Genomic DNA, 57,671 nt, shown 5'->3' with positions numbered 1-57,671 from the left:
GTTAGGTTTACAGGCTTGCGTCAATATTGGCGTCAATATGGGAGCTTTACCGACAAAAGGACTAACACTGCCTTTGATGAGTTATGGCGGTAGTAGTTTAGTGATTGTCTGTGCAGCGATTGCATTGTTATTCCGTGTAGATATGGAAACACGAGTACCTGAAAAAGCCTCAGCGAGGATCAGACGATGAAAAGAGTCATGATCATGGCAGGCGGTACAGGTGGGCATGTTTTCCCGGCGCTCGCGGTGGCAGATGAATTGCGTCAAAGAGATGTTGAAGTGTCATGGATTGGCACTGCTCATGGTATTGAGGCGAAATTAGTGCCCGCTGCCGGTTATTTATTATCTGAAATTAAAGTCAAAGGCTTACGTGGAAACGGTGCGTTGGGTTGGTTGATGGCACCATTTAAAGTTGTCAAAGCTGTTCTGGAAGCCCGTTCGCTTATCCGTGAGTTAAAACCGGATGTGGTAATGGGCTTGGGTGGCTTTGCCTCTGGCCCAGGTGGTCTGGCTGCATGGCTGATGGGTAAACCGTTAATTATCCATGAACAAAATGCGATCCCGGGCCTGACTAATCGTTTATTAGCAAAACTGGCAGACAAAGTGCTGACGGGTTTCCCTGATAGTTTTGATAAAAAAATCGATGCTGAATGGGTGGGTAATCCGGTGAGAAAAATGATTGAAGATTTGCCAATGCCTCATCTTCGTCAGACAGAAAAAACAGGCCGCTTAAAACTCTTAGTATTAGGCGGAAGCCTGGGCGCACGCTCATTGAATACTTATGTACCGAAAGCCTTAGCCAAAATATCGGCTGAACATCGTCCAGAAGTGATTCATCAATGTGGTAGCAAACACAGCGATGATTGCCGTCAGTCATATAAAGACGCGGGTGTCGAGGCGGACGTTAAAGAATTTATTGAAGATATGGCCGAAGCCTATGCCTGGGCTGATTTAGTGATATGTCGTGCTGGCGCACTGACTGTTGCTGAAGTCGCTGCAGCAGGTATTGCATCAATTTTAGTGCCTTATCCGCACGCCGTAGATGATCACCAAACCCACAATGCCGCTGTTCTGGTTGATGCTAATGCGGCCATTTTAATGGCTGATCACAGCTTAGATGCTGATGTGATTGCCAACACCATCCGCCGACTGGATGGCGATAGAGAAGGATTGTTGAACATGGCAAACGCGGCAAGACAAGTCGCAAAAATGGGTACAGCGGCTTATATCGCAGATTTATGTATGGAGGCCGCAAATGGATAGACTGACCTCAGCTATGCAAAGTCGCGTGAAGCATATCCACTTCATCGGTATCGGTGGGGTAGGCATGGGTGGTATTGCCGAAGTCTTGTTAAACCTTGGCTATCAGGTGAGTGGTAGTGATTTAGCTGAAAACAGCCTGATCAAACACCTTCGTAGTCTGGGCGCGACCATTATGATTGGTCATGATGCATCCTATCTTGAAGGCGCTGATGTGGTGGTGGTGACTACCGCCGTCAATTCAGACAATGTTGAGCTGATTGCGGCGAGAGAGCAGTTAATTCCTGTCGTGCCAAGAGCTGAAATGCTGGCTGAGCTGATGCGGTTCAGTTATGGCATCGCGGTGGCCGGCACGCATGGTAAAACCACAACAACCAGTTTGATCGCTGCTTTGTTAAGTGAAGGCGAACTGGATCCCACATTTGTTATTGGCGGACGTTTAAACAGTGCAGGCAGTAATGCCCGATTAGGCACTGGGCGTTATCTGGTGGCTGAGGCAGATGAAAGTGATGCCTCATTCCTATATCTGCAACCGATGATTGCTGTTGTTACCAATATTGATGAAGATCATATGGCGACGTATGACGGCGACTTTGGCAAGTTAAAAGCCACCTTTATTGAATTTCTGCATCATTTGCCATTCTATGGTTTGGCTGTTTTGTGTCTGGACGATCCCGTCATTCAATCTTTATTAGCCGATGTTACCAGACCGTTCATTACCTACGGCCAGAATGAAGAGGCTGATTATCAGTTAGTTGAACTCACTCAGCATCAGGGCCAAAGCTTTTTCACCGTTGTTGAGAAACGCTCAGGGCAGAGCTTCCCTGTGACGCTGAATATGCCTGGTTTACATAATGCGCTAAACGCAACGGCAGCTATGGCTGTGGCGCGTAACCTTGATGTCAGCGTCAACGATTGCCAAAGAGCCTTATTGAAATTTGATGGTGTTGGCCGTCGCTTCAATTTATTAGGTCAGGTCAAAGCCGGACAAGGTCAGGCCATGCTTATTGATGATTATGGGCATCATCCAACGGAGATTGCCGCTACGTTGGCAGCTACCCGTGGTGGTTGGCCAAATAATCGTTTGGTGTTGGTATTCCAACCTCACCGTTACACACGTACACGCGATTTATTTGAAGATTTTGCCCACGTATTGTCCAGTGTGGATGTCCTGGTGGTATTAGAAGTGTATCCCGCTGGTGAAGCAAAAATTGCTGGTGCGGACTCTCGTAGTTTATGCCGTGCTATTCGTTTACGTGGTCAGGTTGAGCCGGTTTTTGCAGAAGATAAAGAGGCTTTATACAGCTTATTACCAGGCTTATTGGAAGACGGTGATGTGTTGTTGACCTTAGGTGCCGGTGATATTGGTCGTATGGCGCAGGCCTTGCCCGAGATATTAAATGATGGGGGTGCTGAATGATGGCGCTGCCACAAACGCTGAAAGGTGAATTGAAAATAAACGAACCCTTGTCTCGTTATAACTCATGGCGAGTAGGTGGTCCGGCAAAACAACTATATCGCCCTACAGATAGACATGATCTTGCCCTGTTTTTACAACAACTGCCGGAAAACGAGCCCGTTTTATGGGTGGGGCTAGGCAGTAACTTACTGATTCGTGACGGTGGTTTTGCCGGTACCGTTATTGTGACCGCAGGGACGTTACAAACAATTGATATCCGTGATAATGAAATTACGGCTGAAGTGGGACTCTATTGCAGCAAGCTGGCTAAACAAGCGGCTAAGGCGGGCTTGAAAGGCGCGGCTTTCTGGGCAGGCATTCCCGGTACGCTGGGTGGTGCTTTAGCAATGAATGCAGGTGCTCATGGTACGGAAACATGGGACTCGGTAGTCGAAGTGACCACAATAGATAAACAGGGTGAGCTGCATCACTACCCGGCTGAAGCGTTTGATGTGCATTATCGCCATGTCAGTTTGCCTGAGAACCAATGGTTTGTAGCGGCAAAAATGCAGTTTGAACGTGGTGACAGTGATGCTGAGCTTGAACTGATTCGTGAGTTATTGAAAAAACGAAATACCAGCCAACCAACAAATCAGCCTTGTGCCGGTTCGGTATTCCGTAACCCGCCAGGTGATTTTTCTGGACGTTTAATTGAAGTCAGCGGTCTAAAAGGGCTGACAGTCGGTGGCGCCAGTGTTTCAGATAAACATGCTAACTTTATCGTCAACAACGGTGAAGCGACTGCGGCAGACATCGAAACACTGATTGCTGATGTGCAACAACGAGTGGAACACGAGCACGGCGTCAAGTTAATTCCAGAAGTACATATTATTGGAGAGCAACTATGACAAAACGCATAAGTTCTGCTGCTGATTTTGGTCGAGTTGCTGTGCTGATGGGCGGACGTTCAGCTGAACGTGAGATTTCACTGATAAGCGGTAATGCCGTATTAGCCGGATTACAGCGTAAGGGTATTGATGCTTATGGCATTGATGTCAGTTTTGATATTTGTCAGAAGATAGCCAGCGGCGAGTTTGATCGTGCCTTTATCGTATTGCATGGAAGAGGCGGTGAAGATGGCGAGATTCAAGGCTTTTTGCAGGCGGTTAATTTGCCGTATACAGGCAGTGCAATTACTGCTTCCGTTTTATCGATGAATAAACGACTGAGCAAACTGGCGTGGATTCAGCAGGGCTTACCCACAGCGATTTTTATGCCTGTGACGGAGCAGACGGATACGCAACCATTGGTGGATGAATTAGGGCTGCCGCTTATTATCAAACCTGTGAATGAAGGCTCCAGTATTGGCATGTCAAAGGTCAATGATATTACTGAATTGCAACAGGCAATTGATTTGGCATTGAAGTATGACGCTGACGTTATTGCTGAGCAATGGATTCATGGTGAGGAATATACCGTGGCGATTTTAGATGGTGAAGCACTGCCAGCGATTCGCTTAAAAACGCCACATGAATTTTATGATTTTGATGCGAAATATCATGCTAACGATACCGAATATTTATGCCCATGTGGTCTGGATGCTGATGTTGAGCAAGGTATGCAGGATATTGCCGTAAAAGCATTTAATGCCTTAGGTATGAAAGGCTGGGGACGTATTGATTTTATGCGGGACAGCCAGGGTAATTTATTTCTGTTGGAAGCAAATAGTGTCCCTGGGATGACCGATCACAGTTTAGTCCCTATGGCAGCTAAGCAGGCAGGCCTGTCTTTTGAAGACCTTGTCTGGCGTATTTTAGAAACCAGTTTTAAGGATGAGAACTGATGGCTAAACCACGCAGAGGCGCTGTGATGCAACAAGCACCTAAGGTGAAACAGCCTAGACCGCCTGTGCCATGGAAAAGTGTGTTTAAACACTCTGCGGCTTTGTTGATAGTCGTTTTATTAGTGGCTGGTGGCGTATACCTGCGTGAAGCCGACACCTTGCCTGTAAAACATGTCACGGTGGATGGCAGCTTGCTTCATACCGACAGGAATGAATTGGTTAAAGCGGTTATGCCTTATGTCAGGGGCAGCTTTTTAAATGTGGACGTGGCCAGCATTCAAAAAGCCGGTGAAACCTTGCCTTGGGTAGAACAGATACAAGTAAGACGGGTTTGGCCAGATACGCTACACCTCATTGTGGCTGAGCATGAAGCGGTTGCCCGCTGGAATGATGATGGTCTGGTGAATCGCCACGGGAAGGTGTTTAAACCGAGTAAAGACACCATGCCTGATGGATTGATTCAGTTAAACGGGCCAGATGGTATGAGCGAGATGATGTCTCGTCGTCTGGTCGATGTTCAGCAAAAGGTCAATGTACTGGGCTTGCGAGTCATCAGTATGAGCATGGATAAACGTCGCGCCTGGCAAGTGGATTTTAAAGACGGCCTGCACCTGAAATTAGGCCGAACTGATGATGAACAGCGATTAGACCGATTTGTTACGGTGTACCTCGGTGGCTTAGGTACCTTTAAAGAACTGATTAAAGAAATTGATATGCGTTACACCAATGGGCTGGCAGTGGTATGGAAATCCGGCCAGCAACCTGATTTTAATGGAACAGTATGATGTCGAAACGAACTGAAAGAGAACTTATCGTTGGATTGGATATCGGAACATCAAAGGTAGTGGCTATCGTCGCTGCTCCCGTTCCTGATGCCGGTCCAAATGATAATGCGCTCGAAATTATTGGCATTGGCTCTCACCCAGCCAGAGGTATGAAAAAAGGGGTCGTCGTCAATATCGAATCGACCGTACAATCGATTCAGCGTGCCATCGAAGAAGCTGAACTGATGGCAGGTTGCCAGATTTATTCTGTTTATGCCGGGATTGCCGGTAGCCACATACGCAGTTTAAATTCACATGGCACCGTGGCGATTCGCGATAAAGAAGTGACACAAGGTGATCTCGACCGTGTCATGGATGCGGCACGTGCTGTTCATTTCCCCGGTGACCAGCAGTTACTGCATGTTTTGCCGCAGGAATACATTATTGATAATCAGGAAGGCATTCGCGAACCCATTGGTATGTCAGGCGTACGTCTGGAAGCCAAAGTCCATTTGATCACAGGTGCAGTGAGTGCGGCACAGAACATTACTAAATGTATTGAGCGTTGTGGCTTGACTGTCGATGGCATTGTGCTTGAGCAAATGGCATCCAGTTATTCCGTCTTAGACCAGGATGAAAAAGAATTAGGTGTTTGTTTGGTCGATATCGGTGGTGGCACAACGGATATTGCTGTGTTTGTTGATGGTGCTATTCGACACACTGCTGTGATTCCTATTGCAGGTGATCAGGTCACCAATGACATCGCTGTGGCATTACGTACACCAACGCAATATGCCGAAGAAATCAAGATTAAATATGCCTGCGCTTTGACTCAACTGGCTCGTGAAGACGAAACCATTGAAGTACCAAGTGTTGGTGACAGGCCTCCACGTCAGCTTGCCAGACAAACACTCGCTGAAGTGGTAGAGCCACGTTATGAAGAATTATTGATGTTAGTTCAGGCTGAACTACGTCGGAGTGGGTTTGAAGAATTATTGGCTGCCGGCATTGTGCTGACAGGCGGTAGTTCGAAAATGGAAGGCGCTATTGAGCTTGCTGAAGAGGTCTTCCACCTTCCTGTGCGTTTGGGAGTACCACAACATGTCGGGGGACTTGTGGATGTGGTGCGTAACCCAATTCATGCAACAGGTGTTGGGTTGCTGTTATTCGGCAATCAGGAGCATGCCCCAGGGCATGGTGAAATTAAAGTAAGTGACGGCTTAAAAGGCATGCTGGCAAGAATGAAAAGCTGGTTCCAGGGGAATTTTTAAGCTAAGTAATTAAGCATGTTTGTTTTACACATTTTTTTGGGGGAGAAGTTATGACTTTTGAATTAATTGATACATACAGTGAGAATGCCATCATTAAAGTGATTGGTGTTGGTGGTGGTGGCGGTAATGCGCTTGAGCATATGGTCATCAACCAAATTGAAGGGGTGGATTTCATCAGTGCTAATACGGATGCACAGGCATTACGTAAAAGTTCTGCCACTACCCAGTTACAACTTGGTGGTGATATCACCAAAGGCCTGGGGGCAGGTGCTAATCCTGATGTAGGCCGTCAGGCAGCATTGGAAGACAGAGAACGCATCATGGAAGTGATTGATGGTGCTGATATGGTGTTCATCACTGCAGGCATGGGTGGTGGTACAGGAACAGGTGCTGCACCAGTGGTGGCACAAGTAGCTAAAGAAATGGGGATTTTAACTGTGGCAGTTGTCACAAAACCTTTCCCATTTGAAGGTGCTAAGCGTATGAAAATTGCGCAGGCGGGTATTGAAGAGTTAGGGCAACATGTTGATTCACTTATCACTATTCCTAACGAAAAATTATTAAAAGTATTAGGGAAGGACATGACCTTGCTGAATGCGTTTAAATCAGCAAATGACGTCTTATTAGGTGCAGTACAAGGTATTGCAGAGTTAATTACTCGCGAAGGTATGATTAACGTCGACTTTGCTGACGTGAGAACTGTGATGTCAGAAATGGGTATGGCGATGATGGGAACAGGTCATGCTAAAGGTGAACATCGCGCGCGTGAAGCAGCGAAACTCGCAGTTTCAAGCCCATTATTGGAAGATGTGGATTTAGCGGGTGCTCGTGGTGTGTTAGTTAATATTACTGCTGGTCTGGATATGAGTATTGGTGAATTCGAAGAAGTGGGTAACACCATTAAAGAATTTGCTTCAGATGACGCCACAGTAGTAGTAGGAACGGTCATTGATCCGGATATGACGGATGAATTGAGAGTCACCGTTGTCGCGACTGGTTTAGGAGCTCCTAGAGCCGTCGTTGCAAAAGCGCCTGAAGAAGCTGCGCCACAAATTGAAATTGTGAAAAAGCCTGTTGAAATTGATTATGATGAACCAACAGTGATTCGCAATGGTAAAGATAGCCAGCAGAAACAAGTGGCCAATGGTGATGTCAATATGGATTATTTGGATATTCCGGCTTTCCTGCGTCGCCAGGCTGATTAATTTAGTGTAGCTGCTAATATTGTGCTTATGATATTATGCTTTGATCTGTAACTGTTTAAGGGGGTAATACACCGTGATAAAGCAACGAACATTGAAGAATGTGATTCGTGCGACCGGTGTCGGTTTGCATAGTGGTGAGATGGTTTATCTGACCCTGCGTCCTGCTGCCCCTAATACAGGCATCATTTTTCGTAGAGTTGATCTCGACCCTGTAGTTGAGATTCAGGCGAAAGTTGAGAATGTCGGTGAAACAGCCTTATCAACCACGCTGATTGAACATGGTCAGCGCGTTTCGACAGTAGAGCATTTATTATCTGCGTTTGCCGGATTAGGTATCGATAATGCTTATATTGATCTGAATGCGGCTGAAGTACCTATTATGGACGGCAGTGCTGGTCCATTTGTTTTCTTGGTACAGTCAGCAGGTATCGAAGAGCAGAATGTTGCTAAACAGTTTATTCGAATCAAAAAACCAGTGATGATGGAAGATGGTGATAAATGGGCGAAGTTTGAGCCATTTGATGGCTTCAAAGTGTCTTTCACTATTGATTTTGAGCATCCAGCTTTTACCGGACGTCCCCAACAAGTCGATGTTGATTTCTCCTCCACATCGTTTGTCCGTGAAGTAAGCCGTGCTCGTACCTTTGGTTTTATGAAAGATATCGAAAAGTTACGCGAAAATAATCTGGCGTTAGGTGGCAGTATGGACAATGCCATTGTGGTTGATGATTACCGTGTCTTAAATGAAGATGGTTTACGCTACGAAGACGAATTTGTTCGTCATAAAGTCTTGGATGCCATCGGTGATTTATATTTACTTGGACATAGTCTGATTGGTGCCTTTAAAGGTCATAAATCAGGCCATGAAGTGAATAATAAATTGTTACGGAAATTATTAGCTCAAGAAGATGCTTGGGAATTAGTAAGCTTTGAAGACGATAAAGATGCCCCCATTCTTTTCAGTCGACCTGCAGCTTCTATCTCAGGTTAATCCTTTTTCTGGGCTTGACGTTTAGCTAATTTATTCAAGGCGGCCTTTAACGGGCCGTCTTGCATTTCAGCGGCTGTACTTTCGAGAAGGTCTGCTGTTTTTGCAGAAACACGAAGTGTATTCGGAAGTGTTTTCTGTTTCAGTGGTTCAGACTGTGGTCGAACTTTTACTTCAAGTTTTTTGATTGGTTTAGGTAAATGCGCTGATAAAGTACTGCAAATAAAGGCAGCTTGAAAGCGCAATAGACTGGCATAATTGGCTTTGTCGGTGAGGATGACAATTTTGTCTTCCGTGATGTTTGCCAATGTGCAATGATTACTAAATTTTAAAGGCAGGCTTTTTTGCAAAATGGTGTTAAGCTTGTTCAGTTTTTGGGCGCGAATTGATAACCATTTCATCTGGTTATCGTTTTGATAGAGTTGGTTTATGCGCTCAGGTTTTTTTGACATATTTTAAGTGACTGAAAAAGGATAACAATGCAGGTTATCATTATATCCTCAAACAGCAAGACCCATAAGCATTGGCATTTGACGCGATCGACGTTGTTGATACTCATGCTGATGTTAACGTGTTTGATCAGTGTGAGCAGTTATAGCCTCGCTAAATGGCTTTATACCGATCGCGTTATTGAAAATCCTCTTCCTGTACCTCCTCTCACTTCAACTCCAAAGCCAACCGATACGAATCAGACTCTGGCTAGCAATAATCAAGAAGAAAATCTGCAAGAATTTTATGCAAAGCAATTAGGTGGCTTGCAGGCGGAAACGATTCGTTTGAAGATGTTCAGCGAACGCTTAGCGCAAATTGCCGGATTCGATACAGAAGACTTTTCGTTAGATGAACATCCGGGGCAGGGCGGCATTGAGCATGATGGTTCACCACTGGGTAGTGAAGCATTAGATCGTGGGATACAACAGCTTTCCAGTCAATTACGTGGTCAGAGCGACACACTAAACGCGCTTGAGGAATACCTGATAACAAAGGAAAACATTGCAGCGGGTATCCCTGAAGGTAAACCCGTCAAGAATGGCTGGGTATCATCATTCTATGGTAATCGTATTGATCCCTTTAATGGTAAAAAAACCTTTCATGAAGGAATTGATATCGCAGCAAAAGAAAATAGTCCGGTTATGGCTGTTGCTGATGGTATTGTGAGTTGGGTAGGTGATCGTGGAGGTTACGGCGGTTTAGTTGAAATCGATCATGGCAATGGTTATGTCACACGATACGCGCACAATAAAACGATCAAAGTAAGCAAGGGTGAGCGTGTAACCAAAGGTGAGATAGTAGCACTGATGGGCTCTACAGGCCGATCAACCGGGCCACATGTTCACTATGAAGTATTGCGAGACGGTCAACATATCAATCCTTATAGTTTTATCAAGTAAATTCTTTTTAGCTCTTGTTTTATCCGTGGGAAGTCTCCACATGAAACAGTGTGATCTACAAACGCTGACTTTGTCCGCGTTATAATCACAAATTTATTACTTTTTATCGGTGTTCGTTCACGCCGAAGTCAACACAGTGTAAGGCGAAAAAATGGTTAGCAAGTTTTTCAGTAAAATTTTTGGTAGTCGTAACGAGCGCGTATTAAAAAAAATGCGTAAGTACATAGATGAGATTGCCAAGTTTGAGACCGAAATAGAGCAACTTGATGACCCGGCATTACAGGCTAAAACGCAAGAATTCAAACAACGCCTTGCCGATGGACAGACTACGGATGATTTATTGACCGAAGCGTTTGCCGTGGTACGTGAAGCCAGTAAACGTGTGCTTGGCATGCGTCATTTCGATGTGCAGTTGATCGGCGGTATGGTGCTGAATGATGGCAAAGTCGCTGAGATGAAAACCGGTGAAGGTAAAACCCTGGTGGCGACACTCGCCGTCTATTTGAATGCACTTGAAGGTAAAGGTGTTCATGTCATCACAGTTAATGATTATCTGGCAAAACGTGATGCTACCCAAATGGGCAAACTGTATGGCTTTCTCGGACTGACAACTGGCGTAATTGTTGGCGGTCTGTCTAATGATGACCGACGCGAAGCCTATGCCTGTGATATTACATACGGCACCAATAATGAATTTGGCTTTGATTATCTTCGAGACAATATGGCGTTCCGTCTTGAAGAGAAGGTTCAACGAGAATTACATTTTGCTGTTATCGATGAAGTTGACTCGATCCTAATCGATGAAGCAAGAACACCGCTCATTATCTCTGGTCCCGCGGAAGACAGCTCTGAGTTATATCAGAAAATTAATACACTCATTCCAAGCCTGAGCAAACAAGAAGGTGAGGGTGATGATGTCACTGTGCCTGGTGATTTCACCCTGGATGAGAAAAATAAGCAGGTTCATTTTACTGAATCGGGTCATGAAAAAATTGAATCCATGCTGACCGATATCGGTTTGTTATCTGCTGATGCCAGTTTGTACGACGCGGCAAATATCGGCCTGATGCATCACGTAACAGCCGCACTGCGTGCACATGTGCTGTTCCAACGAGATGTCGATTATATTGTGCAAGATAATCAAATTGTGATTGTTGACGAGTTCACGGGTAGAAGTATGCCGGGCCGTCGGTGGTCTGAAGGTCTGCATCAAGCTGTTGAAGCTAAGGAAAATGTGAAGATTCAAAATGAGAATCAAACATTAGCGTCAATTACATTCCAGAACTACTTCCGTTTGTATAACAAATTGTCAGGTATGACCGGTACGGCTGATACCGAAGCTTATGAGCTTCAGTCTATTTATGGTTTGGAAGTGGTGGTTATTCCGACACATAAAGAAATGCTGCGTAAGGATGAAGCGGACCGTATTTACCTAACGGCGAAAGAAAAGTACGACGCTATTCTGGAAGATGTGAAAGATTGTGTGAAACGTGGCCAACCTGTGTTAGTGGGTACCGCATCGATTGAAAGTTCAGAATACCTTCATAGTTTGCTTAAAAAAGCCAAAATTCCGCATGAAGTGCTCAACGCGAAGTTTCACGAAAAAGAAGCGCATATTATTGCCAATGCGGGTATGCCTTCAGCGGTGACTATTGCAACAAATATGGCTGGTCGCGGTACTGATATCGTACTGGGTGGCAGCCTGGAAGCAGAATTAGAGGCGTTACCGGAAGACACCAGTGAAGAACAAAAACAAAAAATTCGTCAGGAGTGGATGAACCGTCATGAAGCTGTGTTAGCAGCAGGTGGCTTGCATATCATCGGTACAGAGCGTCATGAGTCTCGTCGTATTGATAATCAGTTGCGTGGTCGTTCTGGCCGTCAGGGTGATCCTGGTTCAACACGTTTTTACTTATCGCTTGAAGATAATTTAATGCGTATTTTTGCGTCAGAGCGTATGGCTGGTTTGATGCAGAAATTAGGTATGGAAGAGGGTGAAGCCATTGAGCATCCTTGGGTATCCCGTGCGATTGAAAATGCGCAGCGTAAAGTTGAAGGTCATAACTTTGATATTCGTAAACAGTTACTTGAGTTTGATGATGTCGCCAATGACCAGCGTAAAGTCGTTTATGAGCAACGTAATGAATTAATGGCGGCTGATGATGTGTCAGAAACCATCACATCAATGCGCAGTAGTGTAATTAATGATGTTATCAGTTTGTATATTCCGCCTAATAGCATTGATGAACAGTGGGATACTGCTGGTCTTGAAGAAGCGCTGCGTGAAGAGTTTGCTTTAGATGCGCCGGTTAGAACGTGGTTAGAACAAGATGATTCACTGCATGAAGAATCATTACGTGAACGTATCGTAGAAGAAGCTGAAAAAGCCTATAAACAGAAAGAACAGGCGGTTGGTGAAGAATTGATGCGTCATTTTGAAAAAGCCATCATGTTGCAGACGCTGGATTCGCAATGGAAAGATCATCTGGCGCAGATGGATTATTTACGTACCGGTATCAACTTACGTGGTTATGCGCAAAAAGATCCTAAGCAAGAATATAAACGTGAATCGTTCAGTCTGTTTAAAACCATGCTGGATAATATTAAACATGAAGTAATCAAGTTGATTTCACGTGTTCAGGTTCGTGCCGAAGAAGATGTGGAAGCTGTTGAAGAACAACGCCGACAAACGGCTGAAATGGAATATCAACATGAGCAGGCTCAGCAATTAGCCAGCAGTGAAGACAATCAACAAGAAGATTTAGCGGCACATCAGCCTTACACACGTGAAGGTAATAAAGTGGGACGTAATGATCCTTGCCCTTGTGGCAGTGGTAAGAAGTTTAAACAGTGTCACGGAGCGATTAGTTAATGGCAGTGAATTTGTCAGCACCTACTGCAGAAGCATTATTAGCTGTTAAAGGTATCCGGCTTGCCACAGCAAGTGCAGGAATAAAAAAGCCTGGTCGACAAGATGTTGTTTTGATTGAACTGGCCGAAGGTACACAAACAGCAGCTGTTTATACAAAAAATGCGTTTTGTGCCGCCCCTGTTATTGTGGCTAAACAACATCAAAGCAGTGAAGCGTCACGCTATTTACTGATCAATTCTGGCAATGCTAATGCCGGTACCGGGGATGTAGGCCTTTTAGCCGCAAAATCCTGTTGTCAGGCTGTCGCCGATGTAGCCAATGTCAATGAGGCCAGCGTTTTACCTTTCTCTACAGGCGTCATTGGTCAGCCGCTACCTGTTGATAAAATCAGTGCAGTATTGCCGGAAGCCTATAGTCGTTTATCTGAAGATAATTGGCTAGCTGCCGCCCAGGGCATAATGACCACTGATACCATTGCTAAAGCAAAATCTGTTCAGTTAAAGCTTGATGGCAAAACCATCACGATTACAGGCATATCAAAAGGATCCGGCATGATCCGGCCTGATATGGCCACCATGCTGGCGTATATTGCGACTGATGCCAATATTGAACCTGCAGTATTAAAGACAATGCTTAATAATGCCATGGGACAGTCATTCAATCGCATCACGGTAGATGGTGATACATCAACCAATGATGCTTGTGTATTAATGGCAACCTGCCAGGCTGGCAATGCAGAAATTAAACAAATCAGCACCGCTGAAGGTGAAACTTTGCAGGAAGCGATTACTGATGTGTGTCGTTATCTGGCTCAAGCGATTGTGCGTGACGGTGAAGGTGCCACCAAGTTTATTACCATCAATGTTGAACAAGGCCAAAGTCAGGAAGAGTGTCGTCAAGTGGCTTATACCATTGCCCATTCGCCATTAGTAAAAACCGCATCGTTTGCGTCTGATCCAAACTGGGGACGAATCCTGGCGGCCGTTGGCCGAAGTGGTCTAATAGATTTTGATTTATCAGGCGTGTCTATTTTTATTGGTGATGTCTGTATTGTTGAATCTGGTCAACCTGAGAATAGTTATACTGAAGAAAAAGGCCAGGCTGTGATGGCTGAGCCAGAAATTACTATCACGGTGAAATTGAACCGAGGTGATGCCTATGATCAAGTCTGGACCTGTGACTTTTCTTACGACTACGTAAAAATTAACGCTGAGTATCGCACCTGAATTAGAGCAAACAATGAGCGAAAATACTATTACCACCCTGAGTGAGTTTCTGGAGCAGAGTGGCGCCCATTATCGTGTCTTTGATATGGGGCGTAGAGTCACCAAACTGAGTGCTAAGAAATTTACTCGTTTTGAAGCGGCTGAAGTACCTTATCCGTATCCATTCCAACGTACCGCTCTATTTGGCATTATCTTTTGGCATCCACAATTCACAGACAGACACTATGTCTGGTTTCTCAAGTTTCCTCTCGATGAACAGGGCCTATTAATTCAGGCCGCTCGTGACGAGTTTCTGGTAATGGTGCTGGATAGGGTAGGTGAGTATTTACTCGCTGCTGCTGATGGCAAGTATATTGAAGGCGCATTAAAAGATAGTCCTTATAGCTTCAATCCACGCGAAGATCGGATGGCGGCTTTTAATGCACAGGCAACCAAAAGTCTTAGCTTAAGACCTTCGTCATTTTACGAGGCAGCATACGACTACTTTACTGGGCAGAAACCGTTTGATAGTTGGCAAGTTCTTGGCATGCAGGGCGTTGCCGATATTGCGGTGAGAACTGATGATAAAACGCTGACAAAAGCGTTAATTCAAACCTTACCCCAGCTTCCACCTCAACCCTTTCATATGCTGACTTCATTTATGGAAAATGCTGAACCAGCGAATAATATGGTTGAGGCTTTGCAGTGGCGGCTTAAAAATGAGTTAGAGCAAAATCAGCCTGATATAACTGAGGTTTGTGCTTGTCTGAGGGCTGTCTCTAATACCTCTGCTCAGGGCATGGTTGAGAGTATGGTCAAGCAGACGCTTGTGTCTGATATCAGTCGTCATATTGAAGTGTTAGCCGTGATTGCCGGTCGTTGCTGGAAAGTACTTGAGTCTTCAGAACTGTGTCAGCTATTTGTTGAAAAACTCGCTGTTAATGAAGCTGGTTATGAAGGCTTTAGCCATATACTGGCAGATTTAATGTTTATGCCTGGTATGCGTGAATTAGTGATGACAGCATTACGCAACCCAAACCGTTCAGCCGAGTTGACCCAGCAAGTGGGTACAATGTTTGGCTCTTGAGTTCTAGCATAAGATTTTTTCTGACTTACTGACGTTTCACTACTATGTACTATCAAGTACAACTTATTACACCCTATGCTCAAAGGATTGTTAGTATTAGGTTTCTTAAATGACAGAATACTAGTATGAAAATCTTATTATTAAGGATGATGGGCTTAGGTGATGTGGCTTCCATATTATTACCTGCAGCCAAGATAATGCGACAACTCTACCCTGATGCCGAGCTGGACGTGATGACATTTAATGTTGGCGCTGAACTGATGGGCTTGATGCCCGAAATTGATAAAGTGCATATGGTGACGTCAGAACAGTGGCCGTCTGAAATGCAGGAAGCCTTACCTCGCTTTATTGATTTGGCCGAATATCTTGCTTACGAAGAATACGATCAGATTATTAATCTTGATACTTGGTTTATGCCTTGTGTGCTGGCTAGATGTCTTAAAGATATGGGGCTGCCCATCGCGGGTAACTATCTGCAAATGTCGATGCAAGAGCTATTTTCATCATTGTTAACCTTTGAAATTCAACAATCATATGTTCAACAGCCATGGCAATACATAGAAAGTACCTTTCCTAATATGGCCCAGTGGTTTGAGCGTTGGTGGGATAAGCCTGAATATGCTGAAATGGCCTATCCACAGTTTTACTTAAATCAGTGTTGTCAGTTCCCTGAAACTATCGATATTTCTTTGGATAACTTTGATAAAACCGTGACTTTTCCATGCGGTGAGCGGCAAAGAGTTATTGCTTTATCGACTTCTGGACGTATTGCCAGTAAACAATATCCCTATAAGGACGAATTGAAGCGTTTACTGGAAGATGAAGGTTATTATGTGTGGAGCGAGTTTAATGGTGAAGTGAGCATGGATGTCACGCTCGGGCGTTTGGCGAAAACGGACTTATTAATTACCGTAGCAACAGCGACACAGTGGTTAGCCAGGCTGGTTGATTGTCCATCTTATATGATCACTGGCCCTTTGCCTCCATCCATTCTCGGAGCAGAAGTCTCAGCAGAGAAACATATTGATTGTCAGTATTGCGCACAAAGTAAGTGTCATTTGGATACGCCATTTGCCTGTATGGATATCAAACCAGATCTTATTGTGCAGCAGGTGAAAAACTTCTTTAATGACAAAGATAAAGTGCAATAAATTTTTTTACCCTGCCAAGGCAGGGAACAGGCCCTTTAAACCATTCGCAATAAACTCGACCGCAATAGCAGCCAGAATAAGCCCCATAATACGTGTAGCGATATTGATACCATTTGTAGACATACGGCGAGCTATCCATGGCACCAGCAATAATAAAATCCATAACAACAAACCCAGCAGGATGATATCCAGGGCGATAATACTGTAATGGGCAACGCCATGACCTTTATAAGCATTAATGATGACGGTACTGATTGCACCCGGGCCGGCAAGAAGAGGCATGGCAAGAGGAACAACAGCAATGGACTCACCTGACTGCTGGGCTAGTTCATGATTTTGTTTCAGGCCTTTACTGGTGTTATGAAGCATGCCAATACCCATCAGTAACAGCATGATGCCACCACCAACACGAAACGAGTTAATACTGATGCCAAAAAACTCTAAAATCCACTGCCCTAAAAAGGCTGTGACTAAAAGAATGGTTGTGGCAGCGATAATCACAGTCCGTGCTATTTTTGCACGCTCAGCACTGCTGTAATCTGCCGTCAGACTGATGTAAATGGGAATAATCCCTAGTGGATTAACAATGGCGATTAAGGACACCAGAAATTTTGTATATTCAGTATAGTCGAGCATGATTAGCTTAGATTCTTATCTTCAATATGTGTGGTAATACCATCAATTGTTTTGCTATTTTTTTCTCGCCAATAGTCTTCAATCCCTGTAGTCCCTTTTTTTTCAGCCCAATTATTGAGCTGCTCACGTTCACCGTTATAGTCGAAAAAAGGAACTGCCATGCCACAAGAGGTTTGGACTAAATCAATGTTCAGATCAAATATTTGTCGGGCACCTGGTAGTGGGTCAAACAAATGGAATAATTCATGCCATTCGGCATCATTTTGATGAATCACGCTGGCAGTACCATACAGACGCAAAATCATGGGCTTACCGCTAAAGGCACAGAACATAATGGTCATTCGGGGATGTTGCTGAATATGGCCTGCTGTTTCATTACCGCTGCCGGTTACATTGAGCCAAATGACTCTGTTCGGGGTCAGAACGCGAAGTGAGTCCATACCTTTTGGTGAAATATTCACACGACTATGTTCCGTCGCTGTGCCAACAAAAAAGAGATGTTGTTGCTGAATAAATTCGATTAAGCGATCAGATAACGCATCAAATTTCTGTCCCATATTCGTTTATAAGCCTTTTCTGTTTTCGACGATTTGTTTTTGCCATTCGTGTTCCATCATCACCTCATAAGTCGATTCCACCCGATCAAGAAAAACATGACCTTGCAGATGATCAAACTCATGCTGAAAAACACGGGCAAGGAAACCATCATAGCGAGTTTCAACCCATTCAGCCTGGCGGGTTTGATAACGAACGTGAATCTTAGTATGACGAGGCACTAATCCACGGATACCGGGTAGGCTAAGGCAACCTTCCCAGTCTTTTTCTTGTGTATTTGAGGTGGAAATGATTTCTGGGTTAATAACAAAAAAAGCAGGCACATCCGGCGCATGAGGATAACGGGCATTCGGATGGGATGACATGATAAAAAAACGCTGCGAAATCCCTACTTGTGGTGCGGCGATACCCATGCCGCCTTTTTCCATCACAAAATCCATCAGCTTATCCAGTTGTGACTGGAAGGCGGGATTCATAATGTCTTCAACTTTTTCAGTAGGTTGACGTAGTATCGGATGGCCTAACTGAAAAATGTCGAAAAGTTTTGTCATATTAAAGGTGCTTGCAACGGATCATGTAATCGGAACCAACCTGCAATACTGTAACGATCTCGGTAGCTTTTGACTACTTCATGTGGAAATTGCTCACTGAGAAAAATCACAAAACAGCCAAAGTTTGGGTTCACGCTTTCAATGACGGTATCTGAATCAGCTGCATAAATGAATAACTGACCACCATCAGCTTCTTGCCATTCAGGATTGAGATAGAGCACGGTGGTTAATACCCGGTTAGATTCACCTTTGAATGCATCGACATGTTTTTTATAAAAAGCCCCCGGTGCGTAATGCGCATAATGGGCTTCGTAATCAAACAAGCCCATAAACAAGCGACGGTTCATAGCCAGACGAAACTCAGCCATCTGATCGAGATAAGCTTTATCAATACTGTTGTCCAACGTTAGCCAGCGGGTTTCATCACGACGAACAGTGTTATTCAGTTGAAAGTCCTGTTCACGGCCAATACCTGCACGTTTGAAGTCATCTTCATCTAGGTTCATCACACGTTGTTGTAATGCATTATTCAAATTAGCATGGAGAAGCTGTGGCAGGACGCAATAGCCTTTATCAGCTATGGCATCAGCAATGTAATCATAGGTGGCTTCTGTGGGGTGAATTAACGGCTTCAAGCATGCAATCTCCAAACGGACAAATAAGACCAGACCGATTACTTTAGATGGAGAGCTTGGGAGTCTAATGACCGGCTGGTTCCATTGAGGTAAGGGGTTGAGCAGGCAGCAAAATTTAGCAAATTTTTGCTATTTAGGTATGATTTTTTTCTGCTTAGCCGAAAAACCAATAGGCCACAGTGATAGCCGCTAAAATGCCAGCAAAATCTGCGGCAAGTCCACAGCCAATTGCGTGGCGAATATGTTTGATACCGACCGAACCAAAATACACGGCTAATACGTAAAAAGTCGTTTCGGTGCTGCCTTGAACAATGGAAGACAGACGTCCAGCAAACGAGTCGGCACCATAGGTTTGCATGGTATCGACCATCATGGCTCTGGCACCACTGCCACTGAAGGGTTTCATTAATGCCGTGGGCAGTGCTTCTATAAAACGATCATCCAATCCCAGACTAAGCACTAGATGGCGTAATCCTTCTGCCAGCATATCCATTGCACCACTGGCCCGGAAAACACCAATGGCTACCAGCATAGCCACAAGATAGGGAATGATGGTAATGGCTGTTTCAAAACCTTCTCTCGCTCCGTCAATAAAGGCGTCATAAGCATTTACTTTTTTTATCCATGCTGCAGTAATAAAGACAATCACCAGAGAAAATAAAATTACATTACTGATTAACGATGATTGGTTCACCATGTCCTGTTGCGACAAGTTCGAAAAGTACAACAATAAAGCAAAAACGACGGCTGTGAACCCGCCAAGATAGGCCAGAACAACCCGATCCAACAGATTAATCTTCTGCACCCAGGCCACACTGAGTAATCCAACCAGGGTTGAAATATAGGTTGCGATCAGAATTGGAATAAACACATCGGTTGGGTTGGCGGCGCCCATTTGTGCCCGGTAGGTAAATATGGTGACTGGGAATAACGTCACCGCAGATGTGTTGATGACCAGAAAAAGTATTTGTGCATTACTGGCGGTATCCTTAAAAGGATTTAACGTCTGCAATTCTTTCATGGCTTTGATGCCAAGCGGGGTTGCTGCATTATCTAAGCCCAATGCATTAGCAGAAATATTCATTACCATCGCACCGATAGCGGGATGGTTTTTGGGAACATCCGGCATGAGGCGCTGGAATAATGGCGTTAGGGCATAGGTCAGTAATTGTATAAAGCCGCTGCGTTCGCCAATCTTCATAATGCCGAGCCACAAGGCAAGCACGCCGGTGAGTCCTAATGCTATTTCAAAGGCGGTTTTAGCCAGTTCAAACATGGCTTGCATCAGTTGAGTAAATATCAACTGGTCGCCCAGCACTAATAATTTAATCAGTGCGACAACAAAGGCGATAAGGAAAAAAGCCATCCAGATGATATTCAGCATAGCGCTATTGTGGCATGAGTGAATTGTTTGCGGAAGCGAGTGTGTTGAAGCAATAAAAAAAGCCCACGCATGTGTCACATACGCGGGCTCTTAATCGGTTTTTCTTAATTTAGTCGCGATTCGCTTTTCTTTGCTTTTTTGCGGCTATGGCTGGACGTTTTTTTGTTTTTGCTGGCGGTGGTCCGGCGCGGCGTGGTTTTCTTTCAGCTCTTGCTGAAGAAGTATCAGCATCTGAATCAGGCAGACTAATTTCAAGCTGTTTATTGTTGACCCAGACTTTTCTTAAATGCTGAAAAATATCTTTTGGCATACCATCTGGTAAATCAACAAGACTGTGATCCTGATTAATCGTAATACGACCAATCATGCGACTATCCATGCCAGCTTCATTGGCAATAGCGCCGACAATGTGTTTAGGCTCAACATTTTGTTCTGTACCGACTTCAATCCGGTACGTCTTCATGCCTTCTTCAGCTTGATGAGACGTTTGACGACGAGGACTACGTTCTGCTCTGGGTGGTCTTTCTGAACGCATACCACGTTCACCACGATTCGCTCTTTCAGGACGGTCACTACGCTCAGCACGCTCTCTGGGTTGCTTACGCTCTGAATGGACAACAGGAGGATTTAATGGACGCGCTTTTTGCACTTGAAAGGCTAATGCTGCAGCCATTTCAATCGGATCTGCATTATGTTCTTCCTGATACTGACGAATCAGGTTCTCAAAAAAGGCCAAATCTTGTGACTCGATAGTTTCCGTTAAGTCTTGTTTGAAAGCCATGACACGGCGATCAGCAATATCTTCGCTGCTTGGCAATTGCATGCGGGTGATGGTTTGTTTGGTCGCTTTTTCAATCGCGCCCAACATGCGTTTTTCACGTGGTGAGACAAATAAAATGGCTTCACCTTTACGACCAGCACGACCTGTTCTGCCGATACGGTGTACGTAAGATTCAGTGTCGTAAGGAATATCGTAATTGACGACATGACTCATACGCTCAATATCCAGACCACGTGCAGCCACATCGGTGGCGACCAGAATATCAATCTTGCCGGCTTTCATTCTTTCGATGGTTTTTTCACGTAAAGCCTGATTCATATCACCATTTAATGGTGAGCTGGCATAACCGCGAGCTTCAAGCTTTTCAGACAGATCAACGGTCGCATTTTTGGTACGGACAAAGATGATCATGCCATCGAAGTTTTCGACTTCCAGAATACGGGTAAGCGCATCCAGTTTATGTAAACCGGTGACTTGCCAGTAACGTTGTGTGATCGTGTCAACCGTCGATGTTTTTGACTGGATGTGGACATCCACTGGATCTTTTAAATAACGCTGAGCTACCCGATGGATCGGTTTTGGCATTGTTGCTGAGAACAGCGCAACCTGACGATTTTCTGGCGTTTCTTTCAGTATGGTTTCAACATCATCAATAAAACCCATGCGCAGCATTTCATCAGCTTCGTCCAGCACAAGTGCTTTCAGATCTTCGAGTGGTAATTTGCCACGACGGATCAAATCAAGAATACGACCAGGCGTGCCGACGATAACCTGTGGGCTACGTTGTAACTGGCGTAGTTGAATCCCCATGCTTTGACCACCGTAAACGGGTAAAACATGGAAATTTTTCATATGGCGGCCGTAGCCTTGCATCGCTTCTGCGACTTGAATAGCTAACTCACGTGTTGGGGTGAGTACCAGAATTTGAGGTGTTTTTTGACGGTCATTCAAACGACTTAATAGCGGCAGAGAAAACGCGGCAGTTTTACCTGTACCGGTTTGGGCCTGGCCCAGTAAATCACGACCTTCTAATAAAGGCGTAATACTTTGTGCTTGAATGGGTGACGGTGTTTCGTAACCGGCTTCTTTGATTGCTTTGACAATAGCGGGAGCGATACCCAACTCACTAAATGAGGGGATCGAGTCAAGTTGTTCTGTGGACATGCAAAAACCTGTGAATGTCAGTTTTGAACGCAAAACTGAGGAGCGGGATGATAAACAGCATATTATACAATCCTGAACAAGCAAAAGATAGAAAAATCATTTGTTTAATGTGATATGGCGCATTTCTGGTAATGTCAGGTTTTAGGTTTTATGATGGCTTAGAACGTTATCTATCACAGAAAGGAGCGAGAGATGAGTGAACATACATACAAACTGATTGAGTTAACCGGTAGTTCCAGTGAAAGTTCAGATCAGGCTATTCAAAATGCTATCAAAAAAGCTGGCGAAACCGTCAAGCATATGCACTGGTTTGAAGTGATTGAAACACGTGGCTATATTGAAAACGATGGTGTGAAATACTGGCAGGTCACGATCAAAGTCGGATTTAGAATCGAAGATTAAACATTGCTCCAAAAAGGATAATCATGACACAAGCAACCCAGACCGATGTCATTATCATTGGGGCAGGTACGGCCGGCTTAGCAGCCCTCAAACAAGTACAGAAAGAGACTGATAATTTTTTGTTAATTAACGAAGGCGAGTACGGCACTACCTGTGCCCGAGTCGGCTGTATGCCATCCAAGCTGCTTATCGAAGCGGCCAATGCGTATCATCATCGTCATACTTTTGCTGAGTTCGGTATTCAACACGCCGATCAACTGACGATTGATATCGCTGCTGTATTCGAGCGGGTTCGTCATCTGCGAGATTATTTTGTATCAAGCACATTATCATCCATTCGTGATATTGAAGATAAGGTCATTACCGGACGCGCCTGTCTTAAGGGGCCGAACACGATCAGTGTTAATGATCAGTTAATCACCACAAAAAAAATAATCATCGCTACGGGTTCCAGACCGATAGTGCCGGCTGACTGGGAACAGATAGGCAACAAAAAAATACTGACAACAAATACCTTGTTTGAACAAAAAAACTTAAAACCCAGAATGGCGGTGATAGGTCTCGGGGCAATCGGTATTGAAATGGCGCAGGCTTTGTCACGATTAGGCATCAAAGTGACCGCCTTTGGCGCAGAATCTTTATTGGCAGGACTAACAGATAAAAAGGTCAGTGATGTGCTAAAGCAAGCTTTGGCTGAAGAGTTTGATATTTTCACTGAGGCCAAGGCCGATCTTATTGAGACGGAAACTGGTGTGAAAGTGGTTAGTGAGCATAATGAAGTCGAGGTGGATCAGGTTTTGGTCGCTGTAGGTCGTCGCCCTAACCTAGATGGGATGGGATTGAATACGCTGGATGTGAGTCTTGACGACAAAGGCATGCCAGAAATTAACCCAAATTCAACGCAAGTTGAGGGAACGGCTGTCTTTATTGCCGGTGATGCCGGTGCGAATAAAATGCTGTTGCATGAAGTTGCCGATGAGGGCCGCATAGCGGGTCATAATGTTGTGAGCGACGGTATCAATGCCTATTGTCGACGAACTCCTTTAAGTGTGGTGTTCAGTGAGCCGGGAGCTGCGGTCGTTGGTTTATCTCATGCTGAGCTTGAAGAGCAGAATATCGTGATTGGTGAAGTGGATTATGCTGATCAGGGAAGGGCACGGGCGGCACAACGTAATAAGGGATTGATGCGAATATACCTGGATAAAGAGTCTGGCAAGCTTCTTGGTGCTGAAATGGCCTGTCCTGCCGCAGAACATATGGCACATACCTTGGCTTTAGCAATCAGTCAGGAACTGACGGCAACTCAGGTGCTGGCGATGCCGATTTATCATCCGGTGCTGGAAGAGGGAATGCGGACGGCCTTGCGACACGCGAATAAACAATTACAAGCTTCACATGGCTTTGATTTATCGCGCTGTGATGCTTTTCAGGCAGAAGCCTTGGATTAAAGTTAAGTTTAGCTGAGGCATTAGCGCCTCAGCTGAACTGAATATGAACTAACTAGTTGGTGACACCGAGGCTTTTCAGGTATTCATCATAGCTGCCGCGGAAATCGGTGATGCCATCGGCTTCCATATCAAACACACGTGTTGCTAATGAAGAGACAAATTCACGATCATGGCTGACAAAAATCAGTGTGCCTTCAAACTGTTCCAATGCCATATTTAACGATTCAATCGATTCCATATCCATATGGTTAGTAGGTTCGTCCATGACCAGGATGTTAGGTCGTTGCAAAATCAATTTACCGAATAACATACGACCTTTTTCACCACCGGATAAGACGTTGGCTTTTTTATCAATGCTGTGACCAGAAAAAAGTAAACGACCTAACGTGCCTCTGATGACTTGTTCATCATCTTCTGGACCTGCCCATTGAGACATCCATTCAAACAGTGTCAAATCGTCTTTAAACAGGTGATCATGATCTTGTGCGTAATAACCAATATTGGCATTTTCTGACCATTTTACTTCACCGGCTTTAGGTGGCAGCTCACCTACCAGTGTTTTGACTAAACTGGTTTTACCAATACCGTTGGGTCCGATGATCGCAATTTTTTCACCGACTTCTGTCATGAAACTAAAGTCTTTAAACAACGAGGATTCATCCGATTCATAGAACTGGGTGATTTTGCTGACTTCTAAGGCATTACGGAATAATTTCTTTTCCTGATCAAAACGAATAAAGGGATTGACCCGGCTGGAAGGTTTGATATCTTCCAGCTGGATTTTTTCCATTTGTTTCTGGCGAGATGTCGCTTGTTTGGCTTTGGATGCGTTTGCTGAGAAGCGAGCGACAAAGCCTTGTAGTTCTTTTATCTGGGCTTTTTTCTTGGCGTTATCAGCCATCAGACGTTCGCGGGCCTGTGTTGATGCCAGCATATATTCATCATAATTACCCGGGTAGATTCGCAGCTCACCATAATCCATATCGGCCATATGCGTACAAATACTGTTCAGGAAATGGCGGTCATGCGAAATAATAATCATGGTGCTGTTACGCTGATTAAGGGTATCTTCCAACCAACGGATAGTATTGATGTCCAAGTGGTTAGTCGGCTCATCCAACAGCATGATGTCTGGGTCGGCAAACAGCACCTGGGCCAGCAAAATACGTAACTTCCAACCCGGTGCGACTTCACTCATCGGACCGTAGTGTTGTTCGACAGGAATGCCGACACCTAATAACAGTTCGCCTGCACGGGACTCAGCGGTATAGCCATCCATCTCAGCATATTGGCCTTCCAGTTCGGCTACTTTGAGGCCATCTTCTTCGCTCATTTCTGGCAGGTTGTAGATACGGTCACGTTCAATATGGACTTCATACAGTTCAGGTTGGCCCATGATCACCACATCGATGACGCGTTCATTTTCGTAGGCAAACTGATCCTGCTTTAATATAGCAAAGGACTCATTCACATCACGCATCACGTTGCCTGATGTTGGCTCCAGTTGTTTAGCAAGAATTTTCATAAAGGTGGATTTACCACAACCATTAGCGCCAATAAGACCATAACGGTTGCCGTCGCCAAATTTGACGGACACATTTTCAAATAGGGGTTTGGCACCAAATTGCATGGTGATATTTGCGGTACTAAGCAAGGGAATATCCTGTTATTTAAGTGCGACGAGAATGACGCTGAAAAAAAGTGCCATTATACAGATTGTTAGCGTGAAGCGATAAGGGCTAATTTCGCCTGACGACTTAGTTTTTTTATGGCTGCTTCGCGTTTGGAGGCTGTGCTCCTATCAGGGTGGGTTTCCTGATAGACAATTTTTTTTGCCTGACTGGTATGAAAGAACCTGGCGCCGCCTTTGCCTTGCTGATGTTGCTGAAAGCGGCGGGAAATATCGGTGGTGATGCCGGTATAAAGATGACCGTTCTCCGCTTCGATAATATAAACCGTCCAGTCAGTTTTTGTCGTCAAAATCGAGAGCGACCGAATTAATACAATAACGCAGCCCTGTCGGAGCCGGTCCATCATCAAAGATATGACCTAAATGTGCGTCGCAGGACTGACAGCGTACTTCTGTACGATCCATACCATGACTGTGATCTGCCAGATGATTCACCACACCATGCGATATCTGTGCAGAAAAACTTGGCCAGCCACAACCTGAATCAAATTTATTGTCGGATGAAAATAAAGGCTGCTTACAACATATACATCGGTATACACCTTCATCATCATGATCGACGTAGATGCCAGAAAATGCGGGCTCGGTTCCAGATTGACGAGTCACATAAAACTGCTCTTCACTGAGTTCTTGCCGCCACTCAGCATCGGATTTTAGAAGTTTGTTGGGCATTTTATTTTTGAAGTCGTACCTACGAAGCTGACTATTGTAGGCAAAACATGCTGAAAAATCAGCCTAACTGAATTTTTTGAAGAAGGGGGAGTGAAATCAGAGAAAAAAAAGTTGCCAGCCGAAAGACTGGCAACAAACTCGGTTTTCAGATTTAAGAGAGAGGGAGCAGGTCAGTCTTTGTTAATACAAATTCCTATCAACTCCATCGGTTACAAATGATAATGATTATTATTTAAATTATCAAGTATTTGTTGGATTAATTTTCTGCTATCAGTTTTTTATAATAAATTCATGTTGTTACTATGAATCTTGGCAGGTTTTATTTGAGTGCCCGATTAAATTATCGATCAATTTTGCGTTTTATGAATTAGTTTGCCTGGTAGCGTTATGGTCTTTACATGCTTTTACATAGGTTTACTTTTTTCTATCTATTATCAATGAGTTAAAAGAAATATAGTGTTGGCTAAATTGGTGGCATAGCTGGAAGACTATCGTCATCCTTTGATTGATAAGGGTGGAGTTATGACTATAAATGGTACATCTAACAGTCTGAAGTCTCAGTACACACGACAGTCGAATATTACTGAGAAGGCCAATGCTATTTATAAAAAGTTGAATGAAGGTGAACAAAATTTTCTCGATAAAGACACCGTAGAAAAAGCGCTCCAGGATATTTCTGTTATTGAGTTAAGAAACCAGGAACAATTTTCTTTGGATAGTTCTACTCCAGAATCTATAGATAGCCAAAAACAAACATCAACGAGTCAATACGAGCTGGCCGCTGAACTTGCTATACGATTGAAGGGAAATGAAAACCAGATCGGAAAACAGCAACGACCTCTGAATTTGAGTATAGATGACAGCGGTGTCTTAGTGCGAACGGTGATGAAAGATGACTCAGCTGATAAGGACAAAAAGACGAATTCGTCGTCAAACAATAGAACTGAAGGTTACCGGCAAGCATTTAATGCTATAGACAATAATCAGCCACACATCACGATTATTGCATAGTGACAATTTTCATCCTATTCCCCTGACAAAGATTCAATTGTGTTTGTCAGGGGTTTTTTGTTTAAAATCAGTTTATTAGATGGCGGCAATTATTGCCGTCATCTATATCTACATATCATGAAACTATGATCAAGTTTGTTTTTGATATTTAAAATGTTTTGCGATAATCATTGCCATATTCTTTTTTACAAAAATTTACACATATTTAACTTAACTTTACTGGCTAAACCCTTTAATACCAAGGCCTGTGGCCGATATATTGCTCAATAGGCCTTGTAGTTCTTTATTTATTTAGAGCTACTTTTGTTTTTAACATAAGGAAATATGTGATGAGTATTAACGGGATAAGTGCCAGTAATGGCAGTATGCTGTACTCGTATCTGAACAATCTGAAAAAGTCGGGTTCATCAGGTTCAGACGAGTCTTCTCTGTTACAAACAGCATTGAGTACTGCAAGCTCAACATTATCATCTACAAGTATTGGATCAGGTTCTTACGAAAGTGGATTGGCGGCGAATGAGACTGGGGTACGAGCCAGAATGCCTCCACCACCTGAAGAAGATAATGGTTTTAGCCAATCTCAATTATCTGAAATGGCATCTGATGACTCGCCTATGAGCGAATTATTCAGCGCATTGGCGGATAATTTTGATGAAGCCGATATGGATAGTGATGGTGTTATTACGCGTGATGAAGCCATGAGTTTTGCTGAAGCCAATGATATCGATGTAGCACCGCCACCAGGTGAACAGGGACCAGTAGCAATGGCAGAACAGGGGCTGACACAAGGTCAGCTTTCCGAGATGTCATCTGAAGATTCACCAATGAGTAGCCTGTTTAGTGCATTAGCCGAAAATTTCGATGAAGCTGATGCCAATGAAGACGGTGTTGTCAGTCAAGCTGAGGCAATGGCTTACGCAAAAGATAATGACATTGCTATGCCTGTGCCACCTCAAGGTGGTGGTGCAATGTCTGACGAAGGTCTGACACAGAAGCAGTTATCTGATATGTCATCTGAAGAGTCACCGCTGAGTGATCTATTCAGTGCTCTGGCAGATAATTTTGAGAATGCAGATGCTGATGGTGATGGCGTTGTGACACAAAGTGAGGTGATGGAATATGCCAAGCTGAATGACATGAGCTATCTTGAGCGTGAACCAGCATTATCTGTTTCCGCTTAACTAACTGTAACCACTCCGATGATCATCGGAGTGGTTATTTCTTATAAGGTAAATTGACTTCGACACGAAGTCCGCCATTTTCTCTATTAGATGCTTTTATTTCACCGCCATGTGTATCAATGGCACGGTAGGCAATAGCTAATCCTAACCCAATGCTATCGTTTCGCTCAGTCAGGTGACCACGGAAGAATGGTTTAAATATGGATTCTAAATCCGCTTCAGCAACGCCCGGACCATTATCTTCAATTACTATAGATAGGCGGTGTTTTTCACTATCTGTCGATACTGTCAGTTTAACTTCGGAATTTAACGGGGAGAACTTGATGGCATTTCGCAGAATATTTTCAATAGCACGATGAATTAATTCACTTCGTACTGTGATAAAGATATCTTCAATGGCTGAGTAATGAATCTTGATTTCTTTACTACTTGCTTCAAAGCGTGCATCACTGATGATTTCGTTAAGAAGATCATTCAAGCAAATTTCGGTTTGTACATTATCTGTGACCCCTGTTTCTAAACGAGATAAGACGAGTAGCTCGCCGACCAGATCACTCATCCGTTGTGATTCACGTTCAATACGCTTCAGTATTTCATGGGTTTTTTCTGGTTGTTGTTCGGCGATACCTATTGCCGCTTGCATGCGAGCTAATGGGGAGCGAAGTTCATGGGATACGTCATGCAGCAGGCGTTGTTGTGCTGACATCAGATGCCCAATTTTTCCGGCCATATCATCAAAATTTTTGCCCAACTCCACCAATTCATCGCGGCGCCGTCCCATTTTTTCACCAATACGAGTCTGCAATTGGCCTTCGGCAAGTTTTGCAAATGACTGGCGCAATAAACCAATGGGTTTGGTGAAGTACCAGGCTAATAAAGCACTAAAAAAGATAGCGGCAATTAACCCTGAACCAATCAATAATATTAAAGGATAGGGGACGGCCTCATTGGGTGGTGGAGGCAGATGCATGGCTTCAAATGGTGGTGAAGGAAAAGGTTCATTTAGCATTGGCGCTGGTCCAAACTCACGTCGTTCATGAGGTGGACCAATAAATAATGTTTCGGAAATCCCTCTCTTCATCGGTGAGAAAAGGAGTAATGAATGGCCTTCATTATCGGTGACATAACGGATCGCTAATGGAAACTCTCCTTGCAGAAATAAGGCTCTCGCATAAGCAACAACTTTGGGATCGATTGAGCGACCAAGGATTTCATTGCCATTATCATTGATGGCATACACTTTAGGAAACGGGGCTTGTTGGGCTTTTTCCAGAAACGTGATTAGCGCAGCCTCGCCGCCATAACTAAAGATATCTGCTGCAACGGACACAAACGCGTGCGCATGGACATCAATTTCAGGATCGGTTTTATTTGCCTGATCTTGAATAGATTTATGGTGTAACCAGACGACAGTGCCAACGCTGATACCAGCAACTAAAAGTGCTAGCCAGAATACGATAAAGAATTTCCAGAATAATTTACTCATTCTCATCAGTTAGTCTCGAATGAACTGATAACCCTTACCACGAATGGTTTGGATATACGATTGTCCATCCTGCTGATTTCCCAGTTTTTGACGAATACTACTCATATGCACATCAATACTGCGGTCAAATCTGACTAAAGGCCGACCTAAAGCGCGCTGAGAGAGTTCGTCTTTGCTGACAACATGGCCTGCTTTACGGACTAAAGTTTCGAGTAAATTAAATTCAGTACTGGTAAGGTCAAGCGGTTTATCAAACCATAAAACCTGACGTTTTTGAGCGCTTAATTGCAAGGGACCTATCTGAATATCCTGAGTCTGCATATCGACCATCAGAGCATCCATTCGACGCAGAATGGCGCGAATTCGGGCAACGAGTTCTCTTGGCGTACAAGGTTTTGGCACATAGTCATCAGCGCCAGATTCTAATCCAATAATTCGATCAATATCATCGCCCTTGGCTGTAAACATCAGTACCGGTATCAAACTTTTTTGACGAATTTGTAACAGTATTTCTGTCCCGGTAATGTCCGGTAACATCATATCCAGAATGATTAAATCGTAATCACCTGTTAATGCCATTTCTAAACCCGCTTTGCCTGTCAAGCTGGCACTGACCTGAAATTGCTCTTGTTGTAAATATTCCTGGAATAGTTCAACCAGTTCAGCATCATCATCAATGATGAGTACATTAGCCACATTAAGCTCCTTATGCTATTGATGTTGTCATGATAGTGCTTACTTGTTGTCTGCTCCAGAGTTAAACGACTATCTTTACTCGTTTTTACCTTTGGCTAACCCTCATTAACATCCAGATGCCGGATACTACATCCTAAGTTTAGAGCCTAAATAGGCCTAAAGAATAAAGACCTGGTTTGTATATGGAGGTAGCTAATGAAGAAGCTAATGTTTTTGATAATGTTATTACCAATAGTGGCTATCGCCAATCCGATGATGGATAGAGATGTTTCGCCACCACATAGTGATAATAAAATGCCATCACCGTCGATGCATATGTTACCTAAACCTGATGATGTAGGCTTTTTCTTACATGACCTCAATTTAACGACGGCACAGAATGCCAAAATACTGATCTTATTGGAAAAAGAACGTGATTTGATGGAGGAAGATCGGGATGAAGCGCGTAAAGTCAGACGCGATATAGAGGAAATGACACTCTCGGATGATTTTGATAAGGAAAAACTGGAAAAGTTAATTGATAAGTCCCTGAAGCTTCATAAGCGTTATGCACTCAAAAAAGCCGAATTTTCCCATGAGCTTTATGCGGTTCTGGATAAGCAGCAACGACAGGCTTTAAAACTTAAGATGTTGAGTTTTAATACGCCATTCCCCGGTTAATTAAAGAATATGCACGGCTCTCCCCGACCAATCCTCTCTCCCATCCCAGTGATGGGGAGAGCTGCTGCATTTATTTCAGTTTGGAGAGTTGGGTCAAGGCATAGCCCTGATGATATCCCTTGGCGCGGATATTAAAGTAGTACTGACAATACGCTGAGAAATTATGTGGCGTGCCTTCGGTCGGTAAATGAGTAAACATATCAATCAGACTGACAGCGCTTTCTTCGATCCCAATTTCTAATAACATGTCTTCTAGCTGAACTGCTCGGTTAGCAATCATACGTGGGCTCTCACGGAAGTGATGTGAGGCATGCTGTAAAATCTCAATCCGATGTTCACGATCGGTCACTTCACCTCTTAATGCCGCTGCACTACGAAGAATCAACCAGTCTTCAGGCGCAAGACTATCATAGGGTTCCAGCCATTGAGGAATATCGTCTTTTTCTATGGGGGATGGCACCGTGCTGTCAGATGCGGTGAGATCATATTCTTCCTCATTGTCACCACAGGCGCTTAACAGACTAATAAAAAGAAGGCAGAGAATAAACCGGATACGTGTTTTCACTTCTGAACACCATGTATGTGACTAAATACTCGTAGGCTAGCATCAGAGTAAACATCACCCTATCGGATATTCTCCTGATTTATTTTAGGAAATTTTTCCAGCGGGTGATTTTATGCCCCGGATTTGGCTATTCAATAAACGGATTCGGTATCATAGTTCTGATTTTCTAGTAGGGAATAAACATGGTTCTGGAACACGCGCCAAGTTGGCAGGCCGTCCTGGCTGCAGAGTTTAATGCACCTTATATGCAAGACTTGAAAGCTTTTCTGCGTCAGGAGAAAGACCAGCAGAAGAAAATTTACCCTCATTCTGCGGATTGGTTTCATGCTCTGGAAACGACGCCGCTTGATGAGGTTAAAGTCGTTATCCTGGGCCAGGACCCGTATCATCAGCCTGGACAAGCGCATGGTTTATGCTTTTCCGTCAAACCTGGCGTCAAAGTGCCGCCATCGCTGGTCAATATTTATAAAGAGCTGGAATCCGATCTGGGTGTGACCCCTGTTAAACACGGTTATCTGGAATCATGGGCGAAGCAGGGCGTATTGTTACTCAACGCCGTATTAACTGTAGAAGATTCAAATGCTAACGCACATCAGGGAAAAGGCTGGGAACAGTTTACGGATAAAGTGATCGAAACTATTAATGAGCGGTGTGAGCATGTCGTGTTTATGTTGTGGGGCAGTTATGCACAGAAAAAAGGCAGCGTGATTGACCTGCAGAGACATTTGGTTCTAAAAGCTCCGCATCCTTCGCCTTTATCAGCGCATCGTGGCTTTCTCGGGTGTCGTCATTTTAGTCAGGCGAATGATTATCTTGTCCAGCACGGGAAATCACCGATTAACTGGCAATTACCAGACACGGTGTCATAAGAAATTCTGCTAGACCGGCCCCGGCCTTGATACAATTCGCGCCATGATAAAGTTCAATCAAGTCTCTCTCCGTCGTGGCACTCAATTACTGTTTGAATCGGCCAATCTTATTGTTCATCCCGGACAACGTGTGGGTTTGACCGGTGCAAACGGTACCGGTAAATCCAGTTTATTTGCGATGTTACGGCAACAACTTCATGCGGATACCGGTGAAGTATCGATTCCTGATGTCTGGACCATTGCGCATGTGGCTCAGGAAACACCGGCTGTAAACACGTCTGCACTGGACTACGTGCTGGAAGGCGATGCCGAATTAACTGAGTTGAACCAACAGCTGGCTGACGCAGAAGCGAATCATGATGGTCACTTAGTGGGTGTATTACATGATAAGTTGGCGGCAATTGATGCCTACACGGCTAATAGTCGGGCAGGAAAATTGTTGCATGGTCTGGGGTTTACCGCTGAGCAGGAAAGCTGGCCAGTGAATGCGTTCTCCGGTGGCTGGCGGATGCGGCTCAATCTGGCGCAGGCATTAATGTGTCGCTCTGATCTTTTATTATTGGATGAGCCCACCAATCACCTTGATTTGGAAGCGGTATATTGGCTGGAAGAATGGTTACGTGCTTATCCCGGCACATTAATTGTGATTTCGCATGATCGCGATTTTCTCGATCGCGTGGTCACCCACATCGCACATATCGAACAACAGCGAGTGAAACTTTATACGGGTAGCTATTCTGATTTCGAGCTGGCTCGTGCCGAGCATCTGGCCAATCAACAAGCGGCTCACCAAAAGCAACAACGCGAAATTGCCCATATGCGCAGTTTTGTGACACGTTTTAAAGCAAAGGCAACCAAAGCCCGACAAGCTCAAAGTCGTATTAAAGCCCTGGAACGTATGGAGTTAATCGCCCCAGCTCATGTGGATTCACCGTTTCATTTTGAATTTTTTCCACCAAGTCGCCTCGCTACACCTTTATTAGATTTAGATAAAGCCTCAGTAGGTTATGATGAAAACAAGCCACTGATCAGTAATATTAAAATGCGTCTGGCACCTGGAGACCGAATCGGTCTGTTGGGGCCGAATGGGGCGGGTAAGTCGACACTGATTAAACTGATTGCCGGTGTATTGGAGCCCCTGAGTGGTAAACGTAAAGAAGGCAAAGATATTCGCATTGGCTATTTTGCCCAGCATCAACTGGAACAACTTCGACCAGATGACAGTCCGTTAAAACATATTCAACGATTGAATAAGCTGGCTTCAGAACAGGAATGCCGAAACTTTCTCGGTGGTTTTGGTTTTCATGGTGACAAAGCATTAGAACCTGTAGCCCCTTTTTCGGGTGGTGAAAAAGCCAGGTTGGTACTCGCTATTCTGGTCTATCAGAAACCTGCTGTGTTGTTACTGGATGAACCGACCAATCACCTTGATCTGGAAATGCGTTTAGCCTTAACGGTCGCTTTGCAGGATTTTGAAGGTGCGCTGGTTGTTGTCTCGCATGACAGACATTTGCTACGTACGGTGACTGATGATTTATGGCTGGTGTCTAATGGACAAGCGACAGTGTTTGATGGTGATTTGGATGATTATCGTCAGTGGTTGTTGAATAAAGATAAACCTGAAAAAACCACAGAATCATCGTCTGCTGTGAACAATAAAAAGCAGGACAGACAAAATGCCGCCCAACAGCGGCAAAAGCTACAGCCATTACGAAATAGCGTGAAAAAAGCGGAACAGCAGATGGATAAGCTTAATGAAGCTCTGTCCTCATTGGAAATGCAGCTTGCCGATACAGCACTTTATACCGATGCCAATAAAGATAAGTTAAAACACTTATTACAACAGCAGGCGGATCTTAAAACACAGCTGGAACAGACCGAAATGCAGTGGTTTGATGCCAGCGAACAATTAGAAGCAGCTCAAGCTGCTGAGGAATAACCGTGGCATTACTGTCATTAAAACAAATTACCGTCAGTTTCGGCGGCCCGAATTTATTAAATAAAGTCGATTTTCAATTAGATCGTGGTGAACGTGTCTGTTTAGTCGGACGCAATGGTGCTGGCAAATCGACACTGATGAAATTAATTGCCGGCGAAGTCACTGCTGACTCTGGTGAAATGGTCGGTATTCAGGATTTGGTCATTTCACGACTGGAGCAGGAAGTCCCGAGTGGTACGCATGGCAAAGTATTTGATGTGGTGGCAGCGGGTTTAGGTCAGTTAGCGCCTCTGCTGGTGGAATATCACGATATTATTCATCAACTACAAACAGACAGCTCACAGGCTCTGTTAGATAAACTGGAAAAAGCGCAGCATAAAATTGAAGCGGCTGATGGCTGGTCTTTAGAGCAGCGTGTCGAAACTGTCATTTCCAAATTATCGCTGGATGCAGATACCGAGTTTGATAGCTTATCCGGCGGGAAGAAACGTCGTGTTTTACTGGCACAGGCATTGGTCAAACAGCCAGACATTCTCTTACTTGATGAGCCGACTAACCATCTGGATATTGAATCGATCACCTGGCTTGAGGGCTTTTTGAAAAGCTATGGCGGCACCGTGCTGTTTATCACCCATGATCGAACATTTTTACAGGCTCTGGCTACACGCATTGTGCAATTGGATCGTGGCAATCTGGTCAGCTTCCCCGGTGATTATGAAAACTACCTGAAAAAACGCGAAGAATTGCTGGCGGCTGAGGCGGAGCAAAATGCCCAATTTGATAAAAAACTGGCTCAGGAAGAAGTGTGGATACGTCAGGGTATCAAAGCGCGTCGTACACGTAATGAGGGTCGTGTCAGAGCATTGGAAGCCTTACGTAAAGAGCGTAGTCAACGACGTGAACGTCAGGGAACAGCCAACATTCAGTTACAAGAATCTGACAGAAGCGGCAAGCTGGTATTAGAAGCCGAGCATATTAGCCAGAGTTACGACGGTAAAATGCTGTTTGAAGATTTTTCTATTGTTATTCAGCGTGGTGATCGTATTGGCATTATCGGTCCGAATGGCTGCGGTAAAAGTACACTGTTATCCATTTTATTGAAACGGATCGAACCTGAGCATGGCTCAGTGAAATTAGGTACTAATCTGGACATTGCCTTTTTTGATCAATTACGCAGTCAGCTTAATGAAGAAGAATCGGTGGTTGAGAATGTCGGGCAGGGCAGTGATCACGTCGAAATTAATGGTAGTCGTAAACATATCATTGGTTATCTGCAGGATTTTCTGTTTACGCCTGACAGAGCACGCACACCGGTGAAAGCATTATCCGGTGGTGAAAGAAACCGGCTCTTGTTGGCGAAACTGTTTACACAACCAGCTAACTTATTGGTGATGGACGAACCGACCAATGACTTGGACGCTGAAACATTGGAACTACTGGAAGATTTATTACTGAATTACTCTGGTACCTTACTGTTAGTGAGCCATGACCGTTCATTTATCAATAATGTCGTGACCAGCAGTATTGTGTTTGATACGGATGGTCAGCTCCGTGAGTATGTCGGTGGTTATGATGACTGGTTAAGGCAGCGTGCGGATACTCAAAAGAGCAATCCCAAGCCGGCAGCTAAAACAACTGCAGAAAAGCCGGCTAATAAGCCTGCAAAAAAATCCACGTTGACCTATCAGGAGAAGTTAGACCTGGAAGCCTTGCCAGCCATTATTGAAAAGCTGGAAATGGAACAGGAAACCTTAACCGCAAAGATGTCTGAACCGGATTTTTATCAGCAGGACCCCAAAAAAGTCAGTCAGGTACAGCAAGCGCTGTCTGAATTAGAAGCCAAAATGGCAGAAGCCTTTGAGCGTTGGGAGCTGTTGGAAGAAAAGGCCAACAGCTAGTCCCGAATCAGCTGACAGACAGATTTTGTTCTAATAAAGTCATAGCATGTTTAGCTGCTATCGGTCGGCTGAAATAATACCCCTGATACACATCGCAGTGGTGTTGTTTAAGGAACTGTAGTTGTTCCTGATTTTCAACATCTTCTGCGATGACTTCCAGGCCAAGACTTTTGGCTAATGTAATAATTGCTTTACAAATAGCGGCATCTTCAATATTAACACTGCACTCTCTGATAAAGGCCTGATCGATTTTCAGCACATCCACTGGGAATTTCTTCAAGTAGCTTAATGATGAATAGCCGGTACCAAAGTCATCTATGGATAAGCGGATACGGGTTTTTTTCAAGGCTGTTAATGCAGCGATGCTCTCTTCTGTATTGCCGGTTAGCACACCTTCAGTAATTTCAAACTCCAGCAATTCGCCACTGATGCCATACTGCGTCATCAATTTTTCAACATAGGCCGTTAATGTGTTGGAGTGCAGATGATGACCAGAAATATTAATGGCGATGGGTAATAATGTTGCACCGGCATCACGCCAGGCTGATAACTGTTTGATGACATTTTCAATCACCCATTCACCGACGTCGATGATCATATTGGATTCATCGATAACGGGAATAAAGTCGTCAGGCATGATTAAGCCGTGCTCTGGATGCTGCCAGCGTAATAACGCTTCAAAACCAACGACTTCACTGGTTTCACAGGAGACCTTAGGCTGATATTCAAGAAATAATTGATCACCTTTGATGGCATCAGGCAGTGCGTGTTCCAGTTGAAAATGTTGTAAGGATTTCTCACTCATTTCTTCCAGGAAAACACGATAGGTGTTTCGACCTGCCTGTTTTGCTTTATACATTGCAATATCTGCGTGTTGTAACAACTGCTCAGCTTGTATCTGTCCATTTTCTGATATAGCAATGCCGATACTGGTCGGCACAACCAGGTTTTGTTGAGCAAGCGTCACCGGCGCACGCATCACGCCGAGGATATCCATTGCCTTGCTTTCAGCGTTCTCGAGCGTGATATCGCCAGATAATACGATGACAAACTCATCACCACCCCAGCGTCCGACCATATCCAGTTCACGTGTGACTTTGCCAAGACGATTAGCAACCTCACATAGCAGTTCATCACCAGCCTTATGTCCCAGATTGTCATTTATCTTTTTAAATTGGTCTAAATCCAAGAACATTAAAACGACGGAACCAGGCGTTTGCTGATGATATTGAATGAGCTGTTTTAAATGACTCATGAAATAGGTACGGTTGTAGAGGCCAGTGAGAGGATCGTTATATGCCAGTTGTTTTAGACGATTTTGCAGTTTTATTTGCTGAGTAATATCACGAATATGTAAGGTATATTCGACACGAGGCTGTGTTGTATCAGTGGTTTGAGTGATCACCACTTCAGCAGGGAATTCCTCACCATCACTGCGTGTAAGTTCAGCAATATTATGGCGCTTGAGTACCAGACCATCACCACTGACAAAGCCATGTGACAGGTTACTCATTGCTGCTGAACGCGATTGTTCGGTGATAAATAAAACAAAAAAGTTTTGTCCAAGTACGGAGCGTTTTGACATACCAAAACACTGTTCGGCAGCAGGATTAAATTCGATGATTTCACCGCGTTCATTGATGGTGACGATACAATCCATTGCCGCTTGTAAAATAGCGCCTTTGCGGAACTCACTTTCCTTATAAGCAGAGAAAGCCTGATCGCGTTGTTTTATTTCCTGATTAACCTTATCAATAACGCGATTGTACTGTTGGGCAATTTGACCCACTTCTGTGAACGGTTCAACGGGAACAGTAGATGAAAAATCAGACTTTTGTTGCTGATGATGCATGGCAGCCAGCAAATCAAAGACCTCGGTACTGACACGGTGTTCAGCCACGTTAAGGCCGATTAGTTCGGCATTGGCATCAACACGAAGTGGATAAAACCGGTTAATAAGTTTGAATACCACATAGGCAATGACAAAACTGTAAATACCGATAGTTGCAATCCCTAATAATTGAACTTCTAATTGAGCCAGTCGGCTAAGCCCCGTCCCAATTTTTGTTGGATCACCTAATAACGCCAGAGCGATGGTGCCCCATATGCCAGCGAACAGGTGAACCGGAATAACACTGATCGCATCATCAATCTTTTTCCATTCAAGCAGTTTGTCACCGTAGAAAACAATAACCCCACCGATAATGCCGATTAAAAAGGCCTGGTCACTGCTCACCGCATGGCAGTTTGCTGTAATAGACACTAAGCCGCCTAATACGCCATTGATGATCATTAATACATCAACATAACCATCAGAGAAGTATTTCAAAAGCGTTGTTGAAATGCCGCCCCAGACTGCTGCAACAAGGGTGTTAAGCAAGATACTGGGCACATTATCAGACCAGGCAAGCGTACTGCCGCCATTGAATCCAAACCAGCCAAACCAGATAAGCATTGCACCTAAAACGGCCATGGGCAGGTTACTGCCAGGAATACGACGATCATCTACATCATAACGGCCGATACGTGGCCCAATAATCAAAATGGCAGCAAAGGCAACCCAACCACCTACCGAGTGGACAACCGTGGAGCCAGCAAAGTCAACAAAACCTAACTGTTCCAGCCAGCCGGTTGGTGTACCATCATGAATGCCTGCCCATGCCCAATGTCCAATAACAGGGTAGATAAGCAGTGTAATAGTGATGGTAATAATGACATAACCGATATAGCTGGTGCGTTCAGCAACCGCACCTGATACAAGCGTGGCTGCAGTGCCACAGAACATCATTTGGAAAATAAAAAAAGTGGTTACGCTGGCTGTTGGCTTCTCGCCAAACATAAAATGACTAATACCGAAAAAACCGGAAACACTGTCACCAAACATAATGCCAAAACCAATTAGCCAGAAAATAGCGCTGGAAATCGTAAAGTCAGTGATGTTTTTTGCTGCAACGTTAATGCTATTTTTACTGCGGACAAGGCCACTTTCTAAACAAAGAAAACCTGCTTGCATGGTAAATACGAGGCAAGCAGAACAAAGTAACCATAAAGTATCCACAATCAGTGTCGCCTATATAAAGTGAGATTTATGTATTTTTTTACGATATTTCAGAAAATAAATCCATACGTTATATGACGAAATGGAAGAGTTTCCCGATTGACGAGAGTTTATTGTGATAGGGCTAAAACAAAAAAGCCATTTCCCTAAGTGGGTAAATGGCTTTTTTATTCGAGATAGATGGTTTAATTATTCATCTAACAAGGCATCACGGTCATCATTGTGACGGCGTGGCATAATCCACATTTCATACATCGATACACACCACATAAAGGCAAATGACATAGCCATGGCACCACCAGCTATGATGACCATCCAAGCAAAGTTGGGGTTAAGTTTTGTCAGCCACCATGAGCTAATATCGACGATGAGGAAAACATAAGGCGTAACAATGGCCGTGACTTTTAATGGTTTTGGCACACCTGAAGCCAAACTGAATATCAAACCGACAAACATAAAGATAAAAGCGATACCAAATAAGTGGATATGTGAAACGCGGGCTAGAGACTGAAATGAAGCCCCGGTGTCTACAACAGCACGCTCTTTAATGTTTTTGAAGTCAGTGTAATCAGGGATTGGCATACCTGAATCGGCGTTATGGCAAGGAATACAGTTTGCTTCAAAGATTTGTTTAATACCTGTACCTTCATAGGCAGCTTCAGTTGCTCCCTGATGGACCCAGGTAACAATGGCAGCACGATCTTCATCACTTGCCATTGGCTTCATTGAGCCACTTAATTTATTTTCTAATAAAGAATTATTTCTGTTGCCGTAGTAACTGTAGACAATATCATCAACAGAAAGACCATATTTACCATCAGCCAAGCCATGTGTGAGTTGAATCTGAACCAGCGCCATCAGATAGCCAACAGCGACCACCATCAGGTATCCACTAAACAAAGCTTTTAATGAAGTGCCTTGACTGGCGAGGTTCAGCTTGTGCGATTGAGCCATGAATTTTTCCTTTATTTTCTATGTAAGCGTTATGTTATTACATTCAATCGTTCAATAGTAGCTATTGAGAAAGATTCATTATTGAAATACTGTTTTGAGCAACTCTGTTGTACGAGCAGCTGGGTTTTCCCGAATTTTTTTCTCTTCTGAGGCTAACATGGTGAATAGCCCATCAAGCGCCTGCTCTGTTACATAATCGGGTAGATTGATGTTGATATTTTTTCCCACCACAGGGATATCAGCGATTTTGTCTGTTAGTTGATTGTAATACTGGGTAGATCCTACTTTATCCAGACTTTCATCAATGGTCGGTTTAAATAAGGTTCTTAGTTGATCGCTGGTGTGTTTCCTGAAGTATTCTGTTGCGGCATTATCAGCGCCATTCAATATGTTTTTCGCATCATCAATACTCATGGTTTTGATGGCATTGACGAGAATATCTGTTGCTTGTGGTGCTGCTTTCTCAGCGGCTCTGTTAATACTTGTTTCAAATTCATCCGCCAGACTGCCCATTCCATACTGGCGCATTAATGAGCCAGCTTTCTCTATTTGAGGCGGGAGGGGGATACGAATGGCGGCATTTTTTAAATACCCATCCGTTTGACTAACACTGGAAACAGCCCGTTGGCTGCCAACCACCAACGCTTCTTTTAAGCCGGAAACGATGGTGGCAATATCCAGGTTTGTTGAGGTTTTGTCAGAAGTGGCTTCGGAAAGCGATGAGTTTAATAAGGTTTTACTATTTTCTTGAATGTCTTTCAGTAAACCGCCCCAATCTGCCATGACATTTGCAGTGCCAAGAGTTAACGCTATACCAAGGGTAATGGCAGTTGCTTTTATCTTCATAACAATATCCTCTGGGAAGTGAGATGTGTGCTGCTATCAGTTTGTTCGTCTGTTTTTAACGCATAGATAGTAGTACAGAAAAGAAAAAGGCCGAACAGTTATATCTGAACGGCCTCTGATGTTGCGTAGTATGGTTAAAATTAACCAGGAATCACATTTTCTGCTTGTGGACCTTTTTGACCCTGAGTTACCTCCATGGTAACTGATTGACCTTCTTTCAATGTTCTAAAGCCTTCTGACTTAATCGCCGAGTGATGGACAAATACATCTGGACCATCAACCTGCTCAATAAAACCGAATCCTTTTGCATCATTGAACCATTTAACTTTACCTGTAACTTGCTCTGCCATATCAACCTCAATTTAATAACTACATCGGCACAACTCCTTGTTGCCCGATCTACACTTCTGAGAAGCTTATCCGCATTGTAACCACATAAAATAGAAAAAGGACACTCTCTTTAGAATAAAAAGCAATATTTTTTTTGTTATACATCCCAGTTTAATTTAACGATGATGAGTGTTTCCTCTTTTATTATTTTGTTTTTTATATATTTATCGTAAAAATTAAACATTTCCATATTACAAAAAAAAGGATAGTTAAATTTAACTATCCCTTATTTTTTGATGAAACTGCGCTATTTTATCTGGGTTTTAACCTTTTGGAACAAAATCCGCTGGAGGAGCAGAGCCTTCGCCAAAGAAGAATTTTTCCATTTCAGTTTTCAGAAATGCCTGTGACTTGGGATCGGCAAGTGACAGTCTATATTCGTTAATCAGCATGGTTTGCTGACTTAACCACATTTGCCATGCTTCTTTTGAAACAGATTCATAAAGGGTTTTTCCCATATCACCTGGGTAAGGCGGGAAGTCTAAACCTTCGGCTTCTTTGTTGAGTTTTACACAGTGTATTGTGCGTGCCATATTTGCCTCTATTGTAAAGTGTGTAAAAAAGAACGCACTGGTGCCGGAAGACCCAGTTGCATAATGTCGTCTATTTTATACCAGTTGCCGACACTCTTGTCGGTCACACCCTTTGGTCGTGACGTTATCAATAACGGTCGGATCGTTAATTTGAAGTGACTGAAAACGTGAGTCAGCTCGGGTAACTGTTCGATATTATCGACAGAAAAATGGAAAGTCCGTTCACAATAAGCAATCAGCTCCTCTTTTTCCTGTCTTTCTGGAAAGCTCCACAAGCCCCCCCAGATACCCGCTGAGGGTCTTTGTTCCAGAAATAGCTCATCACCATTCTGACAGACAAGCCAGTAACATGTTCTGGTCGGAATAGTTTTTTTGGGTTTTTTCTCAGGATAATCGGTTGGGCTAGCCGTGTTATAGGCTAAACAATGGCTCTGCAGCGGGCAATCTGGGCAGTCTGGTTTACTGCGTGTGCAAAGGGTTGCCCCTAAATCCATTTGTGCCTGAATATAATTAGCAATACGTTTGTCGGGGAGTAACGACTCTGCTTTTTGCCATAAATTATCTTCGACTTTTTTATTTCCAGGCCAGCCACTAATAGCAAAAAAACGTGTCAGGACGCGTTTCACATTACCGTCTAAGATGGGATATTTCTGATGATAGCCCAGTGTCAGTATAGCGCCGGCTGTAGAGCGTCCAATACCGGGTAAATTGATGAGCTCCTCTAATGTTTTTGGGAAACGTCCAGTATATTCTTCGCTGACTATTTGTGCGGTTTTGTGCAAATTGCGAGCACGGGCGTAATAGCCTAAACCAGACCAATACGCTAACACATCATCTTGTTTTGCTTTTGCTAATGATTGAACGTCAGGAAACCGATGAATAAACCGGTTGTAGTAATCGATGACAGTAGCAACCTGCGTTTGTTGCAGCATGATCTCCGATAGCCAGACATGATAGGGCGTTGGATTTTGTTGCCACGGCAGATTTTTACGACCGTGATGATCAAACCAGTCGAGTAATGCGTCAGCGAAGTTGAACGATGTTGTCATGTTTTTCAACGTAAAAGCCCGCCTGACATGTTATCAAGACGGGCATGTAAAAATAATGCTTATTGCTTAGAAGAAGTTCTTTAATTTATCTTTGACGGCATCTTCTAATTTTTTATCAGAGGATTTTTCTTCTTGCGACTCAGCGTCAGTCGCTTTCTCAGCATCTGTTGAGCTGGCTTCAGATTTGGTTTCTGAACCACCCAACTTACCACTAAGAAGACCGCCCAAATCATCACCCAGTTTTTCTTTGAGTTTTTCTTCTGCTTTTGATTTCAGCTCTTCTTTGGCTTTATCTTTCACAAGATTAGCAAGATCAACGGTGGGTTTCGGTTCTGAAAATGTGCCCGTAATTTTGATAGGGATAGTGACACCTTTCAGGTCTTCAAGCTCTTTTCCACCTTGACCTTTGCTGGTACCGACAATCCCAACTTTTAAGCCGTAATCAAGTGCTTCATTAGCTAAATTTGCCTTACCGGCACCGTCAATGCGCAGCAAGGGGGACTTAACAGCGAGATCTTGATTGTTAATTACCCCATTGTTTGCTGTAAATGTGCCTGACATGCTGGAAAAGTCAGTTTGGACTGGCGCATCTGATTCAGGCAATTTTTCGCCTTTTAAAGCCGCTTTTGCTTTACGAATGATTTCTGCGATATTGATACCTTGCAAAGCACCATCAGTAAAAGCAAAGCCACCATTGCCCGTTAACGTTTGTTTGATTTGTGAGACAGTGGCGCCGCTACCTGTCAACTTGGCGTTAGCATTAGCGGTACCACTGATTTTGGCATCACCAGTCATATCTTTAAGTAAGGGACCAGCCTGAACATTTTTGATCTGTTCATTCAACGATAATTTAAGGGCATCTTGGCGTGCATCCAAGATGACATTACCGTTATATTGGCCTTGATATAAGTTTGCACTCATAGGGGTGAGCTTAACTAGACCATCGGCGGCATCAATGGTGATATGGATATTTTCACTGGTCAGTCCAGTGGCTTTCATTTTTCCTATATCAATGGTGCCTTTAGCGTTGATTTGACGTAAAGCTTCAACAGGTAATGCTTCCTCGGGTTTGGCTTTGTTATCTTGTTCTGTTGAAGCTGGTGCTTCAGTAGTGTCTTTGTTTTCTTTAACTGGAGGCATATAGCGATCAGCATCAATCTGATCCAGTTTCAATTTGAAGTTGAATGCTGGCTTGGCAAAATTGCTGACAGAAAATTGGCCAGTCAGATTGCTTTGGTCCAGTGTTAAAGCCAGTTGATTTAAATTGATTTGATTGGTTGAACCACTGAGTTCTGAACGAAGTTCGACTTTCTCCAGAGTCGATTCATCACTCATTTCTGGCAGTTCAATTTTCATATCTGATGCCAGCTTTCTTAAACTGAAAGGCTGGATATGAATGCTGCCTGCAAAAGTCGGTTTTTCTTTCAGAATATCTTTCGCCTGAATATCGCCTTCAAGGAGTAAATCCTGCAGTTTTAGCGCAAGAGCGGAAACGGTGAGGGTTTGCTGTTTGAGATCCGCTTTGATGCCGCTAGTCAGGTGAAGTTCGGCTTTTTCATTCGGCAAACTGGGATCTTCGATAGTGGCAGTAAGGTCCAGGTTATCAATATTGGACTGTTGTGTGGCCAGGTTGGAGGTAAGTTGTCCTGTTAATTTTGCATCAATCGTTTGCTGGTTATTCGACGCTTTGGCAGAAAGAACTAAATCACTCACTTCCAGCCATTGTTTAGCCATATCTGCTTTGATGTCTCCCTTCAAAGATAAATCTGCTTGATTGAAAGCGAGCTCTTTACCCTCAGCAATGGCTGAGAATGATAGTCCTTGAAGTGCATATTGTTGTTTTTCCATATCCACAGCGGCATTGGTTTTCAGCGTAACATGTGCTTTGGCTTCTGGTTTGGTGCTGATTAGATCAAAGTCCATATCAACCGCAGTTGGTACACCCGGTTCAAGAGGATCTGTTGTCAGGTTAAGATTACGTAACTGGTAACTTTCTCCTTTTGATGCATCGGACCAGAGAATATTGGCATTGGTCAGCTTGACACCCGCTACAGTGATGGTTTGTAAAGCAGGTTCAGATGCATCTTCAGGCTGACTTGTCGACTCTGTTGCCGGTGTTGAATCTTGTTCTTCCGTTTTGTTAATTAAATCATCCCAGTTGGTTTTGCCATTTTTATCGGTCTCTAAGTTCAGTACTAACCCATCGAGAACGATGGTGTCCATTTCTAACTGTTTTTTGAGCAGAGGAATAAGTTTAATGCGAATTTCGGCGGCTTGAACCTTAGCAAATGAGTCGGCTTTAAAACCTTCAGCATTGCTGAGTGTTAAAGGACCGAGATCTAAGGCAATCCAGGGAAATACTGACAGGCCAATATCACCTTGCAGAGTCAGGTTACGGCCAGTGGCTTTTTCTACTTCATGCGAAATTTCATCTTTGTAGTCGTTAGGATTGATAAAGAATGGCAGTGCGATTAAAGCGGCTACAACCAGAACGATGAGGAAAATGATAATTTTTATAACAGTACGCATATTGGTATTCCGTTTTGAACTCTTATCCTGAGAAATTGCATTCATGATATGCGATCGAGCCGCATTTATGAACCGAGATTAAGGTTGTAGTTGAAAATTTCATAGTCCAGGCTACTGTCGATAAGTCCATTAGCAAGGATTGAGTAGGGTGTAGACTGTCCGCTTATCTGAATTTTACGGTTAGGTGAAAAGATCCCTTTTTCTGTCAATATTATCTTTGTATTCGCTTGTGTCACGTTATCAGTCTGTAACAGTAAAGCAGGATGTTCTTCTTGTTCATCAGCAGGCTGACACATCACTGGCTCTGGTTTACCGATAATGCGTTCCAGCCCGATTTGCACATCATTATGGATGTCAATTTGTAACCATTTGATGACAGCAAGTGTGACCTTCTGATTGGTATCAAACAAGCCAACAAAGTCACCAATATTCAGATGATAACAATCTGTATGCGCACGTTTAGCCATCATGCCGCCATTACTCAGGTTCACCAGTTGCCAGTCTAATGCGTTGACCAGATTACCTTGTAAGCTCTGGTGGACAGATTCTAAGCCTAGTGTGATTTGGATGTGTTCGTCTGTTTCTTGTTTTATGCGCTCAAACCGTCTTTCATAGCTTGTATTAAGTTGCGGAAGAATGTGTCTGACCAGCCTTAATTCGGCCGACATAACTGTATGAGTACGATGGCTTTTAGCTTCTCGTAATGTGGTTTCGATAGACTTTAACACCGCTTGAGCATCAAATAAGCGGCTTGTTTCTGCTGATCTGATTTCTTTTGGTATGTTATGCATCGGTTGTGGACAGTGATCCTGCTGAGCATTGATACAAAAATGTCCGAGAAGTAAGAAGCGACTGTTCACTTTACTTTGTTGTTCTGAAAGCCTGACAATGACGATTTTGTCAGTAAACTGCGACATCAGCCTGAATAAGCGTAATACGTCAAACCGCATTTGGCTGTAGGGATCGGTGAGTGCAGTCAAAACTATCTGCCCATAAATCTCAAAAAAACTGCGACTCTGATAATAAGGTTTAACAGTGACTTCCTGATGCAGCGTTTGTGCTTTCTCCTGATACAGAAAAAGTTCATGCAGTAATTGCCAGATACCAGCGGGAGCAACCCGGTAATACTGGAAGCTGTGTAAGAGTTGTAAGCCGAGCATTTCTGCTGTTCGATTAATTGCCAGCAACATGAGCGGCTGTGAAAGTGGCGTTTTCCCACGCTGATAAAAGAAACGGACAATTTGCTGGTAAGCGACTGACAGTAAGCCAATAAGCTCATTGATTAAACTTATCGTACGTAAACTTTCAGTGTTCATGTACAGATCCCGTTTTACTGCGGCAATATCACGGGTGAACAACAACTCGTTTACCTGAGAGCGATACATTTCCAGTAATGGCAGTAACAGACCCGGCTTGATTTTTTGCTGAGTAAGCGCTTTAAGATTAGCGAGTAATGAGGGAACACGCTGATATGTATCGTTAGGTAGCTGGTTTAACCAAACCAGTAACAAGGCCGGATCTTTAATAGTGGAAACGGCATTTTCATCATGGGAAACCGCCTGCAGATTTAAGGCCGGCAGATTATCCGCAGGCTTTTTTGAAAAGCCGACAAGATGATGAAATGTATTTAACCAACTTGCTTTGGTTTGAGGAATTAGCTGGCTGTTTGATTTCTTAACAGACTGATGGCTTGATAATTTTTGCTCAGCCAGATTAAGCGTTTCAGCAAACTGCGTTTTATGCAGTGGCTTTTGGAAGATGATGTCGACAGGCTCATGAGAATCTGCATGATGGGTTAATAAGCCTGTCAGACTCGCCGAGCGTTTTTGCCAGGCTTTACGGCCTGCGATTGAATCAAAGCTATAAATCACTAAATCAGCTTCGTTACTATCTGTAATGCTCCACTGACTGGTGAGTAGTGGAGAAGCTATACGAAGCATGGATTTTAACGAGCGACTTTCGCTCTCGCTCAGACCTAATAGTTTTAGATATCTGAGCGACAAGATTATTCTTCCCGTTCCAACTCAGGCTGTAAATGTCTGATACGAACAGTCTTGATGGCGTTGTCTGACGTCTGAATGACTTCAATAACATAGTCACCCATACGGACACTGACTCCGGGATCCGGAATGCTTTCCAGATACTCAAGTACAAGGCCATTAATGGTCTTTGGTCCGTCAGTAGGCAAATTCCAGCTATTATTTCGGTTAATTTCACGAATATTAGCCGTACCATTAATTAAGTAACTACCATCATTTTGAGGGTGAATATCTTTATCTTCGTCGATAGTATCGGCTGTGAATTCACCTACGATTTCTCGAAAAATATCTTCCAGAGTGATCAGGCCGAGCAGATCACCATACTCATCAACGACTAAACCCGTTCGACGGCGATTTCTTTGGAAATTGATAAGTTGCGTATTTAATGGTGTGCCTTCGGGGACAAAATAAGCGCCTTTTATAATGCTGCGAAGACTTTCCAGCGTCAGATTATTCTGTGAGATAAGATGTAGGGCTTTACGCAGATGCAGTATCCCAACAATATTATCCATACTCTCTTCATAGACTGGCAGTCTGGTATGACCACAATGGGATAATTGCTGAACAATTTCCGGAAAGGGCGCATTAATATCCAATCCTTCAATTTCATTCCTTGGCACCATGACGTCATTGACGGTCACTTTTTCTAAATCAAGGATACTCATCAACATATCCTTGTGGCGCGTTGGGATCATACTGCCAGCTTCCATCAGGGCGACTTTCAGTTCTTCAGTATTGATGGCCGATGTTGCTGCTTGCTCTGGTGATACACCAAATAACCTCACCATATTATTGGTGATGCTATTAGTAAACCATACCAGTGGGTAGAGTATGAATAACAATGGCTTAAGGATAAAGCTGGCTGGAAAGGCCACTTTTTCCGGATGCAGTGCGGCTAGTGTTTTTGGGGTCACTTCGGCAAAAAGCAAAACAACCAACGTGAGAGCGAATGTGGCAGCGACAATACCGTTTTCTCCCAGCAGTTTGATGCCAATAACGGTGGCGATTGCTGAGGCCAGAATATTGACAAAGTTATTGCCTAACAGAATCAAACCAATCAGTCGATCGGGTCGACTCAGTAGCTGACTGGCGATGATCGCACCACGGTGGCCTTCTTGTTCCAGGTGTCTCAGTCGGTAGCGGTTCAGTGACATCAAGGCTGTTTCAGAGCTTGAGAAAAAAGCAGAGAGAAACAGTAAAAAAAACAGGATAAGAAACAGAACCAATAAAGAGGTTTCTTCTAACATAAGCGATTAGCTCATCAAATATTCAAGAACGAATTTACTGCCCATATAAGCCAGTAATAAAACGACGAATCCAGCTAAGGTCCACTTGACAGCAGTTTGTCCACGCCAGCCATAACGTACACGCCCCCACAACAAGCTAGCGAATACACACCAGGCGATAATGGACAACACCGTCTTATGCACCAGATGCTGGGCAAATAAATCATCAACAAACATCAGACCAGTAATTAAACCTAAGGTAAGTAATATAAAACCGCTGGTCAGGAGCTGGAATAAAGCGCGTTCCATCGTCTGCAAAGGGGGGAGTTTACGTAATAAGCCATTGATATGACGCTGATGAAGCTGCTTTTCTTGTATCGCCAGAATAATCGCTTGTATTGCGGCAAGCATAAAAAAGCTATAAGCAGCCAGAGATAATAAAACATGCCATTCTAATGCGGGTTCAGCTAAAGAGGGGGGCTCGGGAGATGGAAGTTCTACTTTGAGCATCAAACTCATCGCGACCAGTGGGTAGACGATAATGCCCGGATGAGCATTAGGTAAACGCATACCGACTAATAATGCGATTAAAGCCATCAACCATGTAGTAAGCGAAAAGGTGGTGAATAAACCCAGCTCCCAGCCCCCGGCATTTTTCATCGTGAAAAAGATATCTGTCGCGTGAAACAACAGTGCCATGATAATTAAAATCCCAACCGGGATGCTGGCATTTACGCTGGTTGGATCTTTTTGTACAAAACGCCGAATAAGAATAACGCTACTGCAGAGATAAAGTAGAAATGCTAAAGCATTCGCAATTGCCATAATGGTGTGTGATCCTTGAACCTGTTTTTTTACCTTAATACATCAATAATATAACGATGTAGCAATGACCGAAACAATATATCAGTTATAATGATGAATTAATTACTAATCCTAAATTTTGAAATTAGGACATCATTAGCTAACAAGGTGATCTATGTTTGATAGCTTAAGCGATAGACTCGGCAGTACTCTCAAAAAAATCCGTGGCCAGGGCCGTATTACCGAAGATAACGTCAAAGAGACACTTCGAGAAGTGCGAATGGCGTTACTTGAAGCCGACGTCGCTTTACCAGTAGTGCGTGAATTTATCGATAATGTTAAAGAACGCGCGATGGGACAGGATGTTTTGCGCAGTCTAACCCCCGGTCAGGTGTTGGTCAAAATCGTCAATGACGAACTTGTTGCGGTGATGGGGGATGACTCAAACTCACTAAATCTGAGCACCCAACCTCCAGCGGTCATTTTAATGGCAGGTCTACAAGGGGCAGGTAAAACAACCAGCGTAGCGAAATTGGCAAGATGGCTAAAAGAGCGGGAACGTAAATCCGTTATGGTCGCGAGTGCCGATGTTTACCGACCTGCTGCGATTGATCAGTTAGAAACCTTAGCAAAAGAAGTTGATGCACGTTTTTTCCCCAGCCAGTCTTCACAAAATCCTGTTGATATCGCGCGTAATGCGGTTGAACAGGCTAAACGTGATTATGTGGATGTGGTTATTATCGATACTGCGGGTCGTTTACATATAGACGATGACATGATGGCTGAGATCAAGCAGATTCATGCGGCGATCAATCCCATAGAAACCTTATTCACTGTTGATAGTATGACGGGCCAGGATGCGGCGAATACGGCCAAAGCATTCAATGAGGCTTTACCGCTTACCGGTATCATTCTGACTAAAACCGATGGTGATGCGCGGGGCGGGGCCGCTTTATCAATAAGACATATTACTGGTAAACCCATTAAGTTTATGGGGGTAGGTGAAAAAACAGCTGCCCTTGAACCCTTCCATCCTGATCGTGTGGTCTCTCGGATTCTGGGGATGGGCGATGTGCTGTCACTGGTTGAAGAAGCACAACGGAAAATGGATGTTGGCTCAGCCGAGAAACTGGCTAATAAACTGAAAAAAGGCAAAGGATTTGACCTGGAAGATTTTCAGGAACAATTACGTCAAATGGGTAAAATGGGTGGCATCGGTTCACTATTAGACAAAATGCCGGGGATGGGCAATATTCCCGCTGCTGCAAAACAGCAGGTGAATGATAAAGAATTGGCCAAATTGGAAGCCATCATTAATTCGATGACAAAAAAAGAGCGTCAGAAGCCTGAAATTATTAAAGGTTCGCGCAAAAAAAGAATTGCGGCTGGTAGCGGAACCCAAATCCAGGATGTGAATCGTCTGCTGAAACAATTTAGTCAAATGCAGAAAATGATGAAGAAGATGGGATCAAAAGGCGGAATGGCTAAATTGATGAGAGGTTTGGGCGGCAAATTTCCTATGGGCGGAGGCCTGCCTTTCTAATAAGTGTCGAAAGGACTTTTCAAACTTCGGAGACTTGCGTAGAATACGACGGTTTTCCGATCCAGTTTTCAACGGGCTAAATTATGGTAACAATTAGATTGACTCGCAGTGGCGCTAAAAAACGCCCTTTTTACGGTATCGTAGTAACTGATTCACGCAGCAAACGTGATGGTCGTTATATCGAACGCGTTGGTTTCTTCAACCCGATTGCTCGTGGCCAAGAAGAAAAACTTCGTGTTGATTTAGACCGCGTTGCACATTGGATTAGCCAAGGCGCACAAACATCAGAACGCGTTGCTAAATTGATTGCAGAAGCTCAAAAAGCCGCTTAATAATTAGGTTGTCAGGGTATTATGTCAACATCCGAGGAGTTTATCCCGGTAGGTAAAATATCCGGTGCCTTTGGTGTCAAAGGTTGGGTGAAGGTGTATTCTTTTACCGAACCTCGTACCAATATTTTGCAATATTCACCGTTATTTTTATCCAGACGTGGCGATTGGATTGAAATCAAAGTGTCTGGTGGTCGATTGCAAGGTAAAGGTGTGGTGATGGGGATTGAAAACGTCACTGACCGTGATCAGGTTCAGCCGTTGGTTGGAGCTGACTTAGCGATTAAAAAATCGCAACTGGAACCTGTTGATGAAGACGAGTTTTACTGGAATGATCTTGAAGGTCTGACAGTGATTAATCTCCAGAATCAGGTTTTAGGAAAAGTCGACCATCTGCTTGAAACTGGTGCAAATGATGTGCTGGTTGTTAAAGCTGACGGTAAAAAAGCGGAAATATTGATTCCATTTGTAGTGGATGAGATTGTTAAACTGGTCGATTTGGATGAAGAAATCATCCAGGTAGATTGGAGTGAAGATTATTGATGGAAATCGGATAATGCACCTTGGTGTCATATCCCTTTTTCCTGAAATGTTCGATGCGATTACTCAATATGGAGTAACAGGTCGGGCGGTGAAACATGGTCTACTCAATTTAGACTATTGGAATCCGCGTGATTTTGCCTATGATCGGCATCGAACGGTAGATGACAGGCCATATGGTGGTGGTCCTGGAATGGTAATGAAAGTTGCGCCTTTGAAAGAGGCCATCACAGCAGCAAAGCAAAAGCTGGGGGATGACGCAACCGTTATCTATTTGTCACCACAAGGCAAAAAATTGGACCAGAAAGGTCTGGAACAATTGGCGGGTAAACAGAAGTTGATTTTACTGGCCGGCCGTTATGAAGGCGTTGATGAACGTCTGATAGAAAAAGAGATTGATGAGGAATGGTCTATAGGTGACTACGTCCTCAGTGGTGGAGAACTGGCAGCCATGGTCATGATTGATGGTATGTCCAGATTGATACCCGGTGTGTTAGGTGATGAACAGTCTGCTGAGCAGGATTCTTTCGTGGATGGCTTATTAGACTACCCTCATTACACCAGACCAGAAGTTTTAGATGACCAGTCAGTACCCGAGGTATTGCTGGGAGGCGACCATGAAGCGATTCGTAAATGGCGTCTCAAACAGTCCTTGGGACGAACATGGTTGCGACGACCTGACTTATTAGACAAAGAGACTTTGACTAATGAACAGGCTGCGCTATTAAAAGAGTTTATTGCCGAGAGCGGGCAGGATTAGTTGGGAGTTAACAATGAGTAACATTATCGAACAGCTTAACGCTGAACAAGTGAGACAGGATATCCCTGAATTTTCAGCGGGTGATACTGTTGTTGTTAAAGTTAAAATCAAAGAAGGCGACCGTGAACGTGAACAGGCGTTTGAAGGTATCGTTATTGCTAAACGTAACCGTGGTCTGCACTCAGCATTCACTGTTCGTAAAATCTCTAGCGGTGTTGGTGTTGAGCGTGTTTTCCAAACACATAGCCCAGCCATTGCAAGTGTTGAAGTAAAACGTCGTGGTGATGTACGTCGTTCTAAACTTTACTATTTACGTGATCTGACTGGTAAAGCAGCACGTATTAAAGAAAAGCTATAATCCGAATTGTCATAACAGACGATTGGAAAAAAAGGGCAGTGTCTATACACTGCCCTTTTTTATTGCTTACTTGTTACTATTAAATAATTGATATCTAACAATAGTTATATGAGTGAGTCACAAACATCTTATTATCTCGAGCCTTTCCTTGACAGCCTTTGGCTTGAGTCTGGTTTGAGTCAGCATACAGTCGATGCCTACCGGCGTGATTTATTAGCCTTTTCAGCTTGGTTAGCTCAGTTTGATATAGATTTAGTCTCAGCCACCCAGCTGGATATCCAACGTTACCAAAGCCAACGCCTACGTGAAGGAAGAAAAGTCCGTAGTGAAGCCAGGCTGCTGTCCTCATTACGACGTTTTTACCGTTATTTATTTCGTGAAGACATACTTGACTCTGATCCAACGGCGCAACTTGACTCACCCCGACTCGGTCGTTCCTTACCTGATAGTCTCACAGAAGCCGAAGTCGAGGCCTTGCTGGCACAACCTGATATCACTGAGCCACTGGGTTTACGTGATAGAACCATGTTGGAACTACTCTACGCAGCAGGATTACGGGTATCTGAGTTGGTGTCACTGCAGTTTGAGCAGGTGAATCTTCGCCAAGGTTTAATTCGTTGTATTGGTAAAGGTAATAAAGAACGCCTGATACCTATCGGTGAAATCGCTTTAGATTGGTTACAGCAATATTTATACGAAAGTCGACCGGCTATATTAAATGGGCAAATAACAGATGATTTATTTCCCACCCGTCGAGGTAAAGCAATGACCAGACAAGCCTTCTGGTACATAATCAAACGTTATGCTGGTCAAGCGGGCATTGAAAAGCATTTGTCGCCACATACTTTACGACATGCATTTGCGACACATTTATTGAATCATGGTGCTGATTTAAGGATAGTTCAGTTATTGCTGGGGCATTCTGATTTATCGACGACACAAATCTACACCCATGTAGCCAAAGAGCGGTTAAAACAATTACATGGTCAGCATCATCCCCGTGGTTAAGTGCTTATAGCACTGACGATATCAATCACAAATGCTAAACTGACTCGAATTTTTATAGCGTAATTTAGGTGAACAGATGCCTTCTTTTGATATCGTTTCTGAAGTGGATAAACATGAGCTTGCCAATGCAGTGGATCAGACAAATCGTGAATTGAAGAACAGGTTTGATTTTCGCGGAACTGACGCCAAAGTGGAACAGTCTGACAAAGTACTGACTATGCATGCTGAAAGTGATTTTCAGTTGGATCAACTGCTCGATATTTTGCGACTCAAGTTAGTTAAACGCGGTGTCGATGTGAGCTGTTTAGAGGTTAAAGATTCTGTTGGCAATGGAAAAATGCGTAAACAGGATGTATTAGTTAGAGAAGGTATTGATAAAGAGTTATCCCGGACTATCGTCAAGCTCATCAAAGAAAGTAAAGTGAAAGTGCAAGCCGCTGTTCAGGGAGAAAGTGTCAGGGTAACAGGCAAAAAACGTGATGAGTTACAAACGATTATTGCGATGTTAAAAAGTCACGATAAAATCGATATGCCACTGCAGTTTAATAATTTTAGAGATTAAAAGTCCCATGTTGAAATACACCATATTAGTCCTGTCCTTGTTAGGTGTCAGTGTTGTTCATGCCGATAATGATGAGCTACGTAAAAAAATAGAAAAGTCATTACAGGATGTGAAAGTAAGCAGCCTCAAAGCGATAGACGATACTGGACTTTACGAAGCGGTTATCAATGGACAAATCTTGTATTTTTCTAAAGATGGTCGTTATGTGATTCAGGGTGATATGGTTTCATTGGATTCAAGAACGAATCTAACTGAGCAACGCCGTGTCAGTTTACGCAAAGAAGCGCTTGATAAGCTCGATGAAAAAGACATGATTATTTTTGGTCCTGAAAAGGCCAAATATACGATTACCGTGTTTACCGATATTGATTGTGGCTACTGCCGCAAGATGCACTCGGAAATGGAAAAATACAATGATTTGGGAATTCGTGTGCGTTATATGTCTTTCCCAAGAGGCGGGATAGGCTCTAAATCTTACGATGATGCTGTTAATGTTTGGTGTGCCGCAGATAGACAAAAAGCCATGACCAAGGCTAAGCAAGGACAGGAAATTGCCACCAAAACTTGTGTTAATCCAGTCAAAACAGAATTTGAACTTGGACAACAATTAGGTGTACAGGGCACACCATCTATCTTCCTTGAATCAGGTCAGATTCTGCCAGGCTATTTGCCACCTGAAAAGTTAATTCAGGTGCTAGATGAGAACTCAAAAAAATCGTAAAGATTGTTGCTGATAATTAAGTCGGTGATCATGCAAGGTAAGTTGCTGATCATCGACTAATAGATAGCTGACTTTATCTTCCCAATCACCTAATACAATTCGATAGGCATCGCTATTGTTGGTTAATGAGACTTGATGAATGGCTGGACGATGGGTATGGCCATGAATCAGTAGTTTGACATTATTCTCAAGCATAACTTTCTCAACCTCAGCTTGATTCACATCCATGATCTGGCTCGATTTATATTGTTTCTTTTGCTGGCTTTGCTGTTTGATTTTATCTGATATTTTTTGACGAAAGCGGGCGGGTAGTTTTAAAAAACACCACTGCAAAAAACGATTATTAACCACTCTGCGATAACGTTGATAGCCGACATCATCGATACATAAACTATCACCATGTAATAACAGTGCTGGTTGGCCTGCCAGTTCTAATTGATAGCCATCCTGAATTAAAGTGGCATTGACTGAATCGGCAAATCTTTTTCCCAGCATGAAATCACGATTGCCGACCATAAGATAAAGTTTTACACCTGCTTGCGTTAAAGATCGCAGTGTTTCGATAAAGTCAGCAAATTCATCAGGAACTAAATCATCACCTAACCAGGTATTAAAAATATCACCCAGTATAAAAACGTCAGAGACGGTATCAGCTTGCTGTTGCAGAAAATGACAGGCAAGTGCGGTTAATTCAGGTCTGGCTGGGTTTAAGTGAAGATCGGAAATAAACAGTTTGGTCATGGGAGAGAAACCTGCTTGTAAAATAACAAGCAGGTTTTGTCTGATTAATTGATAACAGTTGCTTTAATGATGACGATATCTTCTGCAGGTACATCTTGATGAGGACCTCGCATGGTGGTATCGACTTCTCTTATGGCATCGACGACGTCCATGCCTTCAATCACTTCACCAAATACAGCATAGCCCCAACCGCTGGGCACTTTAGCCTGAAAATCGAGAAAACCGTTATCAACGGTATTAATAAAAAACTGAGCTGTAGCTGAGTGTGGGTCATTAGTTCTTGCCATAGCAACTGCGCCACGCTTATTGCTCAAACCATTATCAGCTTCATTTTCAATCGCTGCTTTTGTGGTTTTTTGCTGAAATTCTTGAGTAAAACCACCGCCTTGAATCATAAAATTTTTGATGACGCGATGAAAAATCGTACCGTCATAGAAACCATCGTTGACATAACCAAGGAAGTTGGCAACCGTGACTGGTGCTTTATCTTCATTGAGTTCGATAACGATATCACCAAGACTGGTTTCAAGTTTAACTTGTGGCATTTTGGATGTCCCATCTGCTTGTATTGAAAAAGAAAAAATGGCAAATAGCCAACACAGCATTTGCACAAAACGTCTGATCATAAGGATATGTCCAGGATCAATTTTAAAGTCGACATGATAGAGCAATATGCATTCTTATGGGAACAAAGTGATAGGTATGGATATGACTTTTGTGAAGAGCCTGCACGATAAAACAGAAAAATATAAGGTAGTTGATGAGTCCACTTAATGTTTGCTAGCAAAGCAATAATCAACCAGTATTTAAAGCATTATTGAATCACTATTCAAAACAGCGCTATTACCCAGCCCGGCGGAGAGCGTATAATGCGCGTTTTCATATAAATTTGTCATTCGATATGTCCGAATCAGCTGTTAATCATAATTTTATTCGTCCTATTATTCAGGAAGATCTTGATACTGGAAGGGTGACTGGAAAAATCGTCACACGTTTTCCACCTGAGCCAAATGGCTACCTGC

General features: G+C 43.6%; 56 protein-coding genes (2 of these 56 only partly in view). 31 read left to right on the top strand and 25 right to left on the bottom strand.

Annotated features, from left to right (window positions below; all coding sequences use genetic code 11):
* The 9 genes from ftsW to lpxC all read left to right on the top strand — a co-directional run.
* Window positions 1-190, top strand: partial view of a putative lipid II flippase FtsW gene (gene ftsW / locus MAMP_RS10445; RefSeq protein ID WP_007146006.1) — the 3' end only. Its footprint begins 950 nt before the window's first position; only the last 190 of its 1,140 coding nucleotides appear in the window; its start codon lies beyond the left edge, outside the window; the stop codon is at window positions 188-190.
* A complete protein-coding gene (murG, locus tag MAMP_RS10440) occupies window positions 187-1,263 on the top strand; it encodes an undecaprenyldiphospho-muramoylpentapeptide beta-N-acetylglucosaminyltransferase (protein WP_007146005.1) in 1,077 nt (358 codons plus the stop codon). Before ftsW ends, murG begins: the two co-directional genes overlap by 4 nt.
* Window positions 1,256-2,680, top strand: a complete 1,425-nt coding sequence (murC, locus tag MAMP_RS10435) for a UDP-N-acetylmuramate--L-alanine ligase (RefSeq protein WP_007146004.1) — start codon at window positions 1,256-1,258, stop codon at window positions 2,678-2,680. The genes murG and murC overlap by 8 nt, the downstream gene beginning before the upstream one ends.
* Window positions 2,677-3,567 carry a UDP-N-acetylmuramate dehydrogenase gene (gene murB / locus MAMP_RS10430; protein WP_007146003.1) on the top strand — a complete coding sequence of 297 codons (891 nt, stop codon included), beginning with the start codon at window positions 2,677-2,679 and terminating at the stop codon, window positions 3,565-3,567. The genes murC and murB overlap by 4 nt, the downstream gene beginning before the upstream one ends.
* Window positions 3,564-4,502, top strand: coding sequence for a D-alanine--D-alanine ligase (locus MAMP_RS10425; protein ID WP_007146002.1), 939 nt, complete (start codon window positions 3,564-3,566; stop codon window positions 4,500-4,502). Before murB ends, MAMP_RS10425 begins: the two co-directional genes overlap by 4 nt.
* On the top strand, window positions 4,502-5,287 hold the full coding sequence (locus MAMP_RS10420; RefSeq protein ID WP_007146001.1) for a cell division protein FtsQ/DivIB: 786 nt from the start codon (window positions 4,502-4,504) through the stop codon (window positions 5,285-5,287). Before MAMP_RS10425 ends, MAMP_RS10420 begins: the two co-directional genes overlap by 1 nt.
* The gene (gene ftsA / locus MAMP_RS10415; RefSeq protein WP_040576281.1) at window positions 5,287-6,537 is read left to right on the top strand and encodes a cell division protein FtsA; all 1,251 of its coding nucleotides are present in this window, start codon (window positions 5,287-5,289) and stop codon (window positions 6,535-6,537) included. The genes MAMP_RS10420 and ftsA overlap by 1 nt, the downstream gene beginning before the upstream one ends.
* Window positions 6,538-6,587: 50 nt before the next feature.
* The gene (ftsZ, locus tag MAMP_RS10410; protein ID WP_007145999.1) at window positions 6,588-7,742 is read left to right on the top strand and encodes a cell division protein FtsZ; all 1,155 of its coding nucleotides are present in this window, start codon (window positions 6,588-6,590) and stop codon (window positions 7,740-7,742) included.
* A gap of 73 nt (window positions 7,743-7,815) precedes the next feature.
* Window positions 7,816-8,733 (top strand): UDP-3-O-acyl-N-acetylglucosamine deacetylase, encoded by a 918-nt coding sequence (gene lpxC / locus MAMP_RS10405; RefSeq protein WP_007145998.1) that lies wholly within the window; start codon window positions 7,816-7,818, stop codon window positions 8,731-8,733.
* Here lpxC and MAMP_RS10400 read toward each other — a convergent pair.
* The gene (locus tag MAMP_RS10400) at window positions 8,730-9,131 is read right to left on the bottom strand and encodes a DciA family protein (protein ID WP_158005166.1); all 402 of its coding nucleotides are present in this window, start codon (window positions 9,129-9,131) and stop codon (window positions 8,730-8,732) included. The genes lpxC and MAMP_RS10400 overlap by 4 nt on opposite strands.
* A gap of 156 nt (window positions 9,132-9,287) precedes the next feature.
* Here MAMP_RS10400 and MAMP_RS10395 point away from each other — a divergent pair, with 156 nt between their 5' ends.
* From MAMP_RS10395 to MAMP_RS10375, 5 genes are all read left to right on the top strand, one after another.
* Complete coding sequence (locus MAMP_RS10395; protein WP_007145996.1) at window positions 9,288-10,121, top strand: M23 family metallopeptidase; 834 nt, start codon at window positions 9,288-9,290, stop codon at window positions 10,119-10,121.
* A gap of 151 nt (window positions 10,122-10,272) precedes the next feature.
* A complete protein-coding gene (gene secA / locus MAMP_RS10390) occupies window positions 10,273-12,993 on the top strand; it encodes a preprotein translocase subunit SecA (RefSeq protein WP_007145995.1) in 2,721 nt (906 codons plus the stop codon).
* Window positions 12,993-14,219 (top strand): bifunctional glutamate N-acetyltransferase/amino-acid acetyltransferase ArgJ, encoded by a 1,227-nt coding sequence (gene argJ / locus MAMP_RS10385; RefSeq protein WP_007145994.1) that lies wholly within the window; start codon window positions 12,993-12,995, stop codon window positions 14,217-14,219. Before secA ends, argJ begins: the two co-directional genes overlap by 1 nt.
* 13 nt (window positions 14,220-14,232) lie before the next feature.
* Window positions 14,233-15,285, top strand: a complete 1,053-nt coding sequence (locus tag MAMP_RS10380; RefSeq protein WP_007145993.1) for a DUF3549 family protein — start codon at window positions 14,233-14,235, stop codon at window positions 15,283-15,285.
* 125 nt (window positions 15,286-15,410) lie between these two features.
* Window positions 15,411-16,436, top strand: coding sequence for a glycosyltransferase family 9 protein (locus tag MAMP_RS10375; protein ID WP_007145992.1), 1,026 nt, complete (start codon window positions 15,411-15,413; stop codon window positions 16,434-16,436).
* Between the two features lie 6 nt (window positions 16,437-16,442).
* On the opposite strand, the gene MAMP_RS10370 is transcribed toward MAMP_RS10375, so the two are convergent.
* The 6 genes from MAMP_RS10370 to MAMP_RS10345 all read right to left on the bottom strand — a co-directional run bounded on the left by MAMP_RS10370 (window position 16,443) and on the right by MAMP_RS10345 (window position 22,142).
* The gene (locus tag MAMP_RS10370; protein ID WP_007145991.1) at window positions 16,443-17,072 is read right to left on the bottom strand and encodes a MarC family protein; all 630 of its coding nucleotides are present in this window, start codon (window positions 17,070-17,072) and stop codon (window positions 16,443-16,445) included.
* Between the two features lie 2 nt (window positions 17,073-17,074).
* A complete protein-coding gene (locus MAMP_RS10365) occupies window positions 17,075-17,629 on the bottom strand; it encodes a pyridoxamine 5'-phosphate oxidase family protein (protein WP_007145990.1) in 555 nt (184 codons plus the stop codon).
* 6 nt (window positions 17,630-17,635) lie between these two features.
* A complete protein-coding gene (gene def, locus MAMP_RS10360) occupies window positions 17,636-18,178 on the bottom strand; it encodes a peptide deformylase (protein ID WP_007145989.1) in 543 nt (180 codons plus the stop codon).
* A complete protein-coding gene (locus tag MAMP_RS10355) occupies window positions 18,175-18,813 on the bottom strand; it encodes a 2OG-Fe(II) oxygenase (protein WP_007145988.1) in 639 nt (212 codons plus the stop codon). Before MAMP_RS10355 ends, def begins: the two co-directional genes overlap by 4 nt.
* Window positions 18,814-18,967: 154 nt before the next feature.
* On the bottom strand, window positions 18,968-20,197 hold the full coding sequence (locus MAMP_RS10350; RefSeq protein ID WP_007145987.1) for a nucleoside recognition domain-containing protein: 1,230 nt from the start codon (window positions 20,195-20,197) through the stop codon (window positions 18,968-18,970).
* A gap of 109 nt (window positions 20,198-20,306) precedes the next feature.
* Complete coding sequence (locus MAMP_RS10345) at window positions 20,307-22,142, bottom strand: DEAD/DEAH box helicase (RefSeq protein WP_007145986.1); 1,836 nt, start codon at window positions 22,140-22,142, stop codon at window positions 20,307-20,309.
* A gap of 192 nt (window positions 22,143-22,334) precedes the next feature.
* Between MAMP_RS10345 and MAMP_RS10340 the strand changes: the two genes are divergently transcribed.
* On the top strand, window positions 22,335-22,544 hold the full coding sequence (locus tag MAMP_RS10340) for a dodecin (RefSeq protein ID WP_007145985.1): 210 nt from the start codon (window positions 22,335-22,337) through the stop codon (window positions 22,542-22,544).
* Between the two features lie 23 nt (window positions 22,545-22,567).
* Window positions 22,568-23,992 carry a dihydrolipoyl dehydrogenase gene (locus tag MAMP_RS10335; RefSeq protein WP_007145984.1) on the top strand — a complete coding sequence of 475 codons (1,425 nt, stop codon included), beginning with the start codon at window positions 22,568-22,570 and terminating at the stop codon, window positions 23,990-23,992.
* A 52-nt stretch (window positions 23,993-24,044) separates the two neighbouring features.
* Here the strand turns inward: MAMP_RS10335 and MAMP_RS10330 are convergent, their stop codons facing one another.
* The 3 genes from MAMP_RS10330 to msrB all read right to left on the bottom strand — a co-directional run bounded on the left by MAMP_RS10330 (window position 24,045) and on the right by msrB (window position 26,354).
* The gene (locus MAMP_RS10330) at window positions 24,045-25,646 is read right to left on the bottom strand and encodes an ABC-F family ATPase (RefSeq protein ID WP_007145983.1); all 1,602 of its coding nucleotides are present in this window, start codon (window positions 25,644-25,646) and stop codon (window positions 24,045-24,047) included.
* A 65-nt stretch (window positions 25,647-25,711) separates the two neighbouring features.
* Window positions 25,712-25,972 (bottom strand): GIY-YIG nuclease family protein, encoded by a 261-nt coding sequence (locus tag MAMP_RS10325; protein ID WP_007145982.1) that lies wholly within the window; start codon window positions 25,970-25,972, stop codon window positions 25,712-25,714.
* Entirely contained in the window at window positions 25,956-26,354 is a 399-nt protein-coding gene (msrB, locus tag MAMP_RS10320) for a peptide-methionine (R)-S-oxide reductase MsrB (protein WP_007145981.1), read from the bottom strand. The genes MAMP_RS10325 and msrB overlap by 17 nt, the downstream gene beginning before the upstream one ends.
* Before the next feature lie 522 nt (window positions 26,355-26,876).
* Between msrB and MAMP_RS10315 the strand changes: the two genes are divergently transcribed.
* Together MAMP_RS10315 and MAMP_RS10310 are read left to right on the top strand one after the other, a co-directional pair.
* Window positions 26,877-27,365 (top strand): hypothetical protein, encoded by a 489-nt coding sequence (locus MAMP_RS10315; RefSeq protein WP_007145980.1) that lies wholly within the window; start codon window positions 26,877-26,879, stop codon window positions 27,363-27,365.
* Between the two features lie 329 nt (window positions 27,366-27,694).
* Window positions 27,695-28,546: an EF-hand domain-containing protein gene (locus MAMP_RS10310; protein ID WP_007145979.1), complete on the top strand. Its 852-nt coding sequence runs from the start codon at window positions 27,695-27,697 to the stop codon at window positions 28,544-28,546.
* Between the two features lie 34 nt (window positions 28,547-28,580).
* Here MAMP_RS10310 and MAMP_RS10305 read toward each other — a convergent pair whose 3' ends face one another.
* Entirely contained in the window at window positions 28,581-30,032 is a 1,452-nt protein-coding gene (locus tag MAMP_RS10305; protein ID WP_040576279.1) for a sensor histidine kinase, read from the bottom strand.
* A 9-nt stretch (window positions 30,033-30,041) separates the two neighbouring features.
* A complete protein-coding gene (locus tag MAMP_RS10300) occupies window positions 30,042-30,728 on the bottom strand; it encodes a response regulator transcription factor (RefSeq protein ID WP_007145977.1) in 687 nt (228 codons plus the stop codon).
* 195 nt (window positions 30,729-30,923) lie between these two features.
* Between MAMP_RS10300 and MAMP_RS10295 the strand changes: the two genes are divergently transcribed.
* Window positions 30,924-31,388, top strand: coding sequence for a Spy/CpxP family protein refolding chaperone (locus tag MAMP_RS10295; protein ID WP_007145976.1), 465 nt, complete (start codon window positions 30,924-30,926; stop codon window positions 31,386-31,388).
* Window positions 31,389-31,458: 70 nt separating this feature from the next.
* On the opposite strand, the gene MAMP_RS10290 is transcribed toward MAMP_RS10295, so the two are convergent.
* A complete protein-coding gene (locus tag MAMP_RS10290) occupies window positions 31,459-31,953 on the bottom strand; it encodes a hypothetical protein (protein WP_007145975.1) in 495 nt (164 codons plus the stop codon).
* A gap of 182 nt (window positions 31,954-32,135) precedes the next feature.
* Here MAMP_RS10290 and ung point away from each other — a divergent pair, with 182 nt between their 5' ends.
* Genes ung through uup form a run of 3 tightly spaced genes read left to right on the top strand, consistent with a single transcriptional unit; the run spans window position 32,136 to window position 36,659 of the window.
* On the top strand, window positions 32,136-32,822 hold the full coding sequence (gene ung, locus MAMP_RS10285; protein WP_007145974.1) for a uracil-DNA glycosylase: 687 nt from the start codon (window positions 32,136-32,138) through the stop codon (window positions 32,820-32,822).
* Between the two features lie 43 nt (window positions 32,823-32,865).
* Window positions 32,866-34,761 carry an ATP-binding cassette domain-containing protein gene (locus MAMP_RS10280; protein WP_007145973.1) on the top strand — a complete coding sequence of 632 codons (1,896 nt, stop codon included), beginning with the start codon at window positions 32,866-32,868 and terminating at the stop codon, window positions 34,759-34,761.
* Between the two features lie 2 nt (window positions 34,762-34,763).
* Window positions 34,764-36,659 carry an ATP-binding cassette ATPase Uup gene (gene uup / locus MAMP_RS10275; protein WP_007145972.1) on the top strand — a complete coding sequence of 632 codons (1,896 nt, stop codon included), beginning with the start codon at window positions 34,764-34,766 and terminating at the stop codon, window positions 36,657-36,659.
* A gap of 7 nt (window positions 36,660-36,666) precedes the next feature.
* Here uup and amt read toward each other — a convergent pair whose 3' ends face one another.
* The 10 genes from amt to MAMP_RS10225 all read right to left on the bottom strand — a co-directional run bounded on the left by amt (window position 36,667) and on the right by MAMP_RS10225 (window position 50,108).
* Window positions 36,667-39,717 carry an ammonium transporter gene (gene amt, locus MAMP_RS10270; RefSeq protein ID WP_007145971.1) on the bottom strand — a complete coding sequence of 1,017 codons (3,051 nt, stop codon included), beginning with the start codon at window positions 39,715-39,717 and terminating at the stop codon, window positions 36,667-36,669.
* Window positions 39,718-39,906: 189 nt separating this feature from the next.
* Entirely contained in the window at window positions 39,907-40,671 is a 765-nt protein-coding gene (locus tag MAMP_RS10265) for a hypothetical protein (protein WP_007145970.1), read from the bottom strand.
* Window positions 40,672-40,749: 78 nt separating this feature from the next.
* The gene (locus tag MAMP_RS10260) at window positions 40,750-41,517 is read right to left on the bottom strand and encodes a DUF4197 domain-containing protein (protein WP_007145969.1); all 768 of its coding nucleotides are present in this window, start codon (window positions 41,515-41,517) and stop codon (window positions 40,750-40,752) included.
* Window positions 41,518-41,657: 140 nt separating this feature from the next.
* On the bottom strand, window positions 41,658-41,867 hold the full coding sequence (locus MAMP_RS10255; protein WP_007145968.1) for a cold-shock protein: 210 nt from the start codon (window positions 41,865-41,867) through the stop codon (window positions 41,658-41,660).
* A gap of 303 nt (window positions 41,868-42,170) precedes the next feature.
* Window positions 42,171-42,440, bottom strand: coding sequence for an oxidative damage protection protein (locus MAMP_RS10250; RefSeq protein ID WP_007145967.1), 270 nt, complete (start codon window positions 42,438-42,440; stop codon window positions 42,171-42,173).
* Between the two features lie 8 nt (window positions 42,441-42,448).
* Window positions 42,449-43,489 (bottom strand): A/G-specific adenine glycosylase, encoded by a 1,041-nt coding sequence (gene mutY / locus MAMP_RS10245; RefSeq protein WP_040576277.1) that lies wholly within the window; start codon window positions 43,487-43,489, stop codon window positions 42,449-42,451.
* 66 nt (window positions 43,490-43,555) lie between these two features.
* Window positions 43,556-46,018, bottom strand: coding sequence for an AsmA family protein (locus MAMP_RS10240; RefSeq protein ID WP_007145965.1), 2,463 nt, complete (start codon window positions 46,016-46,018; stop codon window positions 43,556-43,558).
* A gap of 65 nt (window positions 46,019-46,083) precedes the next feature.
* The gene (locus tag MAMP_RS10235; protein WP_237701206.1) at window positions 46,084-48,021 is read right to left on the bottom strand and encodes a hypothetical protein; all 1,938 of its coding nucleotides are present in this window, start codon (window positions 48,019-48,021) and stop codon (window positions 46,084-46,086) included.
* Window positions 48,022-48,023: 2 nt separating this feature from the next.
* Window positions 48,024-49,304, bottom strand: a complete 1,281-nt coding sequence (locus MAMP_RS10230) for an HlyC/CorC family transporter (protein WP_007145963.1) — start codon at window positions 49,302-49,304, stop codon at window positions 48,024-48,026.
* Window positions 49,305-49,310: 6 nt separating this feature from the next.
* Window positions 49,311-50,108, bottom strand: a complete 798-nt coding sequence (locus tag MAMP_RS10225; RefSeq protein ID WP_007145962.1) for a cytochrome C assembly family protein — start codon at window positions 50,106-50,108, stop codon at window positions 49,311-49,313.
* Between the two features lie 154 nt (window positions 50,109-50,262).
* Here MAMP_RS10225 and ffh point away from each other — a divergent pair, with 154 nt between their 5' ends.
* From ffh to MAMP_RS10185, 8 genes are all read left to right on the top strand, one after another.
* Window positions 50,263-51,630, top strand: coding sequence for a signal recognition particle protein (ffh, locus tag MAMP_RS10220; RefSeq protein WP_007145961.1), 1,368 nt, complete (start codon window positions 50,263-50,265; stop codon window positions 51,628-51,630).
* 83 nt (window positions 51,631-51,713) lie between these two features.
* On the top strand, window positions 51,714-51,962 hold the full coding sequence (gene rpsP, locus MAMP_RS10215; RefSeq protein ID WP_040576276.1) for a 30S ribosomal protein S16: 249 nt from the start codon (window positions 51,714-51,716) through the stop codon (window positions 51,960-51,962).
* Window positions 51,963-51,983: 21 nt separating this feature from the next.
* Window positions 51,984-52,502: a ribosome maturation factor RimM gene (gene rimM, locus MAMP_RS10210; protein ID WP_007145959.1), complete on the top strand. Its 519-nt coding sequence runs from the start codon at window positions 51,984-51,986 to the stop codon at window positions 52,500-52,502.
* 13 nt (window positions 52,503-52,515) lie between these two features.
* Window positions 52,516-53,259, top strand: a complete 744-nt coding sequence (gene trmD / locus MAMP_RS10205) for a tRNA (guanosine(37)-N1)-methyltransferase TrmD (RefSeq protein ID WP_007145958.1) — start codon at window positions 52,516-52,518, stop codon at window positions 53,257-53,259.
* A 13-nt stretch (window positions 53,260-53,272) separates the two neighbouring features.
* Window positions 53,273-53,617 (top strand): 50S ribosomal protein L19, encoded by a 345-nt coding sequence (gene rplS, locus MAMP_RS10200; RefSeq protein ID WP_007145957.1) that lies wholly within the window; start codon window positions 53,273-53,275, stop codon window positions 53,615-53,617.
* Between the two features lie 108 nt (window positions 53,618-53,725).
* Complete coding sequence (gene xerD, locus MAMP_RS10195) at window positions 53,726-54,625, top strand: site-specific tyrosine recombinase XerD (protein WP_007145956.1); 900 nt, start codon at window positions 53,726-53,728, stop codon at window positions 54,623-54,625.
* A gap of 76 nt (window positions 54,626-54,701) precedes the next feature.
* Window positions 54,702-55,187: a YajQ family cyclic di-GMP-binding protein gene (locus tag MAMP_RS10190; protein WP_007145955.1), complete on the top strand. Its 486-nt coding sequence runs from the start codon at window positions 54,702-54,704 to the stop codon at window positions 55,185-55,187.
* 7 nt (window positions 55,188-55,194) lie between these two features.
* Window positions 55,195-55,908, top strand: coding sequence for a DsbC family protein (locus MAMP_RS10185; protein ID WP_007145954.1), 714 nt, complete (start codon window positions 55,195-55,197; stop codon window positions 55,906-55,908).
* Here MAMP_RS10185 and MAMP_RS10180 read toward each other — a convergent pair.
* Window positions 55,894-56,649, bottom strand: a complete 756-nt coding sequence (locus MAMP_RS10180) for a UDP-2,3-diacylglucosamine diphosphatase (RefSeq protein ID WP_007145953.1) — start codon at window positions 56,647-56,649, stop codon at window positions 55,894-55,896. The genes MAMP_RS10185 and MAMP_RS10180 overlap by 15 nt on opposite strands.
* Before the next feature lie 44 nt (window positions 56,650-56,693).
* Window positions 56,694-57,275, bottom strand: a complete 582-nt coding sequence (locus MAMP_RS10175) for a peptidylprolyl isomerase (RefSeq protein WP_007145952.1) — start codon at window positions 57,273-57,275, stop codon at window positions 56,694-56,696.
* 275 nt (window positions 57,276-57,550) lie between these two features.
* Between MAMP_RS10175 and MAMP_RS10170 the strand changes: the two genes are divergently transcribed.
* Window positions 57,551-57,671, top strand: partial view of a glutamine--tRNA ligase/YqeY domain fusion protein gene (locus tag MAMP_RS10170; RefSeq protein WP_007145951.1) — the beginning only. It continues 1,553 nt past the right edge of the window; only the first 121 of its 1,674 coding nucleotides appear in the window; its start codon is at window positions 57,551-57,553; its stop codon lies off the right edge, out of view.

The organism is Methylophaga thalassica MP (assembly GCF_000214595.1).
GTDB classification, from domain to species: Bacteria; Pseudomonadota; Gammaproteobacteria; order Nitrosococcales; family Methylophagaceae; genus Methylophaga; species Methylophaga thalassica.
This window is presented reverse-complemented; position numbering and strand designations above follow the sequence as displayed.

Bases quoted from the DNA above. Each gene is read 5' to 3' on its own strand.
- MAMP_RS10295 (WP_007145976.1), top strand. From the start codon at position 30,924: ATGAAGAAGCTAATGTTTTTGATAATGTTATTACCAATAGTGGCTATC.
- MAMP_RS10190 (WP_007145955.1), top strand. From the start codon at position 54,702: ATGCCTTCTTTTGATATCGTTTCTGAAGTGGATAAACATGAGCTTGCC.
- MAMP_RS10255 (WP_007145968.1), bottom strand. From the start codon at position 41,867: ATGGCAGAGCAAGTTACAGGTAAAGTTAAATGGTTCAATGATGCAAAA.
- MAMP_RS10370 (WP_007145991.1), bottom strand. From the start codon at position 17,072: ATGCTCGACTATACTGAATATACAAAATTTCTGGTGTCCTTAATCGCC.
- MAMP_RS10260 (WP_007145969.1), bottom strand. From the start codon at position 41,517: ATGAAGATAAAAGCAACTGCCATTACCCTTGGTATAGCGTTAACTCTT.
- MAMP_RS10250 (WP_007145967.1), bottom strand. From the start codon at position 42,440: ATGGCACGCACAATACACTGTGTAAAACTCAACAAAGAAGCCGAAGGT.
- MAMP_RS10425 (WP_007146002.1), top strand. From the start codon at position 3,564: ATGACAAAACGCATAAGTTCTGCTGCTGATTTTGGTCGAGTTGCTGTG.
- argJ (WP_007145994.1), top strand. From the start codon at position 12,993: ATGGCAGTGAATTTGTCAGCACCTACTGCAGAAGCATTATTAGCTGTT.
- MAMP_RS10240 (WP_007145965.1), bottom strand. From the start codon at position 46,018: ATGCGTACTGTTATAAAAATTATCATTTTCCTCATCGTTCTGGTTGTA.
- MAMP_RS10175 (WP_007145952.1), bottom strand. From the start codon at position 57,275: ATGATCAGACGTTTTGTGCAAATGCTGTGTTGGCTATTTGCCATTTTT.
- ung (WP_007145974.1), top strand. From the start codon at position 32,136: ATGGTTCTGGAACACGCGCCAAGTTGGCAGGCCGTCCTGGCTGCAGAG.
- murB (WP_007146003.1), top strand. From the start codon at position 2,677: ATGATGGCGCTGCCACAAACGCTGAAAGGTGAATTGAAAATAAACGAA.
- secA (WP_007145995.1), top strand. From the start codon at position 10,273: ATGGTTAGCAAGTTTTTCAGTAAAATTTTTGGTAGTCGTAACGAGCGC.
- MAMP_RS10365 (WP_007145990.1), bottom strand. From the start codon at position 17,629: ATGGGACAGAAATTTGATGCGTTATCTGATCGCTTAATCGAATTTATT.
- MAMP_RS10280 (WP_007145973.1), top strand. From the start codon at position 32,866: ATGATAAAGTTCAATCAAGTCTCTCTCCGTCGTGGCACTCAATTACTG.
- murG (WP_007146005.1), top strand. From the start codon at position 187: ATGAAAAGAGTCATGATCATGGCAGGCGGTACAGGTGGGCATGTTTTC.
- MAMP_RS10230 (WP_007145963.1), bottom strand. From the start codon at position 49,304: ATGTTAGAAGAAACCTCTTTATTGGTTCTGTTTCTTATCCTGTTTTTT.
- ffh (WP_007145961.1), top strand. From the start codon at position 50,263: ATGTTTGATAGCTTAAGCGATAGACTCGGCAGTACTCTCAAAAAAATC.
- MAMP_RS10305 (WP_040576279.1), bottom strand. From the start codon at position 30,032: ATGAGTAAATTATTCTGGAAATTCTTTATCGTATTCTGGCTAGCACTT.
- ftsA (WP_040576281.1), top strand. From the start codon at position 5,287: ATGTCGAAACGAACTGAAAGAGAACTTATCGTTGGATTGGATATCGGA.
- MAMP_RS10380 (WP_007145993.1), top strand. From the start codon at position 14,233: ATGAGCGAAAATACTATTACCACCCTGAGTGAGTTTCTGGAGCAGAGT.
- rpsP (WP_040576276.1), top strand. From the start codon at position 51,714: ATGGTAACAATTAGATTGACTCGCAGTGGCGCTAAAAAACGCCCTTTT.
- MAMP_RS10400 (WP_158005166.1), bottom strand. From the start codon at position 9,131: ATGAAATGGTTATCAATTCGCGCCCAAAAACTGAACAAGCTTAACACC.
- ftsZ (WP_007145999.1), top strand. From the start codon at position 6,588: ATGACTTTTGAATTAATTGATACATACAGTGAGAATGCCATCATTAAA.
- msrB (WP_007145981.1), bottom strand. From the start codon at position 26,354: ATGCCCAACAAACTTCTAAAATCCGATGCTGAGTGGCGGCAAGAACTC.
- MAMP_RS10345 (WP_007145986.1), bottom strand. From the start codon at position 22,142: ATGTCCACAGAACAACTTGACTCGATCCCCTCATTTAGTGAGTTGGGT.
- MAMP_RS10420 (WP_007146001.1), top strand. From the start codon at position 4,502: ATGGCTAAACCACGCAGAGGCGCTGTGATGCAACAAGCACCTAAGGTG.
- MAMP_RS10310 (WP_007145979.1), top strand. From the start codon at position 27,695: ATGAGTATTAACGGGATAAGTGCCAGTAATGGCAGTATGCTGTACTCG.
- mutY (WP_040576277.1), bottom strand. From the start codon at position 43,489: ATGACAACATCGTTCAACTTCGCTGACGCATTACTCGACTGGTTTGAT.
- rplS (WP_007145957.1), top strand. From the start codon at position 53,273: ATGAGTAACATTATCGAACAGCTTAACGCTGAACAAGTGAGACAGGAT.
- MAMP_RS10375 (WP_007145992.1), top strand. From the start codon at position 15,411: ATGAAAATCTTATTATTAAGGATGATGGGCTTAGGTGATGTGGCTTCC.
- rimM (WP_007145959.1), top strand. From the start codon at position 51,984: ATGTCAACATCCGAGGAGTTTATCCCGGTAGGTAAAATATCCGGTGCC.
- MAMP_RS10335 (WP_007145984.1), top strand. From the start codon at position 22,568: ATGACACAAGCAACCCAGACCGATGTCATTATCATTGGGGCAGGTACG.
- MAMP_RS10180 (WP_007145953.1), bottom strand. From the start codon at position 56,649: ATGACCAAACTGTTTATTTCCGATCTTCACTTAAACCCAGCCAGACCT.
- trmD (WP_007145958.1), top strand. From the start codon at position 52,516: ATGCACCTTGGTGTCATATCCCTTTTTCCTGAAATGTTCGATGCGATT.
- xerD (WP_007145956.1), top strand. From the start codon at position 53,726: ATGAGTGAGTCACAAACATCTTATTATCTCGAGCCTTTCCTTGACAGC.
- MAMP_RS10340 (WP_007145985.1), top strand. From the start codon at position 22,335: ATGAGTGAACATACATACAAACTGATTGAGTTAACCGGTAGTTCCAGT.
- MAMP_RS10185 (WP_007145954.1), top strand. From the start codon at position 55,195: ATGTTGAAATACACCATATTAGTCCTGTCCTTGTTAGGTGTCAGTGTT.
- MAMP_RS10350 (WP_007145987.1), bottom strand. From the start codon at position 20,197: ATGCTGAATATCATCTGGATGGCTTTTTTCCTTATCGCCTTTGTTGTC.
- MAMP_RS10315 (WP_007145980.1), top strand. From the start codon at position 26,877: ATGACTATAAATGGTACATCTAACAGTCTGAAGTCTCAGTACACACGA.
- MAMP_RS10265 (WP_007145970.1), bottom strand. From the start codon at position 40,671: ATGGCTCAATCGCACAAGCTGAACCTCGCCAGTCAAGGCACTTCATTA.
- murC (WP_007146004.1), top strand. From the start codon at position 1,256: ATGGATAGACTGACCTCAGCTATGCAAAGTCGCGTGAAGCATATCCAC.
- MAMP_RS10395 (WP_007145996.1), top strand. From the start codon at position 9,288: ATGCTGATGTTAACGTGTTTGATCAGTGTGAGCAGTTATAGCCTCGCT.
- def (WP_007145989.1), bottom strand. From the start codon at position 18,178: ATGACAAAACTTTTCGACATTTTTCAGTTAGGCCATCCGATACTACGT.
- MAMP_RS10225 (WP_007145962.1), bottom strand. From the start codon at position 50,108: ATGGCAATTGCGAATGCTTTAGCATTTCTACTTTATCTCTGCAGTAGC.